This window comes from Pseudofrankia coriaricola (assembly GCF_001854805.1).
Lineage (GTDB): Bacteria > Actinomycetota > Actinomycetes > Frankiales > Frankiaceae > Pseudofrankia.
The window spans coordinates 57,672-113,060 of the sequence record NZ_MBLO01000258.1 but is presented as its reverse complement, the minus strand read 5'-3'; the positions used below and the strand labels follow the sequence as shown (position 1 = coordinate 113,060).

56 protein-coding genes (2 of these 56 running past the window's edge) are annotated in these 55,389 nt (G+C 71.1%); 35 read left to right on the top strand and 21 right to left on the bottom strand.

Annotation, left to right across the window (positions count from 1 at the left end):
- The 9 genes in view from BCD48_RS38040 to BCD48_RS38005 are tightly spaced (at most 47 nt apart) and all read left to right on the top strand, a layout consistent with a single transcriptional unit that may run on beyond the window.
- Nucleotides 1–399, top strand: the 3' end of a protein-coding gene (locus BCD48_RS38040) for an aromatic ring-hydroxylating oxygenase subunit alpha (RefSeq protein WP_071053230.1). Its footprint begins 885 nt before the window's first position; 399 of the gene's 1,284 nt are visible here — the last part of the coding sequence; the start codon falls outside the window, past its left edge; the stop codon is at nt 397–399.
- Nucleotides 400–407: 8 nt separating this feature from the next.
- On the top strand, nt 408–1,370 hold the full coding sequence (locus BCD48_RS38035; protein ID WP_071053229.1) for a DODA-type extradiol aromatic ring-opening family dioxygenase: 963 nt from the start codon (nt 408–410) through the stop codon (nt 1,368–1,370).
- Entirely contained in the window at nt 1,367–2,266 is a 900-nt protein-coding gene (locus tag BCD48_RS38030; protein ID WP_198543569.1) for an alpha/beta fold hydrolase, read from the top strand. Before BCD48_RS38035 ends, BCD48_RS38030 begins: the two co-directional genes overlap by 4 nt.
- 26 nt (nt 2,267–2,292) lie before the next feature.
- Nucleotides 2,293–2,430, top strand: a complete 138-nt coding sequence (locus BCD48_RS51740) for a hypothetical protein (RefSeq protein ID WP_157910615.1) — start codon at nt 2,293–2,295, stop codon at nt 2,428–2,430.
- 11 nt (nt 2,431–2,441) lie between these two features.
- The gene (locus BCD48_RS38025) at nt 2,442–3,320 is read left to right on the top strand and encodes an alpha/beta fold hydrolase (RefSeq protein WP_198543568.1); all 879 of its coding nucleotides are present in this window, start codon (nt 2,442–2,444) and stop codon (nt 3,318–3,320) included.
- Nucleotides 3,317–4,318: a quinone oxidoreductase family protein gene (locus tag BCD48_RS38020; protein WP_198543567.1), complete on the top strand. Its 1,002-nt coding sequence runs from the start codon at nt 3,317–3,319 to the stop codon at nt 4,316–4,318. Before BCD48_RS38025 ends, BCD48_RS38020 begins: the two co-directional genes overlap by 4 nt.
- A gap of 47 nt (nt 4,319–4,365) precedes the next feature.
- Nucleotides 4,366–5,214 (top strand): 2-keto-4-pentenoate hydratase, encoded by an 849-nt coding sequence (locus tag BCD48_RS38015; RefSeq protein ID WP_071053227.1) that lies wholly within the window; start codon nt 4,366–4,368, stop codon nt 5,212–5,214.
- Nucleotides 5,211–6,542, top strand: a complete 1,332-nt coding sequence (locus tag BCD48_RS38010) for a M20/M25/M40 family metallo-hydrolase (protein WP_071053226.1) — start codon at nt 5,211–5,213, stop codon at nt 6,540–6,542. The genes BCD48_RS38015 and BCD48_RS38010 overlap by 4 nt, the downstream gene beginning before the upstream one ends.
- 10 nt (nt 6,543–6,552) lie before the next feature.
- Complete coding sequence (locus BCD48_RS38005) at nt 6,553–7,323, top strand: IclR family transcriptional regulator (RefSeq protein WP_071053271.1); 771 nt, start codon at nt 6,553–6,555, stop codon at nt 7,321–7,323.
- A gap of 9 nt (nt 7,324–7,332) precedes the next feature.
- Here BCD48_RS38005 and BCD48_RS38000 read toward each other — a convergent pair whose 3' ends face one another.
- The 9 genes from BCD48_RS38000 to BCD48_RS37955 form a co-directional block, all read right to left on the bottom strand.
- Nucleotides 7,333–8,148, bottom strand: coding sequence for an enoyl-CoA hydratase/isomerase family protein (locus BCD48_RS38000; RefSeq protein ID WP_083419813.1), 816 nt, complete (start codon nt 8,146–8,148; stop codon nt 7,333–7,335).
- On the bottom strand, nt 8,145–10,457 hold the full coding sequence (locus BCD48_RS37995; RefSeq protein WP_083419812.1) for a CaiB/BaiF CoA-transferase family protein: 2,313 nt from the start codon (nt 10,455–10,457) through the stop codon (nt 8,145–8,147). The genes BCD48_RS38000 and BCD48_RS37995 overlap by 4 nt, the downstream gene beginning before the upstream one ends.
- Before the next feature lie 86 nt (nt 10,458–10,543).
- Nucleotides 10,544–11,473 (bottom strand): ABC transporter substrate-binding protein, encoded by a 930-nt coding sequence (locus BCD48_RS37990; RefSeq protein ID WP_157910614.1) that lies wholly within the window; start codon nt 11,471–11,473, stop codon nt 10,544–10,546.
- 167 nt (nt 11,474–11,640) lie between these two features.
- Nucleotides 11,641–12,462 (bottom strand): ABC transporter permease, encoded by an 822-nt coding sequence (locus BCD48_RS37985; RefSeq protein WP_071053224.1) that lies wholly within the window; start codon nt 12,460–12,462, stop codon nt 11,641–11,643.
- Nucleotides 12,459–13,304, bottom strand: a complete 846-nt coding sequence (locus BCD48_RS37980; protein WP_071053223.1) for an ABC transporter ATP-binding protein — start codon at nt 13,302–13,304, stop codon at nt 12,459–12,461. Before BCD48_RS37980 ends, BCD48_RS37985 begins: the two co-directional genes overlap by 4 nt.
- Before the next feature lie 649 nt (nt 13,305–13,953).
- Entirely contained in the window at nt 13,954–15,180 is a 1,227-nt protein-coding gene (locus BCD48_RS37970) for an acyl-CoA dehydrogenase family protein (RefSeq protein WP_071053221.1), read from the bottom strand.
- A gap of 59 nt (nt 15,181–15,239) precedes the next feature.
- Nucleotides 15,240–15,551, bottom strand: a complete 312-nt coding sequence (locus BCD48_RS37965) for a hypothetical protein (RefSeq protein ID WP_071053220.1) — start codon at nt 15,549–15,551, stop codon at nt 15,240–15,242.
- A gap of 146 nt (nt 15,552–15,697) precedes the next feature.
- A complete protein-coding gene (locus BCD48_RS37960; RefSeq protein WP_083419810.1) occupies nt 15,698–16,507 on the bottom strand; it encodes a FadR/GntR family transcriptional regulator in 810 nt (269 codons plus the stop codon).
- A 7-nt stretch (nt 16,508–16,514) separates the two neighbouring features.
- Nucleotides 16,515–17,342 carry an enoyl-CoA hydratase/isomerase family protein gene (locus tag BCD48_RS37955; protein WP_071053219.1) on the bottom strand — a complete coding sequence of 276 codons (828 nt, stop codon included), beginning with the start codon at nt 17,340–17,342 and terminating at the stop codon, nt 16,515–16,517.
- Between the two features lie 242 nt (nt 17,343–17,584).
- Between BCD48_RS37955 and BCD48_RS37950 the strand changes: the two genes are divergently transcribed.
- The 10 genes from BCD48_RS37950 to BCD48_RS51735 all read left to right on the top strand — a co-directional run bounded on the left by BCD48_RS37950 (nt 17,585) and on the right by BCD48_RS51735 (nt 28,063).
- Nucleotides 17,585–18,742 (top strand): acyl-CoA dehydrogenase family protein, encoded by a 1,158-nt coding sequence (locus tag BCD48_RS37950; protein WP_071053267.1) that lies wholly within the window; start codon nt 17,585–17,587, stop codon nt 18,740–18,742.
- An 11-nt stretch (nt 18,743–18,753) separates the two neighbouring features.
- Nucleotides 18,754–19,536 (top strand): enoyl-CoA hydratase/isomerase family protein, encoded by a 783-nt coding sequence (locus tag BCD48_RS37945; RefSeq protein ID WP_071053266.1) that lies wholly within the window; start codon nt 18,754–18,756, stop codon nt 19,534–19,536.
- 99 nt (nt 19,537–19,635) lie between these two features.
- Nucleotides 19,636–20,868 (top strand): acyl-CoA dehydrogenase family protein, encoded by a 1,233-nt coding sequence (locus tag BCD48_RS37940; RefSeq protein WP_241842314.1) that lies wholly within the window; start codon nt 19,636–19,638, stop codon nt 20,866–20,868.
- 76 nt (nt 20,869–20,944) lie between these two features.
- Nucleotides 20,945–22,384: an OB-fold domain-containing protein gene (locus BCD48_RS37935; protein WP_071053218.1), complete on the top strand. Its 1,440-nt coding sequence runs from the start codon at nt 20,945–20,947 to the stop codon at nt 22,382–22,384.
- Between the two features lie 3 nt (nt 22,385–22,387).
- Nucleotides 22,388–23,590: an acetyl-CoA acetyltransferase gene (locus tag BCD48_RS37930; RefSeq protein ID WP_071053217.1), complete on the top strand. Its 1,203-nt coding sequence runs from the start codon at nt 22,388–22,390 to the stop codon at nt 23,588–23,590.
- 57 nt (nt 23,591–23,647) lie between these two features.
- Nucleotides 23,648–24,061 (top strand): Zn-ribbon domain-containing OB-fold protein, encoded by a 414-nt coding sequence (locus BCD48_RS37925; RefSeq protein ID WP_241842313.1) that lies wholly within the window; start codon nt 23,648–23,650, stop codon nt 24,059–24,061.
- Nucleotides 24,058–25,209 carry a thiolase family protein gene (locus BCD48_RS37920; RefSeq protein ID WP_071053215.1) on the top strand — a complete coding sequence of 384 codons (1,152 nt, stop codon included), beginning with the start codon at nt 24,058–24,060 and terminating at the stop codon, nt 25,207–25,209. The genes BCD48_RS37925 and BCD48_RS37920 overlap by 4 nt, the downstream gene beginning before the upstream one ends.
- A 129-nt stretch (nt 25,210–25,338) precedes the next feature.
- A complete protein-coding gene (locus BCD48_RS37915; RefSeq protein WP_071053214.1) occupies nt 25,339–26,187 on the top strand; it encodes an enoyl-CoA hydratase-related protein in 849 nt (282 codons plus the stop codon).
- Nucleotides 26,184–27,104 (top strand): enoyl-CoA hydratase-related protein, encoded by a 921-nt coding sequence (locus BCD48_RS37910; RefSeq protein WP_083419808.1) that lies wholly within the window; start codon nt 26,184–26,186, stop codon nt 27,102–27,104. Before BCD48_RS37915 ends, BCD48_RS37910 begins: the two co-directional genes overlap by 4 nt.
- A gap of 113 nt (nt 27,105–27,217) precedes the next feature.
- The gene (locus BCD48_RS51735; protein ID WP_157910613.1) at nt 27,218–28,063 is read left to right on the top strand and encodes an acyl-CoA thioesterase; all 846 of its coding nucleotides are present in this window, start codon (nt 27,218–27,220) and stop codon (nt 28,061–28,063) included.
- Nucleotides 28,064–28,167: 104 nt separating this feature from the next.
- On the opposite strand, the gene BCD48_RS37900 is transcribed toward BCD48_RS51735, so the two are convergent.
- Both BCD48_RS37900 and BCD48_RS37895 read right to left on the bottom strand, forming a co-directional pair.
- Nucleotides 28,168–28,653 carry a MaoC family dehydratase gene (locus BCD48_RS37900; RefSeq protein WP_071053213.1) on the bottom strand — a complete coding sequence of 162 codons (486 nt, stop codon included), beginning with the start codon at nt 28,651–28,653 and terminating at the stop codon, nt 28,168–28,170.
- A gap of 241 nt (nt 28,654–28,894) precedes the next feature.
- Nucleotides 28,895–29,971 (bottom strand): amidohydrolase family protein, encoded by a 1,077-nt coding sequence (locus BCD48_RS37895; protein ID WP_071053212.1) that lies wholly within the window; start codon nt 29,969–29,971, stop codon nt 28,895–28,897.
- 247 nt (nt 29,972–30,218) lie between these two features.
- Here BCD48_RS37895 and BCD48_RS37890 point away from each other — a divergent pair, with 247 nt between their 5' ends.
- A complete protein-coding gene (locus BCD48_RS37890; protein ID WP_071053211.1) occupies nt 30,219–31,718 on the top strand; it encodes an aldehyde dehydrogenase family protein in 1,500 nt (499 codons plus the stop codon).
- Complete coding sequence (locus tag BCD48_RS37885) at nt 31,715–32,581, top strand: SDR family NAD(P)-dependent oxidoreductase (protein ID WP_071053210.1); 867 nt, start codon at nt 31,715–31,717, stop codon at nt 32,579–32,581. Before BCD48_RS37890 ends, BCD48_RS37885 begins: the two co-directional genes overlap by 4 nt.
- A 291-nt stretch (nt 32,582–32,872) precedes the next feature.
- Here the strand turns inward: BCD48_RS37885 and BCD48_RS37880 are convergent, their stop codons facing one another.
- Nucleotides 32,873–33,877: an LLM class F420-dependent oxidoreductase gene (locus BCD48_RS37880; protein ID WP_071053209.1), complete on the bottom strand. Its 1,005-nt coding sequence runs from the start codon at nt 33,875–33,877 to the stop codon at nt 32,873–32,875.
- 33 nt (nt 33,878–33,910) lie between these two features.
- A complete protein-coding gene (locus tag BCD48_RS37875) occupies nt 33,911–34,690 on the bottom strand; it encodes an enoyl-CoA hydratase/isomerase family protein (RefSeq protein ID WP_071053208.1) in 780 nt (259 codons plus the stop codon).
- 84 nt (nt 34,691–34,774) lie between these two features.
- Here BCD48_RS37875 and BCD48_RS37870 point away from each other — a divergent pair, with 84 nt between their 5' ends.
- From BCD48_RS37870 to BCD48_RS37860, 3 genes are all read left to right on the top strand, one after another.
- Nucleotides 34,775–35,266 carry an FAS1-like dehydratase domain-containing protein gene (locus BCD48_RS37870; protein ID WP_071053207.1) on the top strand — a complete coding sequence of 164 codons (492 nt, stop codon included), beginning with the start codon at nt 34,775–34,777 and terminating at the stop codon, nt 35,264–35,266.
- Nucleotides 35,263–35,676, top strand: coding sequence for a MaoC family dehydratase (locus tag BCD48_RS37865; protein ID WP_071053206.1), 414 nt, complete (start codon nt 35,263–35,265; stop codon nt 35,674–35,676). Before BCD48_RS37870 ends, BCD48_RS37865 begins: the two co-directional genes overlap by 4 nt.
- 62 nt (nt 35,677–35,738) lie before the next feature.
- Nucleotides 35,739–36,080 carry an LLM class oxidoreductase gene (locus BCD48_RS37860; RefSeq protein ID WP_071053205.1) on the top strand — a complete coding sequence of 114 codons (342 nt, stop codon included), beginning with the start codon at nt 35,739–35,741 and terminating at the stop codon, nt 36,078–36,080.
- Between the two features lie 82 nt (nt 36,081–36,162).
- On the opposite strand, the gene BCD48_RS37855 is transcribed toward BCD48_RS37860, so the two are convergent.
- On the bottom strand, nt 36,163–37,422 hold the full coding sequence (locus tag BCD48_RS37855) for an ABC transporter substrate-binding protein (RefSeq protein ID WP_071053204.1): 1,260 nt from the start codon (nt 37,420–37,422) through the stop codon (nt 36,163–36,165).
- Nucleotides 37,423–37,543: 121 nt separating this feature from the next.
- Between BCD48_RS37855 and BCD48_RS37850 the strand changes: the two genes are divergently transcribed.
- Complete coding sequence (locus BCD48_RS37850; RefSeq protein WP_071053203.1) at nt 37,544–38,128, top strand: nuclear transport factor 2 family protein; 585 nt, start codon at nt 37,544–37,546, stop codon at nt 38,126–38,128.
- Nucleotides 38,129–38,378: 250 nt separating this feature from the next.
- On the opposite strand, the gene BCD48_RS37845 is transcribed toward BCD48_RS37850, so the two are convergent.
- A complete protein-coding gene (locus BCD48_RS37845; RefSeq protein WP_083419805.1) occupies nt 38,379–39,212 on the bottom strand; it encodes a FadR/GntR family transcriptional regulator in 834 nt (277 codons plus the stop codon).
- Nucleotides 39,213–39,363: 151 nt separating this feature from the next.
- Here BCD48_RS37845 and BCD48_RS37840 point away from each other — a divergent pair, with 151 nt between their 5' ends.
- The 5 genes from BCD48_RS37840 to BCD48_RS37820 all read left to right on the top strand — a co-directional run bounded on the left by BCD48_RS37840 (nt 39,364) and on the right by BCD48_RS37820 (nt 43,375).
- Nucleotides 39,364–39,924, top strand: coding sequence for a PaaI family thioesterase (locus BCD48_RS37840; protein ID WP_241842312.1), 561 nt, complete (start codon nt 39,364–39,366; stop codon nt 39,922–39,924).
- Entirely contained in the window at nt 39,921–41,225 is a 1,305-nt protein-coding gene (locus BCD48_RS37835; RefSeq protein WP_071053202.1) for a phenylacetate--CoA ligase family protein, read from the top strand. Before BCD48_RS37840 ends, BCD48_RS37835 begins: the two co-directional genes overlap by 4 nt.
- Nucleotides 41,222–41,911: a hypothetical protein gene (locus tag BCD48_RS37830; protein ID WP_071053201.1), complete on the top strand. Its 690-nt coding sequence runs from the start codon at nt 41,222–41,224 to the stop codon at nt 41,909–41,911. Before BCD48_RS37835 ends, BCD48_RS37830 begins: the two co-directional genes overlap by 4 nt.
- A gap of 297 nt (nt 41,912–42,208) precedes the next feature.
- Entirely contained in the window at nt 42,209–43,051 is an 843-nt protein-coding gene (locus BCD48_RS37825) for a mycofactocin-coupled SDR family oxidoreductase (protein WP_071053200.1), read from the top strand.
- 141 nt (nt 43,052–43,192) lie between these two features.
- A complete protein-coding gene (locus BCD48_RS37820; RefSeq protein ID WP_241842311.1) occupies nt 43,193–43,375 on the top strand; it encodes a ferredoxin in 183 nt (60 codons plus the stop codon).
- A 200-nt stretch (nt 43,376–43,575) separates the two neighbouring features.
- Here BCD48_RS37820 and BCD48_RS37815 read toward each other — a convergent pair whose 3' ends face one another.
- A complete protein-coding gene (locus tag BCD48_RS37815) occupies nt 43,576–44,826 on the bottom strand; it encodes a cytochrome P450 (RefSeq protein ID WP_071053199.1) in 1,251 nt (416 codons plus the stop codon).
- 326 nt (nt 44,827–45,152) lie between these two features.
- Here BCD48_RS37815 and BCD48_RS37810 point away from each other — a divergent pair, with 326 nt between their 5' ends.
- Nucleotides 45,153–46,388: a CaiB/BaiF CoA transferase family protein gene (locus BCD48_RS37810; protein WP_071053198.1), complete on the top strand. Its 1,236-nt coding sequence runs from the start codon at nt 45,153–45,155 to the stop codon at nt 46,386–46,388.
- A 21-nt stretch (nt 46,389–46,409) separates the two neighbouring features.
- Here the strand turns inward: BCD48_RS37810 and BCD48_RS37805 are convergent, their stop codons facing one another.
- Nucleotides 46,410–46,916: a carboxymuconolactone decarboxylase family protein gene (locus BCD48_RS37805; protein ID WP_083419802.1), complete on the bottom strand. Its 507-nt coding sequence runs from the start codon at nt 46,914–46,916 to the stop codon at nt 46,410–46,412.
- Nucleotides 46,917–47,113: 197 nt separating this feature from the next.
- Here BCD48_RS37805 and BCD48_RS37800 point away from each other — a divergent pair, with 197 nt between their 5' ends.
- Together BCD48_RS37800 and BCD48_RS47835 are read left to right on the top strand one after the other, a co-directional pair.
- Nucleotides 47,114–48,298, top strand: coding sequence for an amidohydrolase family protein (locus BCD48_RS37800; RefSeq protein ID WP_071053196.1), 1,185 nt, complete (start codon nt 47,114–47,116; stop codon nt 48,296–48,298).
- Nucleotides 48,299–48,435: 137 nt separating this feature from the next.
- A complete protein-coding gene (locus tag BCD48_RS47835; protein WP_083419801.1) occupies nt 48,436–49,002 on the top strand; it encodes a MarR family winged helix-turn-helix transcriptional regulator in 567 nt (188 codons plus the stop codon).
- Here the strand turns inward: BCD48_RS47835 and BCD48_RS37795 are convergent.
- Nucleotides 48,941–50,629 carry an N-acyl-D-amino-acid deacylase family protein gene (locus tag BCD48_RS37795; protein ID WP_071053195.1) on the bottom strand — a complete coding sequence of 563 codons (1,689 nt, stop codon included), beginning with the start codon at nt 50,627–50,629 and terminating at the stop codon, nt 48,941–48,943. The genes BCD48_RS47835 and BCD48_RS37795 overlap by 62 nt on opposite strands.
- 116 nt (nt 50,630–50,745) lie before the next feature.
- On the opposite strand from BCD48_RS37795, the gene BCD48_RS37790 reads away from it, so the two are divergent.
- Nucleotides 50,746–51,594 (top strand): mycofactocin-coupled SDR family oxidoreductase, encoded by an 849-nt coding sequence (locus BCD48_RS37790; RefSeq protein WP_071053194.1) that lies wholly within the window; start codon nt 50,746–50,748, stop codon nt 51,592–51,594.
- 65 nt (nt 51,595–51,659) lie between these two features.
- Here BCD48_RS37790 and BCD48_RS37785 read toward each other — a convergent pair whose 3' ends face one another.
- The 3 genes from BCD48_RS37785 to BCD48_RS37775 all read right to left on the bottom strand — a co-directional run bounded on the left by BCD48_RS37785 (nt 51,660) and on the right by BCD48_RS37775 (nt 55,045).
- The gene (locus tag BCD48_RS37785; RefSeq protein ID WP_071053259.1) at nt 51,660–53,222 is read right to left on the bottom strand and encodes an AMP-binding protein; all 1,563 of its coding nucleotides are present in this window, start codon (nt 53,220–53,222) and stop codon (nt 51,660–51,662) included.
- A 135-nt stretch (nt 53,223–53,357) separates the two neighbouring features.
- Nucleotides 53,358–54,572 (bottom strand): thiolase C-terminal domain-containing protein, encoded by a 1,215-nt coding sequence (locus BCD48_RS37780; RefSeq protein ID WP_071053193.1) that lies wholly within the window; start codon nt 54,570–54,572, stop codon nt 53,358–53,360.
- Entirely contained in the window at nt 54,569–55,045 is a 477-nt protein-coding gene (locus tag BCD48_RS37775; protein ID WP_071053192.1) for a Zn-ribbon domain-containing OB-fold protein, read from the bottom strand. Before BCD48_RS37775 ends, BCD48_RS37780 begins: the two co-directional genes overlap by 4 nt.
- An 80-nt stretch (nt 55,046–55,125) precedes the next feature.
- On the opposite strand from BCD48_RS37775, the gene BCD48_RS37770 reads away from it, so the two are divergent.
- Nucleotides 55,126–55,389, top strand: the start of a protein-coding gene (locus BCD48_RS37770) for an SDR family NAD(P)-dependent oxidoreductase (protein WP_241842310.1). Its footprint extends 498 nt past the window's final position; 264 of the gene's 762 nt are visible here — the first part of the coding sequence; the start codon lies at nt 55,126–55,128; its stop codon lies beyond the right edge, outside the window.

The window sequence follows — 55,389 nt, the reverse complement described above, 5'->3', positions numbered from 1 at the left end:
GGGTTCGCGTCCGTGAGTATGCCGGGTATGCTGCGGATCGTCTACCCGACCTTCATCCACTACGAGTTCTATGTGTCGGTGGATCGCGACCACCACCTGTACGTCGGCGTCCTGGCTGACTTCAAAAAGGGCCTCCGGACGCTCCCGTTCTACGCCAAGTATCTCGGCGCCGTTCGCTGGCTCTTCCACGGGCAGTTCTCCGCGCAGGACAAGTGGATGGTCGAGATGACCGATGCGCCCCCGGAGAAGCTCTACCGTCCGGACGACTCGCTGCTGCAGTGGCGCAAGCTCGCTGACAACACCGCCAGGGACCGCCTCGCGGCGCTGCGCGAGAAGGGCCTGGACCCTGTTGTCGCGACGGCGGACCGATCCGGCGCGCGGACCGTGGGCGAGAGCTGACGGCCTCGATGTCGTCGATCGTGCTGGGTGTGGGCGCCTCCCACTCCACCCTGATGAACACGCATTGGGACGAGGCCGTGCACACTGATCGCGCCGAGGCTTTCCGGGTGGCGCTCATGGCGGCCCGGGACAACATCGCGCGGGTCCGACCGGATGTGGCTGTCATCGTCGGATCAAATCACTTCCGCGGTTTCTGGCTGGACCTCATCCCGGCCTTCACGATGGGCGTCGGTGAGGTCATCGCGTCGGGTGAGGCCGGCACGCCGGCAGGCCCGCAGAAGACCGACCCGGAGTTCGCGAGATCCCTTGCGGCGGAGCTCGTCGAAGCCGGCACGGAGGTCGCCGTCTCCGCTCGGCTGCAGATCGACCACGGGCAGTCGCATGCCATCCAGTACCTCCTGGACGGCATCGACATACCGGTAGTGCCGCTGGTGGTGAACGTGTTCGCGGCACCGCTGCCGAAGCTTTCTCGGTGCGTCGAGCTGGGTGGCAACATCGCGAATGCGGCTGGTCGCGTCGGCGGCGACAGGCGGGTGGTGGTCATTGCCTCCGGCGGCCTGTCGCACCGGCTGCCCTGGCCGAGTGACTGGAGTGCCCCAGCGGGCGCTGACGAGGCGTTCCTGGTCGAGGCATGGCTCAACGGCCGAGGTCAGTGGGAGCGTTATGACAAGCGGCGGCGCGAGATCATCGTCGCGGCCCAACCCGCTATCCGCGCCGAGTTCGACAAGCAGTTCCTCGCCGACCTGGAACGAGGACAGCTGCGCCGCTACGCATCTATGAGCAGCGGCGAGATCGAGGCCGTTGCCGGCAACGGCGGCCAGGAGCTGCGGACCTGGCTGGTGATGGCGTCCGCCCTGGGCTTCCAGCCCGGCCGGGCGCTGGTCTACTCGCCGATGCCCGAATGGCTGACGGGTATGGGCGTCGCTCTCATCGAGCCGTCCGAACGTCTCTGCGGAGGGGGATCCCTGTGAAGACTGCCACCGACGCCGCTGACCGACTCGCCTCGCCCGCCGCGGGCCCGATGCCCGCCAGCCGGTTCGCCGCGGCCAGCGGAGTCCAGTACCACTATCTTGAGCTCGGCTCGGGGCCGGACACGATCTTCCTCCACGGCGGAGGCCCGGGCTGCACGGGCTGGAGCGACTTCGGGCCGGTCGCTCCCTACTTCGCGGTCGACCGCCGCTGCGTCATCGTGGATATTCTGCAGTACGGACAGTCCGAGAAGTGCCATATCTCCGGGCCCATGTGGGACTTCCATGCCGCGAAGACCGTCGCCCTGATGGACGCTCTCGGAATCGGGACCGCGGACTTCATCTGTAACTCATGGGGCGGGACCATCGCCCTCTGCCTGGCTGCCCGCCACCCCGCACGAGTTCGCTCGCTCGTGATCACGGGCAGCATGCCGGTGTTCTACGGGCCACTGGCGCCGCTTCCTGAGGGTGGCCGGCGCGGCCGGAACGCGCGCGATGTCTACTACGGCGGCACGGGCCCGACGCGGGAGAAGATGCGTGACCTCATCAGCAGGCTCGAGTGGCACGACCCGGACCGGCTCCCCGGGGAAACCGTCGAGATGCGCTGGCGACAGAGCCTCGACGAGGGCGAACGCGAACTCGCCGCCAGGTCGGACTCCCCGCGCGGCGACTGGCAGGACCTCACCGACGAACTCGCTCTCATCGAGGCTCCGACACTGTTCATGTGGGGCCGCGAGGACGCATTCCTCACCCCCGACTATCCGATGATGCTCGCGCGGATGGTCAAGCGCGGGAGTCTCCACGTCATGGACCACGTCTCACACCATCTCCAGGAGGAGCGCCCCGCCGCATACCACGCCGTGGTGGACGGCTTCCTCCGCTCCGTCGACCACCCATGAATCCCTCCCGCCAGTTCAGGACACCGATGAAGAAGCTCCTCGCCCTGCTCGTCGTCGGCGCCGCCGCTGCCTACGCGCTGCCCAGGCTGCTGGCCCGCAGCAACACGCAGGTGCACCGCATCAACCAGAATCGCGCGGCACCTGGAGCGTCCACCCATGGATGATGGAGCAAAACGTGACCACTGACGATGTTGCCCGGACCATCTGGACAGAGTTGGCCGGCTTCGACTTCGGCCTGACCACGGTGCGTGCGGGCGGGATCCCGACCCGCGCGCTGCGCGCCGGCTCCGGCGAGGCCGTGATCTTCCTTCATGGCACGAGCGGTCACCTGGAGGCGTTCATGCGCAACATCCGTGCGCACGCCGCCAGCTACGCCTGCCACGCCATCGACATGCTCGGCCACGGATATTCAGGAAAGCCCGACTATCCCCATGAGATCCCGCGTTACCGCGACCACCTGTTGGCCTATCTGGACGCCGTCGGGGTGGAGAAGGCGCACATTGTCGGTGAATCTCTGGGCGGCTGGGTCGGTGCCCGCACGGCGATGGACAATCCCGACCGGGTCGCCTCGCTGCAACTGCTCTGCGCCGGCGGGACGGTGGCCAATCCGGAGGTGATGGCACGCATCCGCACCAGCACGCGTAGAGCGGTCGAATCGGACGATGTCGACATCACCCGTAGTCGGCTGCGCCTGCTGATGAACGATCCCGCGGATGCGACCGAGGAGCTTGTCGCGGTTCGACACGCGATCTACCACCAGCCCGACTTCGTCGCCAACCTCGACAACCTGCTGTGCCTGCAGGACCTCCAGACCCGGCTGCGCAACCTTCTGCAACCCGAGGACCTGGCCCAGATCACCGTGCCGACGCTGGTCGTGTGGGGCCGCAACAACCCGTTCGGCGAGGTGCCGGAGGCGAACGCGATGCATGAGGCGATCGCCGGCTCGGAACTCGTGCTCTTCGACGAGTGCGGGCACTGGCCGCAGCACGAACAGGCCGACCGCTACAACGACCTCAGCCTCCAGTTCCTCGCCAAGCATCCCGCGGTGTCATGACCGGGCAGACGATGCGCGCCGTGCGCGTCCACGGGTGGGGAGGTCCCCTGCGTGTGGACGACGTACCGGTACCGCGACGAGGCGAGGGCGAAACCCTGGTGAGGGTCGAGGCGGCGGCCGTCGCCCACCTCGATCTCACCGTGGCCAGCGGAAACTTCACCATCAAGCCCGAGCTGCCCTACGTCGGCGGGGTCGAAGGCTGCGGCGTCGTGGTCGAGTCCGATGCGCTCGAGCCCGGCACCCGCGTCCTCCTGCGCGGTGGCGGCCTCGGCCTGATCCGCGGCGGCACCTGGGCCGAGTATGTCGTCACCAGGTCGAAGACGCTCGTTCCGGCGGTGGAGGGCCTGTCGCCCGAACTCGGGGCCTGCTTCTTCGTTCCGACCACGACGGCCCACGTCGCCCTGCACGAGGTGGGCCGGATCGGCGCCTGGGGTGTCGAGGGGGTCGAGAAGACCAGCGACGAGGTGGTGGTCGTCGCGGGTGCGGCCGGTGCGGTCGGGTCGATGGTGGTGCAGCTCGCGTTGCGAGCCGGGTGCTCGGTGATCGGCCTGGTCGCCCGGGAGGAGCAGCGCGGGCTTGTGGCCCCGGGCGCCGAGGCGATCGCGGCTGATCAAGCCGATCGGCTGGCAGCCCTGGCGAAGGACCGCACCGCGACACTTCTCGTCGACACGGTGGGGGGCGCCGACCTGCCGGGCCGCTGCACGTGGGTCCGCCCCGGTGGCCGGGCCGTACTCGTCGGGTACGTGGCCGGTACCGACATCGACATCCATCTTCCGAACTGGCTGCTCGACGATGTCGCGTTGCTGCCCGTCAACATGATTCGGCGCGAAGTCGCGGCCCGCGAACACGCTCACGCGCTCGCGGAGATGCTCGTGAGCGGCGACCTGACCCTGGGCGTGGAGAGCTTCCCGATGGAGGAAGCGGGCCGGGCGATCGATCTGCTCGCCGCCGGCCGGGTCGGAGGTCGCGCCGTGATCGTCCCACCTGCCCTTGAGTGACGTCGACGAACGAGTCCGATGAGCCAGTCCGATGAACGAGGTGGAAAATGGCAGCTCCCAGCACGGTCCCTGCCGTGGTCCAGCAGGCCTCGGAGCGGCTACGCCTGGCCGGGTCGCTGCGGCGATCGTGCCCTCCCGTCCGTGACCTGATCGACGAGATGGACCTGGACACGGCGTACGCGGTCCAGCGTCACGTCACCGAGCTCCAGCTCATCAGCGGTGCCCGGCCGGTGGGGCGCAAGATCGGGATGACCTCACCCGCCGTGCAGCGCCAGCTTGGCGTGAGCCAGCCCAACTCCGGGGTCCTGCTGGACACCATGCACGTCAACGATGGTGCGGCGGTCGCGACCAGCCGCCTGCTGCAGCCGTTGATCGAGGCCGAACTGGCCGTGGTCCTGCGCGCCGACCTGGACGGCGACGACCTGACCCTCGAGGACGTCAGGTCGGCGGTCGGGACCGTCCATGCCGCGCTCGAGATCGTGGACAGCCGCATCGAAGGCTGGGACATCACGATCGTCGACACGATCGCGGACAACGCGTCGTCCGGCGTGTACGTGATTTCCTCGGACTACCAGCAGCTGGGGGACCGTGACCTGCGGACCATGGAGATGGAGCTGCGGCGGAACGGCACGGTCGTCTCCGCCGGCACCGGTGCGGCATGCCTGGGCGACCCGCTGCACGCTCTCGCCTGGCTGGCAGCGACGGCCCAGGCCCAGGGAGTGCCGCTGCGGGCGGGCGAGACCGTCCTCACTGGCGCCCTCGGCCCCATGGTGCCGATCGCCGAGGGCGACACCTTCACGGGAACCATCGGCGACCTCCGGCCCGTGTCGGTCCGGTTCCTGGCCTCGGCCGAGCTGTTGGCCAGGGGCGTTGAGCGTGGAGAGAGCGTCCCATGACGGCGCGGACCGGACCGGACGACAAGCTCGTCGCCCGGGTCATGCAGTTCGCCACCCGTGACCTCCTCGAGGAAGCCGTCCGCGGTGTCGTCGGCATCGCGAGCCCGACCGGTCACGAAGCTCCGCTGGCCGAGTGGATCTCGTCGCAACTGGCGGGCCGTGGGCTGACGACGCGGATACAGCGCCTCGACCCGTGGCAGGCGAACGCGGTCGGCGTCCTCCCGGGTCGAGGGGACGGGCCCTCCGTTCTCCTGTACGCGCCGCTGGACACGTTCACGACCGGTGACCCCGAGCGGGACCTGCCCTGGGCCGGGCCCGTCATGCGCACGGACATGCTGGCGCGGGCAACCGTGCACGGTCACCTGGTGGAAGGTCTGGGCGCCGGGAACCCGAAGGGGCACGCGGCGTGCGTCATGGTCGCATGCGAGGCCCTGGCGGCCGCCGGTGTCGCGCTGCCGGGTGACGTGGTCGCGGGGTTCGGGGCCGGCGGGATGCCCAGCTTCGCCGTCGACGGGGCCGGCGCCAGCGGCCGGGCCAACACCGGCCACGGCGTGGGTGCCGGCTTCCTGCTCGAGCGGGGATTCACCACGGACCATGCCGTGATCGCCAAGCCGGGCTGGCATGTGTCCCACGAGGAGGTCGGCCTGGTGTGGCTGGACGTCCTCGTCCCCGGCATCCACACCTATGTCGGCAGCCGCCACCGGCTGCCGTACCGCAACGCGGTGGCCGTCGCCGGTGAGGTCGCCAGCCGGCTCGAGTCCTGGTTGGAGGGCTACGCAGGCCGGCACGAGCACGCCACAATGAAGCCGCAGGGGGTCGTCTCGTCCATCCAGGGCGGCTTCGAACGACTGGCGGCCTCGACCCCGGCAATGGTGCGGATACGGCTGGACCTGCGCATCACGACGCAGCAGACACCGCCGGGGGTGGTGCGGGAAGTGGCTCGCGAACTGGCCCGGATCGGGCGCGAGCTCGGCGCGGACCTTCGGGTCGAGCAGGTGGCGGCCATCCCGGCGAGCCGGACCCCGCCGGACGCCCCCGTGGTCCGGGCCGCCGTCGCGGCCTGGGAAGCGGTCGCCGGTGCGCGGCACGAGCGGGTCCTGGCGAACAGCGGGGCCACCGACGCCAACATCCTGCGTATGCGGGGCGTTCCGACGGCTCGCGTGGGGATGCCCAAGGTCGTGGTCGCCCCGGACGGCGGACCGGTCGACTTCACCCGGGGCATGAACCTCGTTGACCTACGCGAGATGCGCCGACTGACCGAGGTCCTGGTGCGCACCGTTCTAGGGCTGGTTGACGGGGACGTGCCGCCGCGGCAGGAGATCGACTGACGTGACAGAGATGCGCTCGAGCGGGTACGGCGAGGGCCTCGGCGATGGGGCCAACAGCGTGCTGGGCAAGGCGCGCCTGATCCTCGAGGCGTTCCAGATCGAGGATGTCGACCTGTCGCTGTCAGAACTCTCGCGCCGCACCGGCATCTCCAAGGCGTCGGTCCATCGCCTTGCCCAGGAGCTGCTCAGCTGGGGGATGCTGGAGCGGTCCGGACAGGAGTACCGGCTGGGGATGCGGGCGTTCGAGCTCGGCAGCCGGGTCCCGCGTTTCCGGGTCCTGCGGGACGCGGTTCGTCCGTTCATGGAGAGTCTGCACTTCGCGACCAGGGAGACCATCCACCTGGCCGTTCTCGACGGCCTGGAGGTGCTGTACCTCGAGAAGATCACCGGTGTGCGGCAGACCACGCGGCCGTCACGGATCGCCGGCCGGATGCCGCTGCACTGCACCGCGACCGGCAAGGTGCTCCTCGCCTACAACCCACCGACGCTGCTCGACGACGTCGTTGCCACGGGCCTGCGGCGGATGACACCCTCGACGATCGTCCTTCCCGGAGTTCTCGCCGAGCAGCTACGCAGGGTGCGCGCGAATGGCCATGCCACCGAGCACGAGGAGACGAGGACGGGCTACTGCTCGGTCGCCGTGCCGCTTTTCGGCGGCAGCGGCCTGCTTCTCGCCGCCCTTTCCATCACCGCCCCGGCTTTCCGGGCCGACGTCAACAAGTTCGCCGCCGCGCTGACCGCGGTAACCCGCAACGTCGCGGCCACCGGTTTGATCAACTGATGCTCGCGGTCAGCGGCCGGTGAAGCGGGCGGGCCGTTTGTCCAGGAAGGCCTGGAGGCCCTCGGCGGCGTCCGCCAGCTCAAGGTTCCGCAGGACGTGCTGTTCCTCGACCGCCATCGCCTCGTCCATGGGCAGTCCCCACCCCTGGTCGATGACCTGCTTGATCAGACCGATGGTTGCCGTGGGCCGCGAGGCGAGGCGGTCGGCCTCGCGGTCGACCACGGCGTCGAAGTCGTCTCCCGCCACCATGTCGACCAGGCCCCAGGCGAGCGCCTCCTCGGCGGCGAGCCGGGTGCCGTCGATGATCAGGCGCTTCGCCCGGTGCGGGCCGATCAGCCGGGGCAGCCGCTGCGATCCGCCGGCGCCCGGGAAGATCCCCAGGTTGGACTCCGGAAACCCGAATGTCGCACCCGCCTTCAGGATGCGCAGGTCGCAGGCGAGGGCCAGCTCCGCGCCGCCGCCGAGGGCATGACCATTGAGCGCGGCGATGACCGGCTTGGCGGCCAGCTCCAGCATGCGCTGGACGTCAACCCAGCGGCGCATCGCCTGGTAGATGTCGGGGTCCAGGCGCCGCATGACGGAGATGTCGGCCCCGCCGACGAAGATCTTTCCCTTGCCGCGAACGATGATGCAGCGCACTGCTGGGTCCTGGGTGATGGCGGGCAGGTGTTCGATCAGTCGCGCGATGAGGCCCGGATCGACGATGTTCACCGGCCCGTGGTCGATCACCAGGGTGGCCACGGGCCCGCGGCGCTCGATCCGGAATCCCGCCTCCTGCCGGACTGGACTGGTACCGGTCTCGGTCTCGGTGCTCGACGGTGTCATTCCAGCGCCCCTTCGTCGTGCAAAGTTCGCAGCTCGTCCGGGCCGAGGCCGAGCAGCTCGACCAGCAGTTCGTCGGTGTGCTGGCCGAGCAGGGGGGCTGGCCGCCGGATGGCGCCGGGTGTCTCGCTCAGATGGGCGACGACCCCCTCGTGTGCCACCTTCCCGACGAGTGGGTGTTCGAGGTCGACGTAGAAGCCCCGAGCCGCCAGCTGCTCGTCGGCCTCCACCAGGTCGCGCCCGTCTCGCACCGGGTAGGCCGGGACTCCCAGCTGTTGTAGCTGCGCGGCGAGTTCGTCGGCGTCGCGCTCCGCCACCGCGGTACTGATCATGCGGGCGAAATCGGTATGCTCGTCGGCCTCGCGTTCGATCTTCAGGGCGGTGGTGAGAAGTTCCGGCGCCGCCGAACCGATCGCGATCCAGCGGTCGTCGCCGCGAGTTCGGAGGACGTCGGGCAGGACGGCGTGACGCCGAGTGCCTCCCAGCCTGCTCTCGACGAGGGCCGGTCCGAGCTGTGCGGCCATGGCCTCGAGCTGGGAGAGGTCAACGTGCCCGCCGTGGCCGGCATACAGCAGCTCCAGCGCCGCCAGCGCGGCGGCGTTCGCGGCCACCATGTCCCCGAGGCCGAAGGTGAGTCCCTGGGGAGCCCGGCCCTCGCCGCCGGTCTCGTAGGTCAGCCCCGACATGGCCGCCAGGGTGTCGGCGAACGTGACTGCCGGACGCCAGGGCCCGGTCTGTCCGACGCCCGCCATGGACACCAGGATGACGTCCGGGTTGATCTTGCTTAGTTCTGGATAGGCAAGGCCCCAGCGGGCGAGGACGCCAGGACTGAAGTTCTCGACCACGACGTCGACCTCTGCGGCGAGCCGTCGCAGGATCTCCTGCGCGCGCGGCTTGCGGAGGTTGAGGGCGAGACTCCGTTTGTCGCGGTTGAAGTTGATGAAGTAGCCGCTTTCGTCGTGGGAGGCGCCGGGGCGCAGGCGCATGGAGGGAGCGAATCGGGTCGGGTCCTGGCGATGGGCCGACTCGACCTTGATGATGTCCGCTCCGTGCTCACCGAGGATCTTTGTCATGTATGGCCCGGCGAGCACCCAGGTGAGGTCCAGTACCCGCACTCCGTCCAGGGCCTGCCCGGGCGCGCCGCCGGCCTTGTCGTCGCCGGGCCGGTTGCTGACCAGCCGCCGCCTGATCCGCGGCGGGCCGTGCGGACTTGCCTCGGGACCGTCGAGCCATCGAACGTCGGCGCCGACGTGCTGGGGCTCATCGAGTCGGACCGGGCGCGGGAGCGCCCGGGAGGCAAACGGGAACCCGACGTCGGCCACCCGTCCCACGGACGTCTCGATGTCGACGAGGAACTCGCGGTCGCGAAGCTGCGGGTTCTCCAGGAGACGAGCGGGTGAGACGATCTCAGCCCAGGGAAGCGAACGGCGGCGCGCCTCCTGGCTGAAGTCTTCAGCGGTGTGCCGCGCCACGAATCGGCCGACAACGTCGTCGACGTGCGGACGCCGCTCCCAGCGCAGCACGGGATCCTGCCACCGCGGCTCCGTGAGGTCCTCGGCCGCGCGCTGTTCGTCCATCCAGGCGAGCAGGTCGTCCCACATCCGGTTGCTTCCGGAGTAGCCGCCGGCGAGATAGCCGTCCGACGCCGCGAAGACCCGATGGGCGACGTGCCCGTACACGCCGGAGGTACGGCCGGGGACCGTGCCGGCGTGGATCCACGAGATGGCGCCGGTCTCCAGCGTGGCGGCCACGGCCTCCTGTACCGAGAGGTCGGCCAGCTGCCCCCGGCCGGTGCGCCGGCGGGCGACGAGCCCGAGCAGCGCCGCGATGGCGGCGTGGGTCCCGGCCAGCTGGGTGGCCTGCTGTCGGGGTGGTGGCTGCGGTGCCTGACCTGGGTCGCCGCCGAGCCAGGCCATGCCCCCGGCTGCGGTCGCGACGAGGTCATCGGCCAGCCAGGTGCTTCTCGGCCCGGTGAGGCCAAACGGCGTGACGACGACGTGTGACACCCGGCTCCACGCATCCGGGTCGGCGTCTCGTAGGCCCAGTGTCCGCAACGTGGTGACCGGACCGGACTCGAGGACGATGTCGGCGTCGGGCAGCAGCCTGACCAGGACCGTCTCCAGATCGGCGGACCGGCAGACGCGCTTTCCGGCGTGCCAGTGCAGGTGGTCCGCTGTTCCGAGGGGCACCGCCGGACGGTCGGTGACGCGGATGACGTCGGCCCCCAGCCCGACGAGGAGCCGAGCAGCCTGGAACGCGAGGTCGTCGGTCAGATCCAGCACGCGCAGAGTGGACGTGGATAGCGAGGTCACTGTTTCTCCGGATCCTGTCTTGTCGGGGACAACCGGCCCGGTTCGCTCCGGGCGCGGGCGACCGGGCCGGTACCGCCCAGATCAGATCAGGTCGAATTCTTGGTGAACCAGCCCTTGAGGATTGCCCGGTCGATGTCAGGCGACGAGTCCATCAGCTTCTCCTGCTGGAAGAAGGTCACGATCTCGCGGGAGCTCACCAGGTCCTCGTTGGTAAAGTCGCGGACCGCGAAGGTAATCTCTGGCAGCACCTTGACTGTCTGGTCGGCTGGGATCTTCACTTCCTTCTCGGTGGCGTCAGCGGCGCGCTGTGGCTGCGTGGTGACAATCTCGCTCGCCTCCCCGATCACCTTGATGATCTTTGTGGCGAGGTCCGTGTGCGCGTCCAGCCACGTCCGATCGGCCACGATCCACTGGACGTACTTCACGCCGAAGTCGCCAATCGTCTCGGTGACATGGCCACCGGCCTCGACTCCTCGGGTCACCCAGGGATCGAAGGCCACGTAGCCGTCCACCTCGCCCTTGCTGAGCAGCGTCGGGAAGTCCGGCGGCCCGGCCTTGACGAACTGAACCGAGGCACGGTCGATCCCCTTGCTCTCCAGGTAACGCACGGTGGACAGGGTCAACAGCCCGGGCGCGACCGCCATCTTCTTGATCTGATGCGGGTCGGTGATCCCCTTGCCGAGCACTACTTTGAGGTACTTCGACGACTCCTGGAACACCGCCACCGCCCGGAGGTCGGGCGCCTTGGCCATCAGCGGAAGGATCGTGGCGTCGGAGTTGCCGGCGAGCTGGGCGGCGCCGGCGATCACGGTCTGGGTGGGCGCCGGCCCACCCTCGGTCTGGGTGAGCTCGACATTGAGGCCGGCCTTGGTGAACAGGCCCTCCTGCTTGGCGACGTAGAAGGGCGCAAAGGCGGCGTCCACCCCGACCGCGATCCGGACCAGGGGCTGCGCGTCGCTGGATCCGGAGGCTGGGCGACCACAACCGCTCAGCGCCAGCACGAGCGTGGCCGCCAATCCGATAACCGCCGTCAGGTAGAGTCGACCGGACCGGGCCGCCCGCGGCGGGCGGCTCCGCGGCTCGAAATTCTCGCGAAACATGACAAACTGCCCTTCAGTGGGGATGGCTCACCGCGACGCCGCAGTGGGGACAACAGGTAGGCCGCCGGCGTGTGGCGGCGAAGTCACACCTTCACGCCGTAACGCCGCAACAGGCGGCCGGCCACGATGCGGATCAAACGGTCGCAGGTAAATCCGAGCACGCCGAGGACGATAATGCCAAGGAAGATCCAGTCCACCCGGCCGTAGTTGCGGGACTGCCAGATCAGAGCGCCGATGCCGTTGTCCGCGGCCACGATTTCAGCGGACACGATGGTCAGGAAGCTGTTGCCCATGGCCAGCCGCGCGCCGGTGACAATGTGCGGCACTGTCGCGGGCAACACGACGGCGTGCAACACCTGCCAGCGGTTGGCCCCGAGGCTCACGGCGGCCCGAAGTTTTGACTCGTCGATCGCCAGCACGCCGGCGATCGTGTTGATGGTGACGATGAAGACCGACGTATAGAAGATCAGCACGATCTTCGACGTCTCGCCGATGCCGAACCACACGATGGTCAGCGTGACGAAGGCGATCGGCGGGACGAAGCGAAAGAACTCGATGTAAGGGTCGAGCAGCCGCCGGATCGTCGCGACCCGCGCCATCAGGATGCCGATCGGGGCGCCAACGACCACCCCGAGCCCCCAGCCCAGCAGGATGCGGCGGACCGAGGCGAGTACGGCGTCGCCGAGGGTTCCGTCCCGTGCAAGATCCACGCCCGCCCGCAGGGTCTGCGCCGGGGTGGCGGCCAGGGCCGGGCCGTACCACCAGGCGACCAGTTCCCAGACACCCAGCCCGAGCAACACGGTCAGGACGGTGGGCGCCGCCGCCCGCAATATGACGTGGCCACCGCCGCGCGGACGGGTTCTCGATGGCGCCAGGCTGACCGTGCTGCGTGCCATGTCGGTCATGCCGCCGCTCCTTCAATATCCGCGCCCTGCACCCGCAGCGAGGCGCGCACCTCGTCGCCGATGTCCTGGCGCAGGCGGCGGCGCAGGTCCGTGAAGGCGGCACTGTCCTCCTGGCGGGGACGGGGCAGCTCCACTCGGTAGCTGCTCTTGATCCGGGCTTCCGGGCCGGCCGACATCACGACCACCCGGTCGGCCAGCAGGATCGCCTCGTCGATGTCGTGGGTGACGAACACGACGGTGCTGCGGTGGGTCTGCCAGATCCGGTCCAGTTCCCCCTGCATGACCTCCCGGGTCTGCGCGTCCAGGGCCCCAAACGGCTCATCCATCAACACCACCCGGGGCTGGTTGGCCAGTACCCGCGCGAGCTGGACCCGTTGCCGCATGCCACCCGACAGCTGGTTCGGGAAGTGGTCGGCGGTGTGCCGTAGGCCCACCAGTCCGAGAAACTCGTCGACGATCTCCCGTTGCCGGGCACGCGGCACGCCGCGCATCCGCGGGCCGAACGCCACGTTCCGCCGGACCGTCAGCCAGTCGAACAGCGCCTCAGTGCCCTGGAACACCACGCCGCACTCCGGGTTGGGGCCGGTCACCTCGCTGTCGCCCAGTCGGATAGAGCCGCGGTTGGGTGCGACAAACCCGGCGAGCGCCATGAGCAAAGTCGACTTTCCGCAGCCGCTGGGGCCTAGCAGGCAGACAAATTCGCTGTCTTCGATCTCGAGGTTGATGCCGCTGACCGCCTGATAGCCGCCAAAGCCGATGCCGAGGTCCCGGAACACGATGCGAAGCCCGCCGGACCGCGCCGCGTCGTCCGCTCTCACCACGTTGTTGAGGTCACTCACCATTACCCCGTCCGCTAGGGTGCCGCCGGTCAACCTGGCTGTTTGCCGGAGTTCACAGAGGTATAGCCGCGCCCTCACCGTCGCAGCAATGCCCGTGGTCCGCTGAGCGGACCCCATCCGGGATACTTCGGCGACATCGGAACGTAACTTTGACCTCGTCCACAGAGACCGGTCAGCTGCGGTGTGTTACCCCAGAACGGGCATGTCGCCGTGGTTAGGTTGGTGCCGAGCGCGACGAGGTGCTTGGCGAGGAGTTGTGCAGACATCTGGCGCCGCTGGCCCCCGCGTGGGGGCGCCGGTTCCTCTATCCGGACCGGCTGCCGGTGGACGACCAGGCCGCACTTAAGGGGTTCCTGTGGGTGCCGCGGAAGGCGCCCTTGCATTGTGAGGAGTCGGGCGCACCGAGCGTCGGCGGCTTGATGATCAGACGGTGACGCAACCGCCTCGCTCGTCGGCACGGAAAGTGGCGCCCAACAACCGCCAACTGGGGAAGATGGCGATAAGCGTTCGCCTCCGTTCGTCCGCCCTGGCGGTGACTGCCGCGACGATCCGGTGTCCGCCCCGTTACGGGAACCGAACTCCTGGTTGGACTCACCCGCGGTGGCGTGCCCGCTCTTGCGGTCCCCAGGGTCGCCCCACCTCGTCTTTCCGCTCAGGTCGGGCGGGGCTCGCGGGGCAGGCCTAGGATCGTCTCGGCGATGATGTTGCGCTGGATCTCGGAGGCGCCGGCGTAGATGGTGCCGGAGCGCGCCGCCATCCAGGCACCCGCCCACGAGGCGGTCGAGCTGGACGGCACGCCCGGGTCGTCGGCCCGGTAGGCCCGCAGCGGCGGGCGGCCCTGGAGCACCTGCCCCCGGAGGCCGAGGATGTCCTCGGCCAGGTCCGTCACCCGCTGGTGGTACTCGCTCCAGTACAGCTTGGCGACCGACGCCGTCGCGGCCAGCTCGCCGCCCCGGGCCAGGCCGGTGAGGATCCGGTAGCCCAGGTGGCGCATGACCTCGACCCGGGCGACGGCGTCGGCGAGCCGCTGGCGGACCACCGGGTCGCCGGCCTTGCCGTCCTGCTGGGCCAGCCGGATCAGCCGGTCGAGCTCGGAGCGGAACAGGATCGGGTTGGTGGCGGCCTCCTCGCCGCGCTCGTGGCCCAGCAGCGCGGTCGCCACCTTCCAGCCTTCACCGGGCGCGCCGACGACGTTCTCGGCGGCCGTGCGCGCCTCGGTGACGAAGACCTCGCAGAACTCGCTCTCGCCGGTCATCTGGCGGATGCGCCGGATCTCGATGCCGGGCTGGTGGATCGGGACGAGCAGGAAGCTGATCCCGCGGTTGCGCGCGGCATCGGGGTCGGTGCGGGCGAGCATGAAGATCCAGCCGGCGTGGAAGGCGTGCGACGTCCAGATCTTCTGCCCGGTGACGACCCACTCGTCGCCCTCGAGATGGGCCCGGGTGCGCAGCGCGGCGAGGTCGGAGCCGGCCTCGGGCTCGGAGTAGCCCTGGCACCAGTGCTCCTCGCCGGACAGGATCCGGGGCAGGAACCGCTCCTTCTGCGCGGGTGTGCCGAAGCGCAGCAGGGTCGAGCCCAGCATCTTGATCGCATAGGTGTCGTACGGCGCCCCATAGGGGACGCCGGCGCGGGCCAGCTCCTCGACGAGGGCGACCTGGTGCAGTCGGGAAAGGCCTCGGCCGCCGTACTCGACGGGCCAGGTGACCCCGAGCAGCCCGCGTCGGTACAGCGTCGCCCGCCAGCTCTCGACGAAATCCTCCGCGGCGGTCCGGTCCTCGATCGCGCCGAGGCCGGCGAAGTCCGCCGGGAGTTCCTCGGCGAGGATGGCGCGCACCTCGGCGCGGAAGGCCTCGACGTCGGGCGGATAGCGCAGGTCCATGAGATAAAGATAGATTATTTATCTAATTTGGGTGGGTGATGTGGCCCCCGTCCTGACTGTCAGCCCGGCCCGGTGGCGCGGCCGCGACGGCGTCCGATCCGGGCGGGCCGGGCGGCGGGCCGCCGCGACGGGGGGCGCGCGGCCCGGTCGGCCCGGTGGGCGGCCACCGGCTCGCCGTCGCGTGCGGGCTCCCCGGTCCGCGGCGCCACATCGGGGTCCAGGCAGTCGAGCTCGTGGATGAGCGTCGCCTGCCAGTAGCCGGCCCGGTCGCGCCGCAGGTCGAGCACTCCCGCGCAGCAGTGGGTCGAGTAGGCGGCGGCCGCCTCCAGTAAGAGCCGTGGCGGCTGCTCGTCGGCGACGATGAACCTCATCCTGGGTCCTCCCGCGTCGTCTGCGTCGGAATGCGGCCGCCGTGTCCGGGCCGGGTGCCAGCTGGCTGCCCACCCGGCCGGCGACCGCCTCCGATAGCGCTAAATCATCGTGCTTGCTTGGCGGTCTTGCTAGGGGGTGCGGTCGCTCAGCTCATCAGGTCGACGGCGGTCTCGGCCGGGATGCCCGTGAGCAGGAACGTGCTCACCGACTCCAGGTGGCGGGTCCAGTAGGCCTCGACCTCGCCGGCCGTCCCGTCCCGCAACAGCGTGACCAGCCTCCGGTGGCTCCGGTGGGTGCGCTCGCGCAGGGCGGCATGGGTGTCCGGCGGCGCGACGGACGTCGACGAGACATTGGCCGTCTCGACGACGGCGTAGAGCATCCGCACCAGCAGGCTGAGGGTGGGGCTGTCCGCGAGCTCCACCAGGCCCAGGTGTAGGTCCTGGTCGGCGGTGAGGAAGTCGTTGTGGCGGCCGGCGTCGTGCGCGTGTGCCTCCGCGGCGAGCAGCTCCTCGATCCGGGCCACCTTCGCCGCGGTACGGGCCGCCGCGAGCCGGGCCGCGGCCTGGCCCTCCAGCAGCGTGCGGATCTCGAAGACGTCCTTCAGCCGGGCTCGGCGGTGCTGCAGCACGGCGCCCGCCTGACGGGCGAGCGCCGCGGGGCTGGGCACCTGGACCCGGGCGCCACCACGGGACCCGCGCAGCACGGTGATGAGGCCCTCGGCCTCGAGCATGCGAAATCCTTCGCGCAGCGTCGGCCGGGAGACGCCGAACTGCGTCATCAGGACCGACTCCGACGGGAGCATGGTGCCCTCGGCGAGCTCGCCTCGCACGATCCTCCCGCGTACCTGGCTCGCGACCAGCTCCCCGGCCTTGGGCACGCGGACCTGGCGACCTGGCCCGGCGCCACCCTGGCCGGCGCCGGACGGGCCGGGGCGCCCTTCGGACGTGGTCGTCATGGCCGGCTCAGCTGGCCGGCGGGGTGTCGTCGTCGCCGGTCGCGCCGGTGAACCGCGCGGGGCGCTTCTCCTGGATCGCCGCCATGCCCTCGACCGGATCGGGCCCACCGAAGCCGTAGAACTCCAGCGCCAACGACGCGTCGAAGCTCGGGCCCATCGCGCGGTACCAGTTGTTCAGCGCGTACTTCGTCCAGCGGACCGCGCTGGGGGAGACGGCCATCAGCTTGCGCGCGACGCCGAGCGCGGTCTCGCGCAGGTCGGCCTCGTCGACGGCCAGCGACACGAGCCCGATCCGCTCGGCCTCGGCGCCGGTGAGGGTGTCGTTGGTGAGCAGGTAGTACTTCGCCTTGGCCATCCCGGCGAGGATCGGCCAGCTGATGACCGCGTGGTCACCCGCCGCCACGCCCAGGCGGGTGTGGCCGTCGAGTATCCGGGCGGTCTTGGCCGCGATCGAGACGTCGGCGAGGACGCCGACGACCAGGCCCGCGCCGACGGCCGGGCCGTGGATGGCCGACACGATCGGTTTCGAGCAGTTGATGACGTTGTAGACGAGGTCGCGGGCCTCGCGCATGACCCGGGTGCGGGTGGAGTAGTCGCCGGTCATCTCGGCGAGCAGGTCGAAGCTGCCGCCGGCGGAGAACCCGCGGCCCTCGCCGCGGACCACGACCACCTGTGTGTCGGGATCCCGGTCGATCACCCGCCAGACCTCGGCTAGGTCGCGGTGCATCCGGGGGCTCACCGAGTTCAGGCCGGGGCCGTCGAAGACGAGCTCGAGGACGCCGGGCTCGGGCCGCTCAAGCCGAAGACTGGGGAAGTCCGTGTACAGGTCGGACATCGGGCCGTCCTTCCAGGTCGCGTGTCACAGGTGGGGCGGTGGTGACCGGGCTCACGCCCGTACGACTCCGGCCCGACTGGTGGACTGGTGCCAGTGAAGCCGCAATGAGATAGTTAATTACTACAAGTGCATCTTATCGAACCTCGCGGGGTGCGGCCAGAAGGGCCGACGCCGGGGTGCTCATGGTGTCCCGCGCCACCCGCCCCCGTCGGGGCCCCGTGTATCCCCAGGAGGCGGACACCGTGCAGCGCAGGCACTTCGAGGTGGAGCACGAGGCGTTCCGCGACCTGTGCCGGTCGTTCTTCGTCAAGGAGTGCGCACCTCGGGTCGAGGAGTGGGAACGGGCAGGCCAGGTCGACCGCGACGTCTGGCGGCGGGCCGGCGCCGCCGGGATGCTGCTCTGGGAGGCGCCCGAGGAGTTCGGCGGCCAGGGTGTGCGGGACTACCGCTACTCCCAGGTGCTTGCCGAGGAGATCTACGCGACCGGCAGCGCCGGCCTCGGGTTCGGCCTGCAGAACGACGTCATGCCGCCCTACCTGATCGACCTGACCAACCAGGATCAGAAGGCCCGCTGGCTGCCAGGCTCGGTCACCGGCGACACCATCTGGGGCCTGGCCATCAGCGAGCCGGGCGCGGGCAGCGACGTCGCCTCGATCCGCGCCACCGCGCTGCGCGACGGTGACGTCTACGTCGTCAACGGCACGAAGGCGTTCATCACCAACGGGCTGCTGCTCGACAAGGCCGTCGTCGCGGTCAAGACCGACCCGGCGCAGCGGCACAAGGGCGTGAGCCTGCTCGTCGTCGAGGACGGCATGCCCGGCTTCGAGCGCGGCCGGCACCTCGACAAGGTCGGCCAGCGCTCGCAGGACACCGCGGAGCTGTTCTTCCGCGACGTGCGGGTGCCGGTGACGAACCTGCTCGGCGAGGAGGGCAGGGGCTTCGGCTACCTGATGCGCAACCTGCCGCAGGAGCGCCTCGGCGCGGGCGTTGCCGCCACCGGCGTGATGTGGCGCGCCCTCGGGCTGACCGTCGACTACGTCCGCTCCCGCCAGGCCTTCGGTCAGACCCTGGGCGGCTTCCAGAACACCCGGTTCGAGCTGGCCGAGGTCAAGACGCTGTGCGAGGTCGCCCAGGCCTACGTCGACAAGGCCGTGGTGGAGCACCTCGCCGGCGACCTCTCGCCCGAGGACGCCGCCGGGCTCAAGCAGTGGACGACCGATACCCAGAACCAGGTCGTCGACCGCTGCCTGCAGCTGTTCGGCGGCTACGGCTACATGAACGAGTACGAGATCGCGCGGCTGTGGCGCGACAGCCGGGTCCAGCGCATCTATGCCGGCAGTAACGAGGTCATGAAGGAGATCGTCGGCCGCGCGCTGCGCCTCGAGGGCCCGGCCGCCTGATGGGAGCCGAGATGACGCAGCCCTCCGTCCGCCTGCACGTCGCCGGCGGTGTCGGCACGATCCGGCTGGACCGGCCGCCCGTCAACGCGCTGGATGCCGAGATGCGCACGCGCCTCGCGGCGGCGGCGGCCGAGGCCGGCCGGCGCGGCGACGTTCGAGCGGTGGTCGTGTACGGCGGGGAGAGGAGCTTCGCCGCCGGGGCCGACGTGCGGGAGCTCGCGGCGGCCGACCTCGCTGGCATGGTCGCGGACGTCGGGGAGTTGCAGGCCACGCTCGGCGCGGTCGCCGGCATCGGCAAGCCGACCATCGCCGCCCTGACCGGCTTCGCGCTCGGCGGCGGCCTGGAGATCGCGCTCGCCTGCGACTTCCGGATGGCGGCGCAGGACGTCCGGCTCGGACTGCCCGAGGTCCTCCTCGGCACGATCCCGTGCGGCGGCGGCACCCAGCGGCTGGCCCGGCTCGTCGGCCCGGCGGTGGCCAAGGACCTGCTGTACACCGGCCGGCAGGTGCGAGCCGACGAGGCGCTCGCGACCGGTCTCGTCGACGCGGTGCTCCCGGTGGGGGAGGTCTACCAGGCGGCGCTCGCCAGGGCGGCGGCGTTCGCAACCGGCCCGGCGCTGGCCCTGCGGGCACTCAAGCTCGCGGTCGACGAGGGCCTCGAGGTTCCGCTGGACACCGGCCTGGCCATCGAACGCGCCCACTTCATCGGCCTGTTCGCGACGGAGGACCGCGCCGAGGGCATGGCCTCGTTTCTCCAGCGCGGCCCGGGTAAGGCGGTCTTCACCGGCTGTTGACGGCGCTCGCGGCCTCGGGTCCGGCCTGGTCACGCCTTGCTGTACATCTGAAATCGTGTAATTATCTAACGAATATCTCGATGGGTGCGAGCTCCAGTCGTGGATGTCGGGGCCGCGCCCCTGCGCGACGCCCGCGAGGCGACGGACCGCGAGCCCTGGATGGTGACCCGGGATGGGGACATGGACTTCGGACTGACTGACGAGCAGCGCCTGCTGCGCGAGACGGCACGCGAGTTCGTGGCCAAGGTGTGCCCGCCTGAGCGGGCGAAGGCGTGGGACGAGGCGGGGACGTACCCCGCCGAGCTGTTCACCGCGATGGCCGAGCTGGGCTGGCTCTCGCTGCCGTTCCCCGCCGCGCTCGGCGGGGACGACGGCGGGATCGTCGAGCTGTGTCTGCTGGCCGAGGAGCTCGGCCGTGCCAGCCTCGACATCGCGATGTGCTACGCGGGCACCTTCATCCCGGGGCTGACGCTGCTGCGCTGGGGCAGCGCTGCCCAGCACGAGCGCTACCTGGCCGACATGATGGCCGGCCGAACCCGCTTCGCCGTGGCGATGAGCGAGCCCGACGTCGGCTCCGACGTGGCGGCGCTGCGCACGTCCGCGGTGGACGCCGGCGACCACTTCGTCGTCAACGGGCAGAAGGCCTGGTGCACCGGCGCCGGCGTGCCGGGCGCGGTGATCGCGATGTACGTGCGGACCGACCCGGACGCACCGCGCCACCGCGGGCTGTCCCTCCTGCTCGTCGACCCGGCCTCGCCCGGTGTGGAGATCCGCCGGACGCCGACGCTGGCCCGCCACATCCTGGGCACGAACGAGCTGTTCCTCACCGACGTGCGAGTCCCCAAGGAGAACCTCGTCGGCCCCCTCCACGGCGGCTGGCGGGTCATGCTCTCCGGCCTGGACGTCGAGAAGATCCTCATGAGCGCCGCCTATGTCGGCACCGCGCAGGCGACGCTCGACGAGGCGCTGGCCTACGCGCGCGAGCGGCAGGCGTTCGGCCGCCCGATCGGGGAGTTCCAGTCGCTCGCGCACGCGCTGGCCGACCTGCAGACCGAGATCGACGCGGCGCGGCTGCTGTCCTACCGCGCGGCGTGCCTGCTCGCGGCCGGCGAGCCGTGCACCCGCGAGGGCGCGATGGCGAAGCTGAAGGGCTCCGAGACCTATGTGTCGGCGGCCCGCTGGGGGATGCAGATCCTGGCTGGCCACGGTTTCTCGACGGAGAGCGTCATGAGCTTCCGCTGGCGGGAGTCGATCGTGGCGACGATCTCCGGCGGCACCAGCCAGATCCAGCGCAACGCGATCGCCCGCAGCATGGGCCTGCGCTCGTACTGACCCCGGGCCCGGGACGGCGCTGGCCGTCCCCGCCCAGCTGACCACCTGACAGTTCTGATCGTTTGTGGGAGGCCGCATGGCGAGCTCCGTCGGAATTACGGGCTACGGCGCGTACGTGCCGTACTGGCGTCTGACGCGCGCGGCGGTCGCCGCGGCGCTGGGGACCGGGGGCGGCAAGGGCACCCGGGCGGTGGCCAGCTACGACGAGGACACGACCACGCTCGGCGTCGAGGCGGCGCGTGTCGCGCTGCGCGGGCGGGCCGACGAGCCGGGGACGCTGTACTTCAGCACCACTGACCCCGCCTATGCCGACAAGTCCAACGCCACTGTCGTCCATGCGGCGCTCCGCCTCGGCCGTGACGTGCTCGCGGTGGACTTCGGCGGCGCCGTGCGCAGCGGCATCGGCGCCCTGCTCGCCGCCGCCGGCGCCGCGGCGGGCGGCGCGGCAGGGCTGGTCGTGCTGGCGGACACCCGCACAGGCCTGCCCGGCGGGCAGGACGAGACGGCTGGCGGCGACGCGGCGTCGGCCCTGCTCCTCGGGCGGGACACGCCGGGCGCCCCGGTGCTGGCCGAGCTGCTCGCCCAGGCCAGCGCCACCGCGGAGTTCCTCGACCGGTGGCGGGTTCCCGGCGCGTCCGCGTCCCGCGTGTGGGAGGAGCGCTTCGGCGAGCAGGCCTACCTGCCGCTCGCGCACGAGGCGTTCGCCGCCGCGCTCAAGGACGCCGACCTCACGCCCGACCAGCTCGACCGCGTGATCGTCGCCGGCACCCATGCCCGAGCGGTCCGCGCGTTCGCCGCCCGCTGCGGCGCCCGCCGCGACGCGCTCGCGCCCGACCTCACCGATGCGCTCGGCAACCCCGGGACCGCGCAGGCCGGGCTGCTGCTCGCCGATGCGCTCGACCGGGCCGAGCCCGGCCAGACGATCGCCCTGGTCGTGCTCGCCGACGGCGCGACCGCGACCGTCTGGCGGGCGACCGACGCCCTGCCCGCGGGCCGGCCGGCCGTCGGCGTCGCCGACCAGGTGGCCGCCGGCAACGACACGCTGCCGTACGCCTCGTTCCTGACCTGGAAGGGCTTCCTGGACCGGGAGCCGCCGCGCCGCCCCGACCCGGCCGCCCCGGCGGCGCCGCCGTCGCTACGGAGCGCCGCGTGGAAGTTCGGGTTCGTCGCGTCGAAGTGCACCGCGTGCGGCGACGTCCAGCTGCCCCCGGGCAGGGTGTGCAAGAAGTGCGCGGCGGTGGACGAGGCGACACCGGTCGCGCTGGCGGACACCCCCGCAAAGATCGCCACCTTCACCGTCGACCGCCTCGCCTACACCCCGAGCCCGCCGCTGGTCGGCGTGGTCGTCGACTTCGACGGCGGTGGGCGCACCGACTGCGAGCTGACCGACAGCGCGGGCGACGTCGCCATCGGCCAGCGGGTCGAGATGACCTTCCGGCGCGTGGTCACCGCCGGGAACGGGATTCACAACTATTTCTGGAAGGCCCGGCCGGTTCGTTTCACCAAGGAGCGTTGAGCAATGGCGTCAACGGGTATCCGCGACCGCGTCGCGATCGTCGGGATGGGCTGTACGGCCTTCGGCGAGCACTGGGACAAGGGCGTCTCCGACCTGCTGATCGAGTCGTCCACGGCCGCCATGACGTCCGCCGGGGTGACCCGCGAGGACATCGACGCCTACTGGCTGGGCACGATGGGCTCCGGCACCAGCGGGCTGACGCTCTCCCGGGCGCTGCGGCTGGACAACAAGCCGGTCACCCGCCTGGAGAACTTCTGCGCGACCGGTTCGGAGGCGCTGCGCAACGCCTGCTACGCCGTAGCGTCCGGCGCCTATGACATGGCGATGGCGATCGGCGTCGAGAAGCTCAAGGACTCGGGTTTCTCCGGCCTCGTGCCCACCCCGGTGCCCGGGGACGGCACGGGCAGTGACCTGACGGCGCCGGCCGCGTTCAGCCTGCTCGCGCCGGCCTACGCCAGGCGCTACGGCGTCGACGACGCCGAGCTGAAGGATGTGCTGGCCAGGATCGCGTCGAAGAACCACCACAACGGCGCCCGCAACCCGCGGGCGCAGTTCCGCAAGGAGGTCAGCCGCGAGACGGTGTGCGCCGCGCCGCTGGTCGCCGGGGCGCTGGGCGTGTTCGACTGCAGCGGCGTCTCCGACGGCAGCGCCGCCGCGATCGTGGTCCGCGCCGAGGACGCGCACCGGTACACCGACAAGCCGATCTACGTGAAGGGCCTGTCGTTCGTCGCGGGCCCGGCGACCGGCACGTCCGACCCGGCCTACGACTACACGACCTTCCCCGAGGTCGTCGCGAGCGCGCGGGACGCCTACCGGCAGGCCGGGGTGACGGACCCGCGCCGCGAACTGGCGCTGGCCGAGGTCCATGACTGCTTCACGCCCACCGAGCTGGTCCTGATGGAGGACCTCGGCTTCGCCGACCGCGGCTTCGGCTGGAAGGAGGTCCTCGCCGGGACCTACGAGCTCGGCGGGGACCTGCCGGTCAACCCGGACGGCGGGCTGAAGGCCTTCGGCCACCCGATCGGCGCCAGCGGCCTGCGGATGATGTTCGAGTGCTGGCTGCAGCTGCGTCATGAGGCGCCGCCGGAGCGGCGGATCGCCTCGGTGGACGCTGGCCGGACGCTGGCGCTCACACACAACCTCGGCGGCCGGCCGGGTGAGTGCGTCTCGTTCGTCAGCGTCGTCGGCTCCGAGCCCAGCGCCTGAGTGCTGCTAATTAGTTAACTTCTTGCTATTATCAAACCTATGGTTGCGCAGGTACCGGTGGCCGGGGGCTTGTTCACCTGGCCGTCCGACGAACCCCGGCTGATCGGCTCGGAGCGGGACGGGGTGATCTCCTTCCCCGCCCGACCCGGCGAGCAGGAACACCTGCTCGGCCGCCGCGGCACGCTCTGGAGCTTCACCACGCAGCAGTTCCGACCACCGTCCCCGCCCTACGACGGTCAGGACACGGCGGAGACGTTCGCGCCGTATGCGCTGGGCTATGTCGAGTTGCCAGGCGAGCTGCTCGTCCAGGGCCGCCTCACCGAGGCCGACCCGGCGAAGCTCGCGATCGGCCAGGAGATGGAGCTGACGGTCGTGCCCTACACGACTCGCCCCGACGGGACCGAGGTGCTGACCTTCGCGTTCATGCCGGTCGGCGGCGCGGACGAGCAGGAACAGGATGGTGACGCATGAGCACGGCGGACGTCGCGATCGTCGGGGTAGGGCTGTTCCCGTTCGGCCGGTACGGCGCGAAGCCGTGCATGGAGATGGGTGCGGAGGCGGCCCGCGCGGCGCTGGCCGACGCGGGCGCCGACTGGGCCGACGTCCAGACCGCGTTCGTCGGCAGCTACGAGGTGTCCAACCCGGACGCCGTCGTCGGCCTGCTGGGCCTGACCGGCATCCCCGTGCGCGGCGTGTTCAACGGCTGCGCCACCGGCGGGACGTCGCTGCAGATGGCGACGCGGGCCATCCGCTACGGCGAGGCCGACGTCGCGATGGCGATCGGGATGGACAAGCACCCCCGCGGCGCGTTCGCCGGCGACCCCGAGGCCATGGGCCTGCCGGCCTGGTACGGCCAGACCGGGATGTTCCTCACGACGCACTTCTTCGGCACGAAGATCAACCGCTACATGCACCAGTACGGCGTGACGCGGGAGACGCTGGCCCGGGTCGCGGCGAAGAACTTCGCCAACGGCACCCGCACCCCGCACGCCTGGCGGCGCACCCCGATGACGGCCGAGCAGATCCTCGACTCCGAGATCGTGAACTACCCGCTCACCCGGTACATGTACTGCGGCCCGGACGAGGGGGCGGCCGCGCTCGTGCTGTGCCGGGCGGACCTCGCCCACCGGTACACCTCCGCGCCGGTGTACGTACGGGCCGCGGAGTTGCGCAGCCGCCGCGCGGGCGCCTTCGAGGTGCAGAGCCCGTCCCTGCCGCTGGACGCGGCGCCGAGCCCGACGGTCGACGCGTCCCGCGCCGCCTACGAGGCGGCGGGCATCGGTCCGGGAGACGTCGACGTCGCGCAGCTGCAGGACACCGACGCCGGCTCCGAGGTCATCCACATGGCCGAGAACGGCTTCTGCGCGGACGGCGAGCAGGAGAAATGGGTCGCCGAGGGCGCCACCGAGCTGACGGGCCGGCTGCCGGTCAACACCGACGGCGGCCTGATCGCCAACGGGGAGCCGATTGGCGCCTCCGGCCTGCGCCAGGTGTACGAGATCGTCCTGCAGTTGCAGGGCCGCGCCGGCGACCGTCAGATCGGCGGCACGCCGCGCGTCGGCTACACCCACCTCTACGGCGCCCCGGGGGCGTCAGCGGTGTCGATCCTGTCCCGCTGAACGCACGCACCGAGGACGGGCACGTCCGCCATCGGCGCGGCTCCGGCCCGCTTCGCGCCCGGCCGGCGCCCGCGCCCCAGGGGGCCGGCCGGGCGCCATCGGCGCGCCGGCCGGCGGGAACGGAAGGGCATGAGCACGCTCGACCAACTGACCGTGGCGCCCGAGGACACCGTCCTCTACGACGTCCAGGCGGACGGGGTGGCCGTCCTGACGTTGAACCGCCCAGGCCGGCGCAACGCCTGGGGATACGACATGGAGGCCCGCTACTACGCGCTGCTCGACGAGGCCGCGGCGGACCCGGCCGTCCGGGTCATCGTGGTCACCGGCGCTGGCGGCACGTTCTGTCCGGGCATGGACATGGACATCCTGCGCCGCGCGTCGACCGACCCGACCTACCAGCGGCCGGCCCGCCGGCCGCAGACCCACGCCCGCACCGTGCCCAAGCCCGTCGTCGCGGCCGTCGACGGCGCCTGCGCCGGCATCGGGTTCGTGCAGGCGCTGATGGCGGACCTGCGGTTCACCACCGCGCGGGCGAAGTGGACGCCGTCGTTCACCCGGCTCGCGCTGAGCTCCGAGGACGCGGTCAGCTGGCTGCTGCCCCGCCTCGTCGGCGCCGGCCACGCCGCGGACCTGCTGCTGTCCTGCCGGGTGGTGCGGGGTGAGGAAGCGGCGCGCCTCGGCCTGGCCAACCGCTGCGTCGAGCCCGACGACCTGCTGTCCGCCGCGCTCGCGTGGGCAGGCGACGTGGCGCGCAACTGTGCGCCCTGGGCGCTGGCCCAGGTCAAGAACCAGCTGTCGCTCGACATGACCGCGACGCTCGAGGAGGCGCGGCTGCGTTCGAACGAACTGTTGACGCAGGCCCGCGACCGGGTCGACTACGCCGAGGGCGTCGCCTCCTTCCGGGAGCGCCGGGCGCCCCGTTTCGAGGGACTGCCCGCCGACCACCCGGCGGTCGAGCTTGCTGGGCTGGGCCGATGAGCGCGGACGGCTCCGCCCCGCCCGTGCCCGTGGCCGGCTCCGCGGTGGCCGCGGAGGCGCCGGCTGAGGCGGGAGAGCCGCGGGGCCTCGTGGGGTACGAGGTCGACGACGCCGGGGTGGCGGTCGTGACCCTGGACGACCCCGAGAACCGCAACGGCTGGTCGCCGGACATGGAGAACGCCTACTTCGCCGTCCTCGACGCCGCCGCGGTCGACCCCGCCGTGCGCGTTGTCGTGCTCACCGGGGCCGGGCGTACGTTCTGCCCCGGGCTGGCGATGAGCAGGCTCGGCGCGGTCGCCACTGGCGGCCTGCGGCTGGCCGACAGGCGGCCGCAGTACACGCCCCGGCTGTTCCCGAAGCCGCTGATCGGCGCGATCAACGGTGCCTGTGCCGGGATCGGCCTCGTCCAGGCCCTGCAGTGCGACGTCCGGTTCGCCGCCCGCGGCGCCCGGTTCTCGACCGCGTTCGCCCGCCGCGGCCTGTCCGCCGAGTACAACCTGGCGTGGGTGCTGCCGCGCCTCGTGGGCGTCGAGCGCGCGCTGGACCTGCTGCTGTCGGCCCGCACGTTCGACGCCGAGGAGGCCCACCGGATCGGCCTGGTCAGCCGGCTGTCCGAGCCTGGCGAGGCGCTCGCCGACGCGCGCGTCTACGCCCGGGACCTTGCCGTCAACTGCGCGCCGACCGCGCTCGCGGTGATCCGCCGCCAGGTGTACGCCGACCTGGACGTCGACTTCAACGAGGGCCTGCGGCGCTCGTTCGCGGCGATGGCCCACATGAACGCCCGCCCGGAGCTCGCCGAGGGGGTCGCGAGCTTCCGCGAGCGGCGCCCGCCGGACTTCCCGCCGCTGCCGGCGGATTTCGACGCGGCCGCGGTTCTCGACGCCGCACCGGCCCCGTTCCCGCGGCCGGTGGCCTGACCCGCGCACCGGCTCCGCCCGCGCCCGGGGCACGAAGAATCGATCAGCTATCTCGGTGGAAGAGGTGCGCCCTGACCGCCCAGCATTCTGGCCGCCTGGGCCCGCTGCTGGACGTGCGGCCCGCGGGTGGCGACCTGTTCGCCGGCCCGGAAGGCCCGCCGCAGTCGGGCACCCGGGTCTTCGGCGGCCTGCTCCTCGCGCAGGCGCTGGTGGCCGCCGGCCGCACCGTCGAACCGGGCCTGGCCGTCAACAGCCTGTACGCGGGCTTCCTACGCCCAGGACAGGCCTTGTCGCCGCTCGAGTACGAGGTGGACCGGGTCAAGGATGGGCGCAGCTTCAGCTCCCGCGCGGCGCGGGCGACCCAGAACGGGGCCGTGCTGTTGCGGATGGAGGCCTCGTTCCACGCCGGGGAGAGCGCGCTAGCCCACCAGCTGCCCGCGCCCGACGTGCCGGCGCCGGACGCGCTCGCCCCGTCAGAGAGCTGGTTCGACGGCGCCGGCCAGGACCCGGCGCGCTGGGCGCACGCGTTCCTGGGCAGCCACCCGGTCGACGTCCGTTTCCTGTCGGAGCCGCCGCCGCTGTCAGTGCGCCGCGGCCCGCAGCCGCCGTGCCTGGCGGTATGGCTGCGTTGCCGCGGGCCGCTAGGCGACGACCAGCTGCTGCACGCCGCCGCGCTGGCCTACGCCTCCGACCTGTTCCTGCTGAGTTCGGCCCTGCTGCCCCATGGGGAGGCGCTCGCCGGCGTGGGCGCGTTCTTCGGCACGACGCTGGGGCACGCGCTCTGGTTCCACGAGCCCTGCCGGGCCGACGACTGGCTCTACTTCGAGCAGGTCAGCCCGTGGACGGGGCACGGCAGGGCGATGACACAGGGCCGGGTGTTCGACCGCGACGGCGCGTTGGTCGCCACCGTCGCGCAGGAGGGCCTATTGCGCCGCCGGGAGGCGGCCGGCGCGTCGTAGACGCCTGTGGCCACGGCCGGGTCTGTCGAAGGCGGACTACTCGCGTACGGGTACGGGTACGGGCGCGGGGCGGCGGCGCTCGGTCGCGCCGCCGGCCCGGGCAGTCAGCCGACGTCGCCGCCCTTGATGAGGCGGACCGGGGTGTAGGTCATGACGGTCTCGCCGCGCTGGTTGAGCACGGTGTTGCGGGTCGTGACGACGCCCCGGTTCCCGCGGCTGGCGGGGCGGGACTCGGTCACCTCGACCACGACGGTCAAGGTGTCGCCGACGTAGACCGGCGCGCTGATCGACAGGTCGGTCCGCATGAAGGCCATGCCGGTGCCATGCAGCACGTTTGTTCCGATGACCAGGCCCTCAGCGTAGGAGAACACCATCATCCCGGGACACAACCGGCCGGTGTACCCGGCGGACGCGGCGTGCTCGGAGTCCATGAACAGCGGCTCCGTGACGCCGACGAGCTGGCGGAACAGCACCAGGTCGGTCTCGGTGATCGTGCGCGCCGGCGTGCGGAACGTGGTGCCGACGGTCATCTGCTCGTAGGTCTGCCCGACCACCAGCGGCGGGGCGTCGGTCGGCGCCGTCGTCGTCATGTGTGCTCCCTTCGAGGCATCCGGCCCGGGCGCCGGTTGGCGCGCGCGGCGGGAGGATCAAACAGTTTATTAGTTAGATAATATGCCTATTGGGAGTTTCGTGGTGGCCCGGGGCGAGCCCAGCGGCGGGCGACTGCCCGGCCTCCGTGGAGTCGCGGATGGGCCAGGCCGCGGGGCTGGCGGCCTGGCCCACCGCGTCCGGACGCGGCCCCCCGTTGTCGGGGGACGCTCGACCGGGGTCTCAGGCGGCTTGGGCCGGCATCGGCGGGACGTCGAACAGCTCGGCGAACGCGCCGCCGAGCACCCGGTCGCGCACCGCCGGGTCGACGTCGTCGAACAGCTCGTGCAGCACCTTCTGGGTGTTGGGGAACGTGCCCTCGAGGTGCGGGTAGTCGCTGCCCCACATGACCTTGTCGTAGCCGAGGGCGCTCACGGCGAGCAGCGCGCTCGGGTCGTGCTGGAACGAGGTGTAGACCTGCGAGTAGACGATCTCGCGGGGTGACCGGGCGAGCTTGGGCCGGACGAACATGTCGTGCTGGCGGTAGCCCTCCTCCATCCGGTCGGCGAGCGCGGGAATCCAGGCGGCGCCGGCCTCGGCGACGAAGATGCGCAGGCCCGGGTGGCGGTCGAGCGCGCCCGAGGCGACCAGGTGCGCCACCACCCGCTGCCCGGGGAAGAAGGTCTCGACGTAGTTGATGACGCTGCCGCCGGGCCCGCGGGAGATGACCTGGGGCATCATGCCGGTGCCGATGTGGAAGCACAGCGGCGTGCGCGACTCGTCGGCCAGGGCCCAGAGCGGCTCCCAGACCTCGGAGTTGTAGGGCCGGTCCGGCGGGGGAGTGGCCGGCATGTACACCGCCTGGAAGCCAAGCTCCCGGGCGCGGGCCAGTTCGGCCACCGCGTCGCCGGTGTCCAGCACGGACGTGATCGCGGCGGGCAGCAGCCGGGGACTGGCGGCGATGAGCGTGCCCGCGGCCCAGTCGTTGTAGGCCGCCGCGCTCGCCCGGGCCAGCTCCGGGTCGGTCATGTTGTGGATCCAGAAGCCGCGCGAGGGGAACACGACCTCGCCCCAGATCCCCTGGTCGTCCAGATCGACGAGCCGGATCGTGACGTCCTCGGCGCCCGGCGGGCGGATCGCCTCGGCGAAGGACAGCGGGTCGCGGCGCATGATCTGGCCGTCCACGTAGACCGTCTCGCGGTTGTCCTTGCGCTCCACCCGAGGCGCCCGCTCAGCCAACCGCGCCGGCAGCGCCCGCTCCCACAGGTCAAGCGGCTCCAGCGCGTGTGAGTCGCCCGAGTTCGCCCAGATCTTCGCCATGGTGATCTCCCTTCTGGCGGCACGACTTCACAGCGCGGAGCTTACGGGCCGCAAGATCGTAAAGTGATGTGCCGCAAGATCCCGGGTGGTCCCGGTCTTTGGTTGCCGGCGCCTTGACGGTGTCGCGCGGCGGGGGGCATACTGCCGCGCAGTCAGCTAAATCATAGAACTAATTGAGTGATAGTGGGGCGGATGCTGGCCAGCTCGGAGCCCCACGGCCTGTCGGCATGTGACCGAGGAGAAGACGATGGCGCTGGACACAGAGCCCGAGGGTCGGCTCTACGTCGGCGGGCAGTTCCGCGAAGCCGCGGCCGGCGGGCGGTTCGACGTGCTCAACCCGGCGGACGAGACGCTGGCCGGCACCGCCGCCGACGCCCAGGCCGAGGACGTCGCCGCCGCCGTCACCGCGGCCCGTCGCGCCGCGGATGAGACGTCCTGGGGCGCGGACCACACCTTCCGCCAGCGGGTGTTACGCCAACTGCAGGAAGGGCTGCGCAAGGAGGCCGCGGCGGCCAGGCGGCTGCAGGTCGCCGAGGCCGGCACCCCGGTCTCCAACATCGGCAACCACATCGACGTCATGACCGAGGACATGACGTTCTTCAACGACCTCATCGACCGGTTCCCCTGGGAGGCCGACGTCGGTGTGCACCAGGGTGTGGGGCTGCCGAGCAACCGCCGGGTCCGCTACGAGCCCTACGGCGTCGTCGGCGCGATCACGCCGTGGAACGCGCCGTTCATGACAAACATCTGGAAGATCCAGCACGCGCTCGCGACCGGCAACACGATCGTGCTCAAGACCGCGCCGGACACGCCGCTCGCCGGCGCCTTCATCGCCCGGGTGGCACACGAGCACACCGAGCTCCCGCCCGGCGTGCTCAACGTCGTCAGCTCGCGCGACAAGGCGGCGGCCGGCGAGGCGCTCACCGGAGACCCGCGGGTGGACATGTACCACTTCACCGGCTCGCCCCAGGTGGGGCAGCGGATCTACGAGCGGGCCGCGGTGGGCATCCGCAAGGTGTGCCTGGAACTCGGCGGGAAATCGGCGAACATCGTCCTCGACGACGCCGACCTGGCCGTGGCGATCCCGGTCTCGGTCGGGATGTGCATGGCCAACAGCGGCCAGGGCTGCGCGCTGGCCACCCGGATGGTGGTCCACGCCTCGCGCTACGACGAGGTCGTCGACGCGGTGACCGCGGCCGTCGCGGCGCTGCCCTGGGGCGACCCCGCCGACCCGGGCAACCTCGTCGGCCCGATCATCAACGCCGCGCAGCTCGCCCGCATGGAGGGCCTGGTCGACCGGGCCGTCGCCGCCGGCGCGCGGGTGACTGTCGGCGGGCGGCGCGGCGCGTCCCCAACGGGTGGCCGGGGCTTCTGGTATGAGCCGACCGTCGTCGCGGACGCCCACGAGGACTCCGAGATCGCACAGTACGAGGTCTTCGGACCCGTGCTCACGATCGTCCGCTACGACGGCGACGACGAGGAGGCCGTCCGCGTCGCGAACAACTCCCGCTATGGCCTGTCGTCCTACATCCAGACCTCCGACCCGGAGCGGGCCTGGTGGCTGGCGAACCGGATGGCCGCCGGCACGGTCAACATCGGGCCGTCGTTCTACCTGTCGCCGGACACCCCGTTCGGGGGCTACGGCATCAGCGGCGTCGGCCGCGAGCACGGCGAGGACGGGTTCCGCGAGTACCTGCAGGCCAAGACCATCGCCAGCCCGGCCTTCCCGATGGGGGCTGGGGCGTGAGCGGCCGGCTCGCGGGGAAGACGGCGCTCATCACCGGCGCCGGGTCGGGCCTCGGGCGGGAGTCCGCGCTGCTGTTCGCCGCCGAGGGCGCGAACGTCATCGTCACCGATCTCGTGCCGGCGCGGGCCGACCGCGTCGTCGCCGAGGTCGTGGCGGCCGGCGGCGTCGCCGTCGGCGGGAAGACCGACGTCCGCGAGGCGCAGGAGTGCGTCGACGCGGTCGCGCTGGCGGTCGACACCTACGGGCAGCTGGACATCCTGATGTGCTCGGCCGGGGTGCCTGAGGAGGGCTTCGGTACGAAGGCCTTCGAGGACATCTCCGTCGAGGGCTTCACCTCGATGCTCGCCACGAACCTCACCGGGGTGTTCCTCGCGGCGCGCGCGGCGGTACCGGCGATGAAGCGGCAGCGCCGCGGCACGATCCTGGCGGTCTCGTCGATGGCCGGCTTCGTCGCCTACCCGGGCTTCCCCGGCTACGCCGCCGCCAAGCATGGCGTAAACGGGCTGGTCAAGGGCATGTCGCTGTCGCTCGGCGCCTACGGCATCCGCGCGAACGCGCTCTGCCCGGCCCACGGCATGAGCATCAACTTCGCGATGCCGCCGGACGCGGAGGTGCTCGGCAAGAGCTACGAGGAGATGCAGCCCTGGGACCCGGGGGCGACCTCGATCCCGCTCAAGCTCGACCGGCCCCCGTCGCTGCGCGACAACGCGAACGCGGCGCTGTTCCTGGTCAGCGACGAGTCCGCCTACATGTCCGGGGTGTGCCTGCCTGCCACCGACGGCGGGAACCTGGCCCGCACCTCGATCATCTTCCCCGGTGACCTGGGCGGTGAGGCCGGCGTGCTGCCGGAGGCCCTCCGCTAGCGCGCCCGCCCCGCCCGTCCGGCACCCGCCGGCCCCTCGGACACACGCCGGTTGGACGAGGGGCCGGCGGGTCCTCCGTCCGCCGGCCACGCGATGTGCCGGCTATGGTTACGTTCCGCTGTTCGGTTGAGTGCGCTGCGCTTGGGTTTCAAGCAGCGGGGTGATCCTTGTCGGTCAAGGTGGGACCTGGGCCCGGGTTTGCCGGCCGGGCTCGGAGGCTGGGGAACTGTGTCAGGCCGAAGGGCGCGCGACGATGGCGAAGCCTCGCGCGCCCGGAGGCCGCTTCAGGTATCAGCGCAGCGCGGCCAGCACCTCGGGCCAGACGGCCGGGTCCGACTCGTAGGTCGCGTAGAACGAGACGCGGGTCGACACTGCGGCCAGCTTCGCGCTCAGGCTCTTGGCGACGTCGGCGGGCGTCCCGACGACGCTGAACTCGTGCAGCATCTCGTCGGTGATCAGCTTGCCCATCTCCGACCAGCGTCCCTGCTTGGACAGCCGCGTCAGCTCCGGCTGCAGGTCGCCCCACCCGTGCACGTCCAGCACCGGGCGGTAGGCGGGCGTCGAGGCGTAGAACGCGATCTGGTCCTTCGTGCCCTTTACCGCCGTCGCCAGCTCCCGCTCGTCGCGCCCGACGGTGACGAAGGACGGCCCGCAGACGGCGAAGCCCTCTGGCGTCTTGCCCGTCTTGGCGCGCCCGCGTTCGAGCGCGGGAAGCGTGACCTCGTCGAGGTAGCGCCGGGTGGTGAACGGATGCACGAAGAACCCGTCGGCGACCTCGCCGGCCACCTCGGTCATGACCTCCCCGACACCGGCGACGAATACGGGCGGGGGCCCGAACTCGTGCGCCGGCGGCGCGAAGAACGGCGTCATCAGCGTGTGCGTGTAGAAGTCGCCGCGGAAGTCCAGCGGGGTGCCGTCCTGCCAGGCCGCCCAGATCGCCTTCAGCGCCAGCACGAACTCGCGCATCCGCGGCGCCGGGTGCGACCACGGCATCGAGAACCTGCGCTCGATGTGTGGCCTGACCTGGGAGCCCAGGCCGAGGACGAAGCGACCGCGGGAGTAGCGGGCGAGGTCGTACGCGCTGTTCGCGAGCGTCATCGGGGTGCGCGCGAACGCGATCGCGATGGCCGTGCCGACGGTGCTTGTGTCGGTCGCGTCGACGGCGTGCAGGGCCTGCAGGAACGGGTCGTGCTTCGTCTCGCCGATCCACATTCCGTCGTAGCCGGCGTCCTCGATCGCGCGGGCGCCCGCCTTCGTGGCCGAGATGTCCTTGCCGAGGCTGGCGTCGATCTTCATGAGGTCCTCTCGGTCGTGTTCGGGACGGGCGCGTCAGCCCTTCCGGCGGGCCTTCTGACGGGCGAACTGGTCGGGCACCGCGAGGTATTCGGCGGTGTCGTGTGACTGGCTCTCGGCCGCCAGGCCGTAGCCGAGCGCCGCGACCGCGGAGGCGCGCAGCTGCTGGTTGAGGAGCGCCTTCGTCTCCTGCACGGCCTGGTGGGGCAGCGCGGCCAGCCGTTCGGCGAAGGCCCGCGCCTCGTCGAGGAGGCGCTCGCGGGGGACGGCGAACGTCGCGAGGCCGAGACGGACCGCCTCGGCGGCCGGGATGCGGTCGCCGGTGAGCAGGTAGCGCTTGGCGGTCAGCAGCCCGGTGTGGTGCGGCCAGGTGACGGCGCCGCCGTCGCCCGCGACGAGCGCGACGGCGACGTGCGGGTCCGCCAGGTAGGTGTCGTCGGCGATGAAGACGATGTCGCACAGCGTGCTCAGCGTGCAGCCGAGGCCTACCGCCGGGCCGTTGACGGCCGCGACCACCGGGACGTGGACGTCCAGCATCTCGGTGACGACGCGGCGGGCGTCGCGCATGGTGCGCCGGCGGCGCGCGAAGTCGGCGTGCAGCACGGGGAAGTCGTCGAGGTTGCCGCCGGCGCAGAACGCCCGGCCGGCGCCGGTCAGCACGACCGCGCGGACGTCGCGGCTGTCCTCCACCTCGCGCCACACGTCGTTGAAGGCTCGGTGCAGCGCCGCGTCGAAGGAGTTCAGCTCCGCGGGCCGGTTGAGCGTGACGGTCCAGACCGGTCCCGACCGGTCCAGCAACAGCACCTCGTCGCCCATGGCCACCTCCACGTGATCACACTCGATCTGATGAAATCATATTAATGAGATAGTTATATTGGCGCGAGAGGTCGAGGAGGGCAGATGGCGGACTACCGCTTCCCCGTCGAGGCGGGGCAGATCATGTTGTTCGCGCGGGCTGTCGGTGACCCGAACCCGGTGTATGCCGACCCCGAGGCGGCCAAGGACAGCGACGCCGGCGCGATCATCGCCCCGCCGACGTTCGTTCAGGCCGGCGCGCAGTACGACCCGGACTACCCGCTGCGGCCCCGACCGGGCGAGCCCTGGTTCGGCTCGGGCCGCGCGGCCACCGGCGTGGATGCGCGGCCGGCCGGCGGCGGTGGACTGCACGCCGAGCAGCACTTCGAGTACCACCGCCCGCTGCGGGCCGGCGATGTCCTCGCCGTGACCAGCCGACCGGGCAAGACCTGGGAGAAGACGGGCCGTCGCGGCGGCCGGATGGTCTTCGTCGAGACGGTCATCGAGTACCGGGACGGCGCGGGCGAGCTGGTGGTGACCGCGCGGGGCGTGTCGGTCCGGCCGGAACGGCCGGTCGAGACAGGGGAGGACGCATGAGTGGGAGCGGCCTGGCCGTCGGCGCGGCCCGGGAGGTCGTCCTCACCGACGACCTCACCCGGACGCAGATGGTCATGTACGCCGGCGTGTCCGGTGACTACAACCCCCTGCACACCGACGAGAGGTACGCCCGGGAGGCGGCCGGATACCCGGGGGTCTTCGCCCACGGCATGCTCACCATGGGCCTGACCGCCCGCGCCGTCACCGACTGGGTCGGCGACGGCCGGCTGCTGCGCTACGGCGTCCGTTTCCGTGCCCAGGTCTGGCCCGGTGACCGCCTGACCGCCCGGCTGAGCGTCCGCGAGGTCCGCGACGAGGACGGCGTCCCGGTCGTGGACCTCGACGTCGTGACGGTCAACGGCGACGGCGCCGAGGTCGTCACCGGCTACGCCACCGCGAGCCTTGCGTAACCGAGCGCGTTCTCGCGCCGAGCCACGCCTGGCCGAAGCCAGCCCAGCGCCCGCACCCGCCGGTGTTGCTGGGGGTGCCGGCGAGCGAGCGGAACTTCCGGCGGATCGCGGCGTGGGCCGACGGCTGGATCCCGATGGGCTCGCGCCTGCTGGAGCCGGTGTTCGACGACTGGCTCGCCTCCCTGCGCCGGCACTGCGAGGCCGTCGGGCGCGACCCGGCGACGGTCCGGGTCACCGCCCTGTGCGCGGGCATGCGCGTCGGCCAGCTGCCCGCCGCGGTCGAGCGCGCGGCGGCGCTCGGCGTCGAGCGGGTACTGGTCAAGATCGATGATGGGAAGGCCGACGTCGTCCTGCCGGTTCTCGACAGGCTCGCGGCAGCCCTGGAGAAGACGCTGGCCGGGTGACCCCGGGGAGGTCCGGCGAGCCCGGGCGGACGGCGATCCCTCGTCGGCCACCCGGCCCTGCGTGGCATTTCTCCTTCGGTCCTCAGCCCTCGATGCGGTGGCCGCACCAGGCCTGGCCGCCTGGGCCGGCCCCTCCGGGGACGACGTCGAAGTCGCTGCCGGCCGGGTTCACCCGGACGAAGTTGTAGCAGGTGTTGAGCTGTCCGAACCCGGCCGTCATGTCGAGCGGCTGGGCGAGCAGGCCCCCCGCGTCATAGTCGCGCACGGCGCGTAGCCCGCTGAGGAACGCCGCGCGGGTGGGGCACGGTCCCGCCGCCTCAAGACCGCGGACGAACAGATCGGCGGTGATGTAGCCCTGCAACGTGGTCTCCTGCTGGGCGTCGGCCTGCTCCGGTGCGTAGGTCGCTATGGCCGCCCGATAGGCGTCGAGGGCCGCGGACTGTGCCTGGAAGGAGGGTGTGGTGAGGTAGACGGACATCCCGGCGATGTCGGCTCCGTACCTCCCGAGCAGGCTCCGGTCGTAGCCGTCCGGCCCGACGGCGGCCTTGAGGGAGATTCCAGCCGCGCGAAGCGCCTGGACGATCGTGGCGAGCGCGTCGCCCGAGAGCTCGGCGACGACAACATTGGCCTGCTGGTCACGGGCAGCGTCCACGACGACCTGGGAGCCTGTCACCTGCTCGGCGTAGCTGACCTGCCCGACCACGGAGACCCCCGCCGACCGGAGGCTGGCGGCGTCCTTCTCGGCGACGCCGTGCGAGGACGGGTTGACCGCGCTCACCACCATGATGGCTCGGGTTCCGCCCGCCTTGGCCACGTAGGTACCGAGCGTCGTGACCGAGGGGCCGGTCGTGTACGGGTAGGCGAACGCGAACATGTTGCGGTACTGGCCCCATACCGACTCGGCCACGATCCCCGCGACGGGGATGCCTTTGTCGGCGAGATAGGAGGCGGACCCGGAGGCCACGGCCGTCTCCTCGAGGAGACCGAAGACCCCCACGTTCTCGACCAGATCGCGTGCGGCGGTGAGGTTCGCCGACGGGTCCGACTCGTCGTCGCGCCAGGTGACCTCGATGCGGCGGCCGCCCACGCCGCCGGCCGCGTTCTGCTTGGCGATGCGTGCCTCGACGCCGGCTCGGACCGTCTTGAACGGTCCGGATAACGGCCCGCTGTCGGGGTAGACGAGGCCGACCTTGATCGCGTCCTTGCTGACCCCTGGGCTGGGGCAGCTGGTTGTGCCGGTCGAACCGGTCGATCCGGCGGGCGCGGAGCACCCGACGATCGCCGACGTGAGCGCGACGGACGCGACCGCCGCGGCGTGCCGCCAGACCTGCCTGTGGGCCACGGCATCTCCTATCGTTAAATGATTTGACTTGGGATATAAATATCGTGTCAGCGTCGGCGTCGCCGCGGCAGGGTCCCCTCGGCCCACGTGGCTCGACCGAGCCCGTGAGGGGAGAGACGCCTTGGGTGACCAGGAGTTGGCGGCCGTTCGCGCCCAGCTGGCGGTGCTGGAGGCACGGGAGGCGATCCGGGACCTGGCGGCGCGCTACGCCGCCGCTGTCGATGCCCGTGACCTCGACACGCTGACAGGGTTGTTCGTCGACGACGTGCGGTGCGCGAACGGTGTCGGGCGCGCGGCGCTGCGGGAGTATTTCGTCGACCTCGTCGGCCGCCGAGCGCCGTTCACGACGACGGTGCACCTGGTAGCCGGCCATGTCATCGACCTCGACCCCGCCGACCCGGACGCCGCGCGGGGCACCGTGCACTGTCGGGCCGAGCACAAGGTCGGCGGGCACTGGGTGGTGCAGGCGATGCAGTACAGCGACCGGTACGCGCGCCGAGACGGGCGCTGGTACTTCCGGAGCCGCCGCCCCCGTTCCTGGTACAACGCCGACGTCCTTGAGCAGCCCGCCACAGGCGACCGCCTCAAGTGGGCCCTCGAAGACGTTGGGCTTGCCCCAACCGCCGAGCTTCCCGAAATCTGGCCTACCTGGACCGCCTTCTACGCCGAGATCAGCGACCCGGAGACGACGGCCACCGCCGAGTAGGGCGGGCGCTGCGCGCCCCGGACCTGCCGGATCGGCTTCACCGATCCGGCAGGGACCCCGGGAAGGAGCTGGCGCGCCGTTCTACCCTCGTCGGGGGTGTGGCCTGGATGTCTGGGGTCTGTAGCGGGTTGTGGCCGGTATCCGGGGTTGCGTCGGCGGCGTTCGGCTTGACGGGGCCCGTCTGAGGCGGTCGGGACGGGCGCCGCCCGCCGCGCTTCGCGCCCCGCCGGCCGCGGTGGGCGGGGCGCGGTCAGCCGAGCAGGTCGAGGACGGTGCGGGCGCCCGGGCCGGTGCGGAAGTGGTCGCCCTGCTCCTCGAGGTGGCGCCGCCAGAGGCTCTGGGCGTTGTCGGCGTCCCGGTCGCGCAGGTGCTCGAGGAGTTTGGCGTGCGCGCGCTGACCCTTCAGCGCCGCCCGACGCTGGGCGGGCAGCGCGGCCTCCGCGGTGACGTAGGCCCGGTTCGCCCGGTCGACGATGGTGCGGAGCATGCCGGTCAGAACGGTGAGGGTCTGGTTACCGGTCAGCTCGACCAGGAGAAGGTGGAAGCGGTCCTGGGCGTCGAGAAGCGCGAGCGGGTCGTTCTTGACCCGCTCGGCCTCCTCGTACAGCTCCTGCAGGCGGTCGGTGTCGCCCTCGGACCAGGTGCCGGCGAGCAGCGCGGCGCACGGCGGCTCGATGATGGAGCTGGCCTGGAACACGTCGCCGACCGTGGTCTCCCGGAACTCGAGCACCAGGCCGGCGTAGCGGGCGGCGATCTCCCCGTTGGGCGCGTGCACCCGAGCCCCGCCGTGGGCACCGCGTCGGACGCTGATGAGCGCCTCGGCCTCGAGGACCCGGAACGCCTCGCGGAGTGTCGGCCGCGACACGCCGAACTGCTCCATGAGGACCGACTCGGGCGCGAGGGCCTCACCCTCGCGCAGCTCACCCTTGATGATCTGCCGGCGCAGCTGCGCGGCCACCAGCTCGGCGGTCTTCGGCACGCGGATCTGCTGGCCGACCGGCCGGACCATGGGGTGGGCGCTCTCGGCCGTTGCTGTGCCGCGGACCGCCGAGCTGCCGCCGACCGCTGTGCCGCCGACTGCCATGCCGCGCCGCCTCTCGTTGAAATTATTTCTCTAATAGTACCTAGTGATGGGCCGTGTCCCGGGGCGGCCGCGGCGCGCGCCATGGCATGGCGGCGCCTCCGGGAGCGGGAGCCTGGTGGCTAATCGTCTAACTAAGATGTATGTTCGCGCTGTGGTCCCTGACACAACAGACGAGGCGTGGGCTGGTGGTGACTGGCAGCGTCCCGGACGGTCTGCCAGCGGTGTCGCGCTGTGCGGCGGCTGCCAGACGGCGGAACGCTGCCGGCTCGGGATCGAGACCGAACAGCTGGTGGACGGCGGCGTCGTCTACACCCTGACCTGCCCCTGGGAGTCCGAGGGCGGCCCGCGGGTGGCGCACGGCGGGTGGACGGCAGGGGTGCTCGACGAGGTAGTCGGGCATGTGCCGCTGCTTCATGGCCAGCTGGCGGTGACGGGCCAGCTGGCGGTTCGCTTCGTCAAACCGGTGCCGGTGGGCTGGCCGCTGCGGGCCACCGCCCGGCTGACCGGGCGGGAAGGGCGCCGCTGGCACGTCGAAGCCGAACTGACGCTCGCCTCGACCGGGGCATTGCTGGCCGCCGCTCAGGCGGTGCTGGTGGCCCGGGACGTCGACCACTTCGCGCGCCACGAGGCGTGGCTCGCCGAGCAGGACCAGTCCGCGCGAGCGTCCGGGGACCAGTCGGCGCCGGACGGGAGAGAGGAGGAGCGAGGGTGACCTACCTCGAACCGGACCTGGAGACCGCCCCGGCGGACAGGATCGAAAGCGAACAGACCAAGCGCCTGCTGGAGGTCGTCCAGCTGGCGCACGAACGCTCGGCGTTCTACCGCGAGGCGTGGGACTCAGCCGGTCTGCGGCCGGACGACGTGACGTCGACGGCGGACTTCCGCCGCCTGGTCCCCTTCATGGACAAGGACGCGGTCCGCGCGTTCCGTGACCGGACTGGCGACGGCTTCGGCGGCCTGCTGTGCGTCGGCCCGGCGGACCTGACCACCGTGACGTCGAGCTCGGGAACCACCGGGGACCCGACGTTCTTCAGCGAGGTGTGGCCGGGCCTCGCCTGCGCACCCTTACCCGCCGGCTACCTGCGCGCCTTATGGATGATGGGGGCGCGACCCGGCGACCGTGTGCTGTGCAACGCCGCGATCTTCCGAGGCTGGATCGAGGACGCGTTCCGCGCGCTGGGACTGGTCCCACTTCTCGTCGACACCTGGATGGGCAACTGGGGCGAGGTGCTCCGCGTCGTCGAACAGCACCGGCCGGTCTACGCCCAGCTGATGAGCCCCAACCTGGTCGAGCTGGAACACCTCGCCGCCCGCCACGACCTGCGCAAGCTGTTCGACTCGTTCAAGGCGGTCTCGTTCGCCGGCGAGCCGTTGGGAGCGCGGATGCGTGCGCGGCTGTCCACCGAGTGGGGCCTGGACGTCTTCGTCTACACCAGCGCGGGCGACACCGGCCTGGCCTGGGAATGCTCCGAGCACGACGGCTACCACCTGTGGTGGGACGAGGTCCTCCTTGAGGTGGTCGACCCGGCCACCGGACAGCGGGTCGCCGAGGGCGAGGTCGGGGAGATGGTGGTGACCGCGCTCGACAACGACGTCGCGCCGCTGATCCGCTACCGCACGGGTGACCTGGTCCGGCACAGCACCGCCACGTGCCCGTGCGGCCGAACATCGCCCCGCGTGTGGGTACTCGGCCGGGGCGGAGACGAGACCGTCGTCGCTGGGCGCGCGGTCCTGCCGCAGGAGGTCTGGACGGCGGTCGAGCGCGTCGACGAGACGCAGACGGGCCTGTTCCAGATCATCCGCCCGACCCGGGAGGTCGAACGGCTACGGCTGCGGGTGGGCTACGACGCCTCCCGCGAGGTCGATCTGGACGGGCTCGCTGGCCGCCTCGCCGCGTCCGTCGCCGACGTCGTGCGGCTGCCAGTCGAACTGGTGGACATCGCACTGGAGACGGAGGAGGCGCTGTTGCGACGAGGATCGGCGGCCAAGGTGCCCAGGGTGGCGAAATCATGACGCTCCAGTCCGTCAACGAGGCCGCGCTGCGGTTGCCACGTCAGCCGCTGTTCGGCATCTCGTGGTGGTACACCGGCGAGGCCGTCGAGTTCGCGATCAGCCATGAGGACGTCGCGCGCGACACGGAGTGGGCGACGAGCCAGCTCGGTGCCACCGGCCTCGGCTACGGCGACGTGCTGATCCCGGTGGCCGGGCCCTTCGAGGGCGGCTGGATTCAGCCCTTCTCCCGTGCCGCCGGCGCGCTGCGCGCGACCGTCGCCCATGCCGACAGGTTCGCCTGGGACGCGGGCCGGGTCGAGATGTTCACCCGCCGGCTGCCCGTGCGGGTGCTACTGGGGCTGCCCGGAGAGGTGGCCTCGGCTCTGGTGCAGCGCGACCTGCTCGCGAACGTGGCCGCCGTCCCCGTCCTGCTCGCCCGGCCCGACGCCGTCAGCCCGCTGCGGGCGGCCGGCGCCGCGTGCGGCGTGTTCGCGCTGATCGGTCCCGCGGTTGCCCTGACCACGAGCACGTCGCCCGGCGCGCCGCTCGCCTACGACACCGCCGAGTGGCGTTTCGAGGACGACGGCGCCGGCGAGCTGCTCGTCACCACCGTCGGCCCCAGGGCCACCCGGTTCGAGCGTGCCCGCACGGGTGTGGCCGGTCGGGCGGCCGGCGACGGCCTGGTCGAGCTCCACCTGCCTGCCTGACCGACGACGTGGGCCGGCGCCTTCATCGCACGGACTGACCTGGTTGTCTCGGCTCGGCGACAGGTGCCGATCACGAGTGCTCAGATTCCAGAGCCATGCCGGGAACAGTTCCCGGGCATTCGTCAGCGGGTCACCGTTGCCTGATACCCAGCGCGCGCCTTCATCCCCGGCCGACCACCCACCTGATCGGCTCCGCCTGCCGCCAGCTGCCGACAAAATTGGCTACACATCTATCTATTTACACCGTAGATTCGGATTTCGAGAACCGTTGAAACATTGAGGGAGGAGGTGGCGGAGATGGGTCGTGTCGACGGCAAGGTCGCCTTCATCACGGGTGCCGCGCGGGGCCAGGGCCGGTCGCACGCGGTCCGGCTCGCGGCGGAGGGCGCGGACATCATCGCGGTCGACCTGGTCACCCCGGACGCATACCCGTGGATGACATATCGGCAGGCCGAGCAGGATCAGCTCGACGAGACCGTGGCGCTCGTCGAGAAGACGGGCCGCCGAATCGTCGCCCGCCGAGGCGACGTCCGGGACCGCGCGAGCCTCCAAGCCGCGCTCGACGCCGGCCTCGAGGAGTTCGGCCAGATCGACATCGTCAGCGCCAACGCCGGCATCAGCCCCTTCGGGCCGGAAAGCTGGAACATCTCCGCTCAGCAGTGGGCCGACGTCCTCAATACCAATCTCACCGGGGTGTGGAACACCACCTCCGTCTGCATCCCCCGGATGATCGAGGCAGGGCGCGGCGGCTCCGTCATCCTCACCAGTTCGGGCGCGGGCACCAAGGGTGTACCGAATCTCGCCGACTACTGCGCATCGAAGTTCGGCGTGATCGGTTTCATGAAGAGCCTCGCCAACGAGGTCGGTCGCTACAACATCCGCGTCAACGCGCTGACCCCCGGCACGGTGGCCACCGACATGGTCCTCAACGAAGGGCTGTACCGGCTGTTTCGGCCGGATCTGGAGCACCCGACGAAGGAGGACGCGGTGCCGATCTTCACGAACACGGTCAACCTCATGCCGCAGCCGTGGGTCGAGCCGATCGATATCTCCAACGCCCTGCTGTTCCTCGCCTCGGACGAGGCTCGCTACGTCACCGGTCAGGTCTTCGGCATCGACCTCGGTTCCAACATCAAGTAGCCGCGGGCACAACGGGCGCCGGCGTCGCCGATCGTCGCGCCCCCGCAAGGTCTTATGCCGCGGGCCTTCACCTGGGACGGTCCGGGATTGATCGACACGCTGATCCGAGGATGGGAAGGAACTCAGTCGGTGCGTATCCGGGTGGACGAGGACGTGTGTCAGGGCCACACGCTGTGCGCGATGAACGCGCCGGCGCTGTTCGATCTCCGGGCCGACGACGGCCACGCTGTCACGCTTGTCGAGGAGGTGCCAGGCGAACTCGATGCGGCGGCGAGGCTGGCTGCGCGGGGATGCCCCGAGCGCGCCGTCGTCATCGAGGAGTGACGACGGCACCACCGCGGCGCACGGCTCCGCGCGAGTCGTGCCTATGTGTGCTTCGCTGACCGAGCCGACATCCCTCGCGCAGCGGTCGAGGGCACTGGATTGAAGCAGTCAGCGTCGTTGCGACCACTTCGCGTGCTGAGGGTCCCCGTGTCTTCGTCACGGGGACCCTCAGTAAGATCTTCGCGACTGCACCGGCATCTTCACGGCGTGAAAGCCGTGCCCCCGATTCGGTTGGTGGGGGTGAAGGCCATGGGCATGCGGGACCAGCCGTTTACCTGGCCGATGGTCTCATAGCGCTCGCCGTGCTCTTCGTCGACGACGAAGTCCGGGATGCGGCGGAGAACCTCGCCGATGATCACCTCGAACTCGATGCGGGTGAAATTGGAGCCGAGGCAACGGTGGATGCCGAGGCCGAAGGCCTGGTGACGGTTGGGGAAGCGGTCGAGGACGACCTCGTCGGGACGCTCGAAGACCTCGGGGTCGAAATTCGCGGCTCCCAGATTGAGCAGGACACGGTCGCCGCGGTGCAGTAGCGTGCCGCCGATCTCGACGTCCGTCGTGACGGTTCGGGCAAGCGTCTGTGTCGGCGTGAAGTAGCGCAGGAACTCCTCGCATGCCGGCGCCAGCCGCTCCGGGCTCTCGGCCAGCCAGGCGCGCTGCCGCGGATGGGCGGACAACCAGTGCATCGCGTTGGCGACGAGCGCCGTTGTCGTGTCGTTGCCGCCGGCGAGGACCAGGTTGCAGATTTCCATGATCCTCTGGTCGGACAGCGACTCGTCGTTGACGCGAGCTGTCGCCAGGACGCTGAGAAGATCGTCAGTAGGCTCGGCGCGGCGGTGCGCGACCGTTTCGGCGCAGACCTGAAGGCTGTGCATCACCTTTGCGGCGGCCTCGTCGAAGCGAGGGGTGCCCGGGACGCTGTAGACGATCGCGTGGTAGGCCTCGGAATAGAGGGGCCAGTCGTTCAGCGGCAGGCCGAGGGTCGCGGCGGTCAGCAGAGCGGGTATGGGGCTCGCCAGGTCGGCGACGACATCCATCTGCCCGGTCTCGACAACGCGATCGAGCATCGCCGTCGTGACGTCGACGACGAAGGGGCGCCAGCGTTCGGACGCCGCGGGCGAGAAGTGCGGATTGAGAATCCTGCGGTAGTCGAAGAACTCGGGCGGATCCATCTCGATCGGCACCGAAACGACAGGGGTGGGGGGCTGGACGATTCCCAGGTAGATGCTCTCCGGCTCCGGTTCGTGTCGCGAAGCAAACGTCGCGTCGTCCTTGATGGCGCGGGCGACATCGGCATACCGGGTCAGCACATAGAATCCACCGTGCTGATCGCTGTGCGCGACGGGACACCGCGCTCGCAACTCTAAGTTGATCTCTCGCCATCGGCACGCATAGTCGGCGGAATGATGATCGAACGCGCCAGTCGCCTTGTCGGCAGCGCTCACGCTCATCGCGGCCCCCTTCATTGATCATGGAGAGTGGTGGGCGTCTCGGCGGGAATGCTGGAACGGCTCATCCGACCCGCGGGCCCAACCACGTACATTGTAAGCGATTAGGCTTACGGGTCAAGGGCCGGGTGCGGCGAACCCGCGCGAGGGCTTCGGCGAACACCAGCGGGACGCCGGTCGTCGACGTCCGTGCCTCATTCGGCGCATCGCTCGCCTGGTGCTACTATGGCTGCTATATTAGAGGGCGAACATAGCCTAAGCTGAGGAGCGCCGAATGGCCTCGAAGCCCCGCGTCGAGGCGCCGGGAGAGTGGTTGAGGAGACGGTCTCGTGACTGACTTCCTTCAGGGGATCCGCGTACTTGAGGCGGCCGTCCTGCTCAACGGAGACGCGTTGGGCATGTACCTCGGCGACCAAGGGGCGGACGTCATCAAGATCGAAGCTCCCCCGCGCGGCGACTATGTGCGGGACATGCACGGTCAGGTGGTGCCGCGGTACAGCGTGACCCACCTTCAGTGCAACAAGAACAAGCGGTCCGTCGCTCTCAACCTTCGCACCGATGAGGGTCGCGAGGTGTTCTGGAAGCTGCTTGAGACGGCGGACGTCTTCGTCGACGGGTTCGCCGGGGACGCCTGCTCCAGGCTCGGGATCGGCTACGAGGAGCAGCAACAACGGCGGCCAGAGATCATCTACTGCCAGGTGAGCGGCTTTGGGAGCATCGGGCCCTACGCCGCGATCCCCACCCACGGTCAGATGATGAATGCTCTTGCCGCGAGCACCCCCGTCGCGATGGGTGAGGACGGCCTGACGCATGCCGCGAATGCCAAGATGACCCACGGCGTCTTCGGCGTGGGCATCGGCCCCGATGTGGCCGCCCTGCACGCCGCGTACAGCATTACCTCCGCCCTGTTACGCAGGAACCGCACCGGCAACGGTGCGCACATCGACGTTTCGGCCGCGGACGCCGTCGTCGTGTCGGGCTGGCGGGCGCTGTGCCAGTACCTGAACGACGAAAGGATCAGTGACCGGCGAGGCGTCATTCCGGAGCGCGAGGAGTCCGACGCCGCGAAATACCAGTACTACGAGACGGCGGACCGGAAATTTGTGTTGTTCTGCTGCATCGAGCACAAGTTCTGGGACCGGTTCTGCGAGCTCGTCGATCGTGCGGACCTCACGTCGCGCAAAGACACCGCTGGACCCGTTGACTTCGCGTATGGCGACGTCGAGCTTCGCGGCACGCTCCAGCGCATCTTCTGGACCCGTGACCTGCGCGACTGGATACGCGTGGCGAGCGAGCACGAGTTGCCGATCGGCCCCAACTATTCCAGCACGTCCGACCTGCTCGCCGACGAGCACCTTGCCGCCCGTGGGGTTTTCACGGACGACGTGCACCCGGTCGCGGGGCCCTTCACTTACACCGGCCGGGCTGGGGTCGTCGTCGGCGAGCCGGCGTACCGCGTGCGGCGGCCGGCGCCCGCGTTCGGGGAGCACACCGACGAGCTCCTGCGGGAACTCGGATACGGCCCGGCGGATGTGGCGCGGCTGCGTGCGGTCGGCGCGATCTGAGCCCTGTCCGCCTCACTGGCGTCAGCGCGCGGCCAGCCCCGCGTTGCCAGGACGGAGCAGGACTCGCAACGAGTTCTGCAGCCACGCGGTCATCGCGTAGGTGCCCACCAGCTGGATCAGCTCGATGAGTTGCGGCGCGTCCAGCCGCTGCGCGAGTATCGCCCAGGTCTCGTCGCTGATCACGCTGTCCGCGTGAAGTTCGTCGACGGCCCGGATGATCGCCGCATCGTCCGGCGCCCAGGCTTCGTGATCGGGTCCAGCGATCACCTGTTCGATCTCGGCGGTGGTGAGGCCGACCTCCCTCGCGATCTCGACGTGCTCGCCCCACTCGAGTTGGCCTCGGCACAGCCAGGCGTTTCGCAGGACAGCCAGCTCGCGGTCCCGCCCGGGCAGCGTCCCTCTGGTGAGGAGGAAGGTGGCGTATCGCGCGTACTGCCGGTACAGCCTCGGGTGCCGCACCAGGGTGGTGAGGTACTCCGCTCGGCGCGGCTGCCCGTCAGGCGTCCCCCAGGAGAGGAGCTCACGCATCTCCTCGGTCCACTCGCTCTCCGCAAGGGGACCGACCCGGGGCTCTGGCCGAACCGGATGAACGTGCACTTGCTGATCACCACCCGTCGAGGGTCTTCGAAACGTGCGGCATCTGGCCGCGACGGCGCCTGCCGCGCCATGGAGGTATGGTAGGCCCCTAAGATAGGGCACGACAACCTGCGCTCAGGGGGCTGCCGGTGTATCGACTGTTCAGTGTCGACGACCATGTGATCGAGCCGCCGGACGTCTGGTCCAGCCGCGTCCCGGCGAGGTTTCGGGATGACGCGCCTCGCGTGGTCGAACGGGAAGGCCGCGAGGTCTGGGTCTACGAGAACCAGGTCTTCCCGACCATCGCGTACGGCGTCGACGCGGCCCGGTTCCGACTGGGTGGCGGGGAGCAGGCCGCCATGCCGCTCGACACGCTTGACCAGATGGCTCGATGGGGGCTCGCCCGCTTCGAGGACATGAAAGCCGCATGCTACCGCCCGGCGGAGCGGGCGAAAGATCTTCAGTCCAACGGCGTCTACGCCAGTATCTCGTTCCCATCATTCCCGCGCTTCGGGGGAGCGCGATTCCTTGATTTCGAGGACAAGGAACTCGCCGCAGTCTGCGTGCGCGCATGGAACGACTTCATCCTCGACGAGTGGTGCCCCGGAGGCCCGCCTGGCCAGTTCGTCCCCATGACGCTCGGCCTGCTCTGGGACCCCCAGGCAACAGCGGCCGAGGTGCGCCGTTGCGTGGCCAAGGGCGCGAAGGCGCTGTGCTGGGTGAGCAACCCGGCGCCCCTCGGGCTACCGAACATCTGGGATGAGTGCTGGGACCCGGTCTGGGCGATCTGTGCGGCGGAGGGCCTGCCGATCTGCATGCACATCGGCTCCGACGGGAGCACCTTCAACCCATCACCGGGAGTGGACGCTCCGCTCCCGCAGGCTTTGACGATCGGTTCCTGGATCGACTCCGTCAACTTCATGCTGAGCCCGGTGCCGCGCAAGTTCCCGGACGTCAGGCTGGTGTTCGCCGAGGGCGGCATCGGCTGGATCCCGGCGGCGTTGGAGCGCGCTGACCGCGCCTGGGCGCGCCACGGGTTCGAGAAGAACCGTCCGCACCCGTGGCCCTCCGAAGTCTTTCGACGCAACATGTCCGTCTGCATGATCGATGAGCCGACGGGCATCGGGTTGCATGATCTGATCGGCATCGAGAACATCCTCGCCGAGCTCGACTACCCGCACGTCGACACCAGCTATCCCGACACACAGACGGTTATGGGAGAACTTCTGCAGGGCATGCCTGACGAGAAGGCTCAACTGGTCGCTCATGGAAACGCCGAGCGTCTCTTCGGGTGGACGATGGCAGAGCCGAGCTCCGTCCTGGCGGGAACGTGACAGTGAAGGCGGCGGCCACGTGACAAGATTCGGGTCACGGCTGGCGAGGGGAGGGCGATGTGGCGCGCGCCGATGAACGTCGCCGGCCGCGGGGCGCCTCGGAGGATGTCGGACAACCGGCACCGCGGACGCGCGCCATGGCGGCGCTGCGGCGTCTTGGCCGAGCCTGGACAGCGGTGGCCGACGAGCTGCTGGCCGAGGAGGGCGCGACCTTGGCGCAGTATGCCGTCCTCACCGCGTTGTCGCAGGACACGCCCCTGTCTGGCGCTGAACTCGCTCGCCGCTGTGGAGTGACTGCCGCGACGATGTCGGCGCTGTTGGCCAATCTCGACAACCGAGGTCTCCTTGCCCGCGCGAAGGACCCGTCCGGCGGCCGGGCCGTCCTCACGCGCCTGACCCCCGCGGGGACGGCGTTGTTGGAACGCTGCGATCCGCACATCGACGCCATCGAGCGGCAGTTCCTCGCCGAGGTCAGCGAGTCCGAGCTTCGCGGGGTCGAAGACGTGCTCCTGCGCTGGGCACGTCGCTTCGAGGAACTCCAGCAGCCAGCAAGGTTGTCTGACACGATCGCGCGAACACCGCGCGGTACGTCTGGACATTCAACGTCCCTGTCGGGCCCGGCGGGCCCACGTCGCGGGGCTCTCAGCCGGCCGCCAGGAACCGGCCCGGACGGGCACCCGTCAGCCCGCCTGCCTCCTGGGTGACCTTGCCGGCGACGACGGTGTAGCGGTAACCGCCCGGCGGGCGGCGCAGCCGGGAGCCGCCCGCCGGAAGGTCGTCGACGAAGACGTCGGGCTGCCAGGCCAGCTCGTCGAGGGCGAACACGACCAGGTCCGCGACCCCGCCCGCGCGCACGGCGCCGCGCCCACGCAGCCCGAAGGCCTCCGCCTGCCGTCCGGTCAGCGCGTGGACCGCCTGCTCGAGAGACAGGTCGCCGCGGTCACGGACGTGGCGGGTGAGCAACAGTGTGCTGTCGCCCGTGGCGCACATCATCTGCAGGTGCGCGCCCGCGTCGCTGTTGCCGATCAGCGCCGCCGGGTGCGTGAGCGTCTCCGCGACCCCGTCGGGATCGGAGTTGGAGACACCGACACCGACGAGGCCCGGATCCAGGTCGTTGGCCAGCACCCAGTCGGCGAGCACGTCGGAGGGGTGGCCGCCGCGTTCGGCGACCAGGTCGGCCAGGGTCGCGCCCACCCATCGGTTCAGCTCCGGGCGGCGGACCTCGACGAGGCGCATCCGTTCGGGGAACTTGTGCGGGATCATCGTGCGCGGGACTCGGTCCCACTCCTCGCGGGCAAGCGCCCGCCAGGCTGGGTCGACCAGCAGCGCGCACTTGCTGACGGCGTCCGCCTGGACCATCCGGTGCCAGCTCTCGGCCAGCGCGAACCATGACATGCCGCCGAACCAGTTCACCCGGATGTCCAGCGTGCGCGGCGAGACCTGCGGCAGGGTCCGCACGCCGCGCTGCTGGAGGGTGAGCGCGTGGTCGAGCATCCGCGTGGCCGCGTGTGGGCGGTCGGCGTCGTGGAAGACGCCGATCCAGGTGTGGATGATCCCGCGTGGGCCGCACAGGGCGGCCATCCGCTCGACGTCGGCCCGCATCGCCCGCCCGCCGGTCTGGTCGGGGATGAACTGCACCGCGCGGCCATGGGCCGCCACCACGTCCAGGAGCGCGGCGAGCTCGGCTTCGTCCGCGAGCCGGCTCGGCACCGGGCGCTTCTCGCGGTCCTCGTCGAAGCCCAGCGACGACGACAGGCCCAGCGCGCCCGCGGCCAGGCTCTCGTCGAGGACACGCGCCATCTCGGCCCGCTCGGCCTCCGTCGCCGGCCGCTCCCACGCCTCCGCGCCGATGACGAACAACCGCAGCGGGGTGTGGCCGACGAACCCGACCGCGTTCACGCCTAGGCCGTGGGCCGCCGCGGCGGCCCGATAGTCGGGCCACGTCTCCCAGGTCCAGGGGATCGCGGCGTCGAAGGCGGATTCGGGCAGGTCCTCGATGTAGCAGAACAGACTGGTGACGCCAGCCCGGTCCGCGGCGCGCACCGGCGCCAGCGAGAGCGAGCAGTTGCCCATCATCACCGTCGTGACGCCGTGCTGCGGCATCGGGTCACACGAGGCGTCCCACCACAGGGACGGGTCCACGTGGGTGTGGTTGTCGATGAACCCCGGCGCGACCACGGCGCCGGCCGCGTCCAGCACGCGCTCGCCCGCCACGGCCAGGCCCGGCCCGACCTCGGCGACCCGGCCGCCCCTGACACGGACATCGGCCGCGCGCGGCGGCGCGCCGGTTCCGTCTACGAGCAGCCCTCCCTTGACCAGCAGATCAGCCATGGTGCACCACCGCGTGCCGGTAACGGCCGGCGGACCGGCGCGCGAGACGATCGACGGAGTCCCGGTATCGCATAAGCTAAAAGATACAACTAATTGATGCCAAAGGGGAGGTGCTGATGGGTGACCTGACGGGGAAAGCCGCGTTCGTGACCGGTGCGGCCCGCGGCCAGGGCAGGGCCCACGCGGTACGGCTCGCGCGGGACGGCGCGGACGTCATCGCGGTGGACGTGTGCGCACCCGTGCCGCCGTCGCGGATCCCGCCGGCCACGCTCGCCGACCTGGAGGAGACCGCCCGGCTGGTCCGCGAGACCGGCCGAGGTGTCGTCGCGCGGGTCGCGGACGTCCGTGACCTCGCGGCGTTACGTCGCGTGGTGGCGGAGGGCGTCGAACGGTTTGGCGGCCTGGACATCGTCGTGGCCAACGCCGGCATCGCCACCGGCGGCCCGACGGTGGATCTCACGGAGGACGCCTGGCTCACGACCGTGGACGTCAACCTGTCCGGGGCCTGGCGTACCTGCGCCGCCGCCGTCCCCGCCATGGTCGAGACCGGTCGCGGAGGGTCGATCGTGCTAACGAGCTCGATCGCCGGGCTGCGCGGCCTCCCGCTGGCCGCCGCCTATTCGGCGTCCAAGCACGGCCTCGTCGGGCTGTGCCGCGTGCTCGCCCTGGAGCTTGCCGGGCACGACATCCGGGTCAACACGATCCACCCGCACGGCGTCAACACCCCGATGGCGAACGTGCGCGAAGACCTCGCGCCGGGGGAGGCCGGGCGCGACCACGGGCGGGCCGCCCGGACTGGTGGCCTGGACCCGGCGGTCTTCGGGGTGCTCGGGCAGCTGCTGCCGGTGGGCCGGATCGCCGAACCGGAGGAGATCGCCGCGGTGGTGTCCTGGCTCGTCTCCGCCGACGCGCGGTTCCTCACCGGCGCGCAGATCCCGATCGACTTCGGCAACCAACTGCTGTGACCACGGGTGTGCCCGGCGCAGCCGCGCCGGGCACACCCCACCAGGTCGCGCGGCCCAGGAGAAAGTCAGCGTCCGGCGCCGAGGTGGCTGCCACCTGGGTAGCCACCGCCGCCGAAGCGCTCGTCGAGGGCGTCGTAGTCGACGGAGCCGCCGACGCGGGGGAGGGCGTCGACGAACTCGATCGTCTTGGGCTTCTTGTAGGTCGCGATCAGCGTCCGGCAGTGCTCGATCAGCTCGGCGGCGTCCACGGTCGCGCCGTCGGCGAGCGCGACGACCGCCTTGACGTCCTGCAGCCAGCGCTCGTTCGGAATGCCGATGACCGCCGCCTCCCGGACCGACGGGTGAGCCTCGAGCGCGCGCTCGACCTCGGCGGGGAAGATGTTCTCCGCGCCCGATTTGATCATCCGGGTCAGCGTGCCGACGAACGTGATGCTGCCGTCGGCCTCGCGGCGGCCGGCGTCACGGGTGTGCCACCAGCCGTGCGCCCACCGGCGGTCGTTCTCCTCAGGGCGGTTCCAGTAGCCGAGGTTGACCAGGTCGCCGCGGGCGCAGATCTCGCCGACCTCCCCGGCCGGCACCTCGCGGCCCTCCGGGTCGAGCAGGCGGACCTGCAGCAGCGGCGAGGGCCGCCCGGCGTTCGCCCCGCCGTTGCCGTAGCAGCGCAGCACGTTCATGCCGGCCAGCTCGGTCTGGCCATAGCCCTGCCCGAGGCCGCCGCCCATGCGGGCGAACCGGCTCTGGTCGGACTCGACGACCCCGTTCCACAGGGGCGCGGCGAAGGTGGCCCGCAGGGGGGACAGGTCGCGCTGCTCGGTCGACTGGAGCGCGACCACCTCGGCGATCGTGGCCGGCATCAGGTAGGCGTGGGTGCAGCGCTCGTCGGCGAGCAGGCGCAGCACCTCGGAGGCGGTGACGCGGGTCAGGACGACGTTCGTGCCGCCGAACAGGAACGTCGAGATGCCGAAGTACTGGAAGTTGCCGATGTGGAACATCGGACCCGAGTTGAGGAACACCGTCTCGGCGCCGATGTCGCCGGCCCAGGCGGTCGTCATCCCCATGCCGATCAGGTTGGTGTGCGAGAGCAGGGATCCGCACTGGCGGCCGGAGACGGCGGCCGTGTAGATGACCAGCAGGGGGGTGTCGGGGGAGACCTCGGTCTCCGGATCGAGGTCGGCGCCGCCGGCGAGGAACGCCTCGTAGGTGTCCGGCCCGTCGGCGTCGTGCTGGAGCCACAGTGCCTTGTGCCGGTCGCCGACCTGGGCCCGCGCGGCGCGCACCGTCTCGCCGATCTCGGCTTCCTGCCAGACCACGACGGCGGGGGAGAAGTCCTCGATCGCGAAGGCCGTCTCGTCGACGGACCAGCGCCAGTAGCCGGGGCAGACCATCGCGCCGATCTTCGCCGCGGCCGCCAGCAGCTCGTAGACGCGCGCCGAGTTCTGGCCGAGCCACAGGATCCGGTCGCCCTCGCCGGTCCCGGTGGCGCGCAGCGCGTCGGCGAGCCGGTTGACCCGCGTGTTCAGCTCCGGCCAGGTCAGCCGCGCTTCGCCGTCGACCAAGGCGAGCCGGTCCGGGTAGGCGCGTGCATGGTCGCGCAGGACGTCGCCGAACGTCTGGCGGTACACAGGCATGTCGATCTTCTCCTGGAGGAGGGAGCCGGCGTGGGGAGGCACAACTGGAGGCGGAGGTCGGCGTCGTGTGATGAGTTCCGTCGCTCAGGCGGCGGCGCCAGCCGGTGGCCCGGGCCGCCGCGGGGTCAGTCGTCGTCAGTCGTCGGCGCGCAGGATGAGCCCTTGGGCGTTGAAGAACATGCCGCCGGGCGTGAGGAACGCCACCCGCGCTGCCGGCACCTGACGCTCCCCGGCCACGCCACGTAGCTGGGTGACGGCCTCTCGGACGTGGCCCGCACCCTGCGAGCCGCCCTCGGACAGGCTGCCGCCGTGCGGGTTGATCGGTACCCGGCCGTCGATGAGGACCCGGCCGGCGTCGTCGGCGCGGTGGGCGCGCAGGAAGTCGCCGGCCTCTCCCGGCTTGCACCAGCCGTAGGACTCGAGGCAGCGCAGCGTGAGGAAGGAGAAGCCGTCGTAGGGGAGGAACACATCCGTGTCCTCGATCCACAGATCGCTCTTGGCCCGTAGGTCGCGCGCGACGACCGCCTGCCCGGTGGTGGCCAGGTCCTCGGTGAGGTGCTCCTCAGGGTGGCGGGTCATCCCCATGCTCGCCGCGTGGACGAGTACCGGCGGCCTTGCCAGGTCGCGGGCGCGTTCCGTGCCGGTGACGACGAACGCGTCCGCGCCGTCGACCGGCAGGTCCATGTCGTACAGGCCCAGCGGCTCGCGGACCATCCGGCCGGCGAGGTAGTCGTCCATGGTCAGCGGCGCCCGCATCACGGCGTGGGGGTTGCGAGCGGCGTTCGCCCGGTCGTTGAGCACGACCAGGCCGAAGTCCTCCCGGGTGCGGCCGAACTCGGCGAGGTAGCGGCTGGCCCAGGCCGCGTAGCCGACCGGCCCGAACATCCCGAAGGGCTCGCCGTCGGTGTGGCCCTCGCCGCTCGCTGCCCGGCCGTCGGCCACGCCGAAGCCGGCGCGTCGGCGGAACGGGTCGGCGCCCGCCCCCCGGGAGGTTCCGCCCAGCCGGTACACCGAGTGGTAGACGAGGACGGTCTCGGCGGCCCCGGAGCAGACCGCGCCGACCGCCGCGAGCAGATGGTTCATGATGGGTGGGCGGACGTGCGACCAGTAGGTCACGTCGTCCAGGCCCAGCGCCGACACGACCGCCGTGGGGTCGATCCCGCCCGTGTGCAGGCCGCCGCCGACGACGCCGTCGATGTTGGCGCCCGACAGGCCAGCGTCGCGGATCGCCGCGGTGGTCGCCTCCAGCACCATCGACAGCTCTGTCGTGGCGCCGCGGTCGCGGGCGTAGGGCGACAGCCCGACGCCGACGATGGCGACCTTGTCCTTGGCCCGGTTACGCGCGCTCACGCAGACACCTCCGTGATCGGGTCCGCCGGGCGGAAGGCGTACCAGGGCGCGCCCGCGCGGGTGATCCAGATGAGCTCGACGGGCAGGCCGACGGCGAGCCGTTCGGGCGGGCAGTCGACGATCGAGGCCGCGAAACGCAGACCGGGCTGCTCGGCGAGCTCGACGGCCGCCAGCGGCCACGGGGTCGCATAGTCGACGTCCGTCGCCGGCGGGCCCTGGAACAGGCGGGTGAGCATGTATACGGTCCCGCGCCCGGCCACCGGCGTCAGGGCGACGTTCGTCGACCAGCAGGCCGGGCAGAGCGGGCGCGGCTGCGCCGCCCAGGTCCCGCAGTCCGCGCAGCGGTTCGCCAGCAGCTCGTGACGCAGCAGGCCGGCGTAGAACCGGACGTTGAGGTGATCTAGACGCGTCTCGGGGTAGGCCAGGAGCACTTCCTCGTCGCTGACCGATCCGGTGCCGGTGCCGGTGCTCATGCGCGCCTCCTCGCGGACGTTGCAAGTCGCGTCACACCATACAATTATAGTTAGAAGTTAGCTATTTCAGTGGAGGTCGGGTGACGGGCTTGGGACGGCTGGCTGGCCGGGTGGCGCTGGTGACCGGTGCAGGTCAGGGCATCGGGCGGGGCATCGCCCACGCGCTGGCCCGGGAAGGCGCGGGTGTGGCCGTGTCGGGCCGACGCGTCGATCCGCTCGACACGGTGGTGAAGGAACTGACCGCGCTGGGTGCCAGCGCGCTCGCGGTACCGGGCGACGTCGGCGTGCGCGCCGACGCGGACCGGATGGTCGCGCAGACCGTCGCGGAGTTCGGCGCCCTCGAC

What these genes read in the sequence shown, in the direction of transcription:
- BCD48_RS37895 (WP_071053212.1), bottom strand. Translation starts at nt 29,971, where the DNA reads ATGGCGAAGATCTGGGCGAACTCGGGCGACTCACACGCGCTGGAGCCG.
- BCD48_RS38000 (WP_083419813.1), bottom strand. Translation starts at nt 8,148, where the DNA reads ATGACACCGTCGAGCACCGAGACCGAGACCGGTACCAGTCCAGTCCGG.
- BCD48_RS37845 (WP_083419805.1), bottom strand. Translation starts at nt 39,212, where the DNA reads ATGGCAGTCGGCGGCACAGCGGTCGGCGGCAGCTCGGCGGTCCGCGGC.
- BCD48_RS37870 (WP_071053207.1), top strand. Translation starts at nt 34,775, where the DNA reads ATGGCGGACTACCGCTTCCCCGTCGAGGCGGGGCAGATCATGTTGTTC.
- BCD48_RS37960 (WP_083419810.1), bottom strand. Translation starts at nt 16,507, where the DNA reads ATGACGACCACGTCCGAAGGGCGCCCCGGCCCGTCCGGCGCCGGCCAG.
- BCD48_RS37910 (WP_083419808.1), top strand. Translation starts at nt 26,184, where the DNA reads ATGAGCGCGGACGGCTCCGCCCCGCCCGTGCCCGTGGCCGGCTCCGCG.
- BCD48_RS37965 (WP_071053220.1), bottom strand. Translation starts at nt 15,551, where the DNA reads ATGAGGTTCATCGTCGCCGACGAGCAGCCGCCACGGCTCTTACTGGAG.
- BCD48_RS37920 (WP_071053215.1), top strand. Translation starts at nt 24,058, where the DNA reads ATGAGCACGGCGGACGTCGCGATCGTCGGGGTAGGGCTGTTCCCGTTC.
- BCD48_RS37955 (WP_071053219.1), bottom strand. Translation starts at nt 17,342, where the DNA reads ATGTCCGACCTGTACACGGACTTCCCCAGTCTTCGGCTTGAGCGGCCC.
- BCD48_RS37930 (WP_071053217.1), top strand. Translation starts at nt 22,388, where the DNA reads ATGGCGTCAACGGGTATCCGCGACCGCGTCGCGATCGTCGGGATGGGC.
- BCD48_RS38015 (WP_071053227.1), top strand. Translation starts at nt 4,366, where the DNA reads ATGGCAGCTCCCAGCACGGTCCCTGCCGTGGTCCAGCAGGCCTCGGAG.
- BCD48_RS37970 (WP_071053221.1), bottom strand. Translation starts at nt 15,180, where the DNA reads ATGGACCTGCGCTATCCGCCCGACGTCGAGGCCTTCCGCGCCGAGGTG.
- BCD48_RS37915 (WP_071053214.1), top strand. Translation starts at nt 25,339, where the DNA reads ATGAGCACGCTCGACCAACTGACCGTGGCGCCCGAGGACACCGTCCTC.
- BCD48_RS38035 (WP_071053229.1), top strand. Translation starts at nt 408, where the DNA reads ATGTCGTCGATCGTGCTGGGTGTGGGCGCCTCCCACTCCACCCTGATG.
- BCD48_RS37945 (WP_071053266.1), top strand. Translation starts at nt 18,754, where the DNA reads ATGACGCAGCCCTCCGTCCGCCTGCACGTCGCCGGCGGTGTCGGCACG.
- BCD48_RS37830 (WP_071053201.1), top strand. Translation starts at nt 41,222, where the DNA reads ATGACGCTCCAGTCCGTCAACGAGGCCGCGCTGCGGTTGCCACGTCAG.
- BCD48_RS37825 (WP_071053200.1), top strand. Translation starts at nt 42,209, where the DNA reads ATGGGTCGTGTCGACGGCAAGGTCGCCTTCATCACGGGTGCCGCGCGG.
- BCD48_RS37785 (WP_071053259.1), bottom strand. Translation starts at nt 53,222, where the DNA reads ATGCCTGTGTACCGCCAGACGTTCGGCGACGTCCTGCGCGACCATGCA.
- BCD48_RS37935 (WP_071053218.1), top strand. Translation starts at nt 20,945, where the DNA reads ATGGCGAGCTCCGTCGGAATTACGGGCTACGGCGCGTACGTGCCGTAC.
- BCD48_RS37900 (WP_071053213.1), bottom strand. Translation starts at nt 28,653, where the DNA reads ATGACGACGACGGCGCCGACCGACGCCCCGCCGCTGGTGGTCGGGCAG.
- BCD48_RS37985 (WP_071053224.1), bottom strand. Translation starts at nt 12,462, where the DNA reads ATGACCGACATGGCACGCAGCACGGTCAGCCTGGCGCCATCGAGAACC.
- BCD48_RS37875 (WP_071053208.1), bottom strand. Translation starts at nt 34,690, where the DNA reads ATGGGCGACGAGGTGCTGTTGCTGGACCGGTCGGGACCGGTCTGGACC.
- BCD48_RS37805 (WP_083419802.1), bottom strand. Translation starts at nt 46,916, where the DNA reads ATGCGTGAGCTCCTCTCCTGGGGGACGCCTGACGGGCAGCCGCGCCGA.
- BCD48_RS51740 (WP_157910615.1), top strand. Translation starts at nt 2,293, where the DNA reads ATGAAGAAGCTCCTCGCCCTGCTCGTCGTCGGCGCCGCCGCTGCCTAC.
- BCD48_RS38005 (WP_071053271.1), top strand. Translation starts at nt 6,553, where the DNA reads ATGCGCTCGAGCGGGTACGGCGAGGGCCTCGGCGATGGGGCCAACAGC.
- BCD48_RS37815 (WP_071053199.1), bottom strand. Translation starts at nt 44,826, where the DNA reads ATGAGCGTGAGCGCTGCCGACAAGGCGACTGGCGCGTTCGATCATCAT.
- BCD48_RS37775 (WP_071053192.1), bottom strand. Translation starts at nt 55,045, where the DNA reads ATGAGCACCGGCACCGGCACCGGATCGGTCAGCGACGAGGAAGTGCTC.
- BCD48_RS47835 (WP_083419801.1), top strand. Translation starts at nt 48,436, where the DNA reads ATGGCGGCGCTGCGGCGTCTTGGCCGAGCCTGGACAGCGGTGGCCGAC.
- BCD48_RS37880 (WP_071053209.1), bottom strand. Translation starts at nt 33,877, where the DNA reads ATGAAGATCGACGCCAGCCTCGGCAAGGACATCTCGGCCACGAAGGCG.
- BCD48_RS37790 (WP_071053194.1), top strand. Translation starts at nt 50,746, where the DNA reads ATGGGTGACCTGACGGGGAAAGCCGCGTTCGTGACCGGTGCGGCCCGC.
- BCD48_RS37890 (WP_071053211.1), top strand. Translation starts at nt 30,219, where the DNA reads ATGGCGCTGGACACAGAGCCCGAGGGTCGGCTCTACGTCGGCGGGCAG.
- BCD48_RS38010 (WP_071053226.1), top strand. Translation starts at nt 5,211, where the DNA reads ATGACGGCGCGGACCGGACCGGACGACAAGCTCGTCGCCCGGGTCATG.
- BCD48_RS38020 (WP_198543567.1), top strand. Translation starts at nt 3,317, where the DNA reads ATGACCGGGCAGACGATGCGCGCCGTGCGCGTCCACGGGTGGGGAGGT.
- BCD48_RS37795 (WP_071053195.1), bottom strand. Translation starts at nt 50,629, where the DNA reads ATGGCTGATCTGCTGGTCAAGGGAGGGCTGCTCGTAGACGGAACCGGC.
- BCD48_RS37980 (WP_071053223.1), bottom strand. Translation starts at nt 13,304, where the DNA reads ATGGTGAGTGACCTCAACAACGTGGTGAGAGCGGACGACGCGGCGCGG.
- BCD48_RS37865 (WP_071053206.1), top strand. Translation starts at nt 35,263, where the DNA reads ATGAGTGGGAGCGGCCTGGCCGTCGGCGCGGCCCGGGAGGTCGTCCTC.